Origin of the sequence: Marinobacter denitrificans, from assembly GCF_008795955.1 — a bacterium.
Lineage (GTDB): Bacteria > Pseudomonadota > Gammaproteobacteria > Pseudomonadales > Oleiphilaceae > Marinobacter > Marinobacter denitrificans.
The window spans coordinates 632,972-690,642 of record NZ_VMHN01000002.1 but is presented as its reverse complement, the minus strand read 5'-3'; the positions used below and the strand labels follow the sequence as shown (position 1 = coordinate 690,642).

At 55.4% G+C, this 57,671-nt stretch carries 48 protein-coding genes (2 of these 48 running past the window's edge); 26 read left to right on the top strand and 22 right to left on the bottom strand.

All coding sequences use genetic code 11. The features are described 5' to 3' along the window. Positions 1-2,493, bottom strand: partial view of a sensor histidine kinase gene (locus tag FO268_RS11075; protein ID WP_202336607.1) — the 5' portion only. Its footprint begins 159 nt before the window's first position; only the first 2,493 of its 2,652 coding nucleotides appear in the window; the start codon lies at positions 2,491-2,493; the stop codon falls past the left edge of the window. 268 nt (positions 2,494-2,761) lie between these two features. On the opposite strand from FO268_RS11075, the gene FO268_RS11070 reads away from it, so the two are divergent. From FO268_RS11070 to FO268_RS11035, 9 genes are all read left to right on the top strand, one after another. Next, positions 2,762-4,219 (top strand): TrkH family potassium uptake protein, encoded by a 1,458-nt coding sequence (locus FO268_RS11070; RefSeq protein ID WP_225316609.1) that lies wholly within the window; start codon positions 2,762-2,764, stop codon positions 4,217-4,219. A 121-nt stretch (positions 4,220-4,340) separates the two neighbouring features. Continuing rightward, positions 4,341-4,466, top strand: coding sequence for a hypothetical protein (locus FO268_RS23220; protein WP_263645066.1), 126 nt, complete (start codon positions 4,341-4,343; stop codon positions 4,464-4,466). A gap of 12 nt (positions 4,467-4,478) precedes the next feature. Continuing rightward, positions 4,479-5,309 (top strand): c-type cytochrome, encoded by an 831-nt coding sequence (locus FO268_RS11065; protein ID WP_150992888.1) that lies wholly within the window; start codon positions 4,479-4,481, stop codon positions 5,307-5,309. Positions 5,310-5,367: 58 nt separating this feature from the next. Then, positions 5,368-6,753: a cbb3-type cytochrome c oxidase subunit I gene (locus FO268_RS11060; protein WP_150993340.1), complete on the top strand. Its 1,386-nt coding sequence runs from the start codon at positions 5,368-5,370 to the stop codon at positions 6,751-6,753. A gap of 49 nt (positions 6,754-6,802) precedes the next feature. Continuing rightward, a complete protein-coding gene (locus FO268_RS11055) occupies positions 6,803-7,573 on the top strand; it encodes a CbbQ/NirQ/NorQ/GpvN family protein (protein WP_150993338.1) in 771 nt (256 codons plus the stop codon). Positions 7,574-7,620: 47 nt separating this feature from the next. After that, on the top strand, positions 7,621-9,672 hold the full coding sequence (locus FO268_RS11050; protein WP_150992886.1) for a nitric oxide reductase activation protein NorD: 2,052 nt from the start codon (positions 7,621-7,623) through the stop codon (positions 9,670-9,672). Positions 9,673-9,766: 94 nt separating this feature from the next. Continuing rightward, entirely contained in the window at positions 9,767-10,177 is a 411-nt protein-coding gene (locus FO268_RS11045; RefSeq protein WP_150992884.1) for an ACT domain-containing protein, read from the top strand. A gap of 436 nt (positions 10,178-10,613) precedes the next feature. After that, on the top strand, positions 10,614-11,162 hold the full coding sequence (locus tag FO268_RS11040) for a methanogen output domain 1-containing protein (RefSeq protein WP_150992882.1): 549 nt from the start codon (positions 10,614-10,616) through the stop codon (positions 11,160-11,162). Between the two features lie 55 nt (positions 11,163-11,217). Next, positions 11,218-13,287, top strand: a complete 2,070-nt coding sequence (locus FO268_RS11035; protein WP_191966945.1) for an EAL domain-containing protein — start codon at positions 11,218-11,220, stop codon at positions 13,285-13,287. Positions 13,288-13,429: 142 nt separating this feature from the next. On the opposite strand, the gene FO268_RS11030 is transcribed toward FO268_RS11035, so the two are convergent. Together FO268_RS11030 and wrbA are read right to left on the bottom strand one after the other, a co-directional pair. Continuing rightward, complete coding sequence (locus tag FO268_RS11030; RefSeq protein WP_150992878.1) at positions 13,430-14,638, bottom strand: MFS transporter; 1,209 nt, start codon at positions 14,636-14,638, stop codon at positions 13,430-13,432. Next, positions 14,635-15,273 carry an NAD(P)H:quinone oxidoreductase gene (wrbA, locus tag FO268_RS11025; RefSeq protein WP_150992876.1) on the bottom strand — a complete coding sequence of 213 codons (639 nt, stop codon included), beginning with the start codon at positions 15,271-15,273 and terminating at the stop codon, positions 14,635-14,637. The genes FO268_RS11030 and wrbA overlap by 4 nt, the downstream gene beginning before the upstream one ends. A gap of 133 nt (positions 15,274-15,406) precedes the next feature. Between wrbA and FO268_RS11020 the strand changes: the two genes are divergently transcribed. Next, positions 15,407-16,309: a LysR family transcriptional regulator gene (locus tag FO268_RS11020; protein ID WP_150992874.1), complete on the top strand. Its 903-nt coding sequence runs from the start codon at positions 15,407-15,409 to the stop codon at positions 16,307-16,309. 33 nt (positions 16,310-16,342) lie between these two features. Here the strand turns inward: FO268_RS11020 and FO268_RS11015 are convergent, their stop codons facing one another. Then, a complete protein-coding gene (locus FO268_RS11015; protein WP_150992872.1) occupies positions 16,343-16,888 on the bottom strand; it encodes a YdeI/OmpD-associated family protein in 546 nt (181 codons plus the stop codon). A gap of 87 nt (positions 16,889-16,975) precedes the next feature. Further along, positions 16,976-17,683, bottom strand: coding sequence for a glutathione S-transferase family protein (locus tag FO268_RS11010; protein ID WP_150992870.1), 708 nt, complete (start codon positions 17,681-17,683; stop codon positions 16,976-16,978). A gap of 128 nt (positions 17,684-17,811) precedes the next feature. Here FO268_RS11010 and FO268_RS11005 point away from each other — a divergent pair, with 128 nt between their 5' ends. Both FO268_RS11005 and FO268_RS11000 read left to right on the top strand, forming a co-directional pair. Beyond that, positions 17,812-18,708 carry a LysR substrate-binding domain-containing protein gene (locus tag FO268_RS11005; protein WP_150992868.1) on the top strand — a complete coding sequence of 299 codons (897 nt, stop codon included), beginning with the start codon at positions 17,812-17,814 and terminating at the stop codon, positions 18,706-18,708. Between the two features lie 215 nt (positions 18,709-18,923). Further along, complete coding sequence (locus FO268_RS11000) at positions 18,924-19,358, top strand: RidA family protein (RefSeq protein ID WP_150992866.1); 435 nt, start codon at positions 18,924-18,926, stop codon at positions 19,356-19,358. A gap of 50 nt (positions 19,359-19,408) precedes the next feature. Here the strand turns inward: FO268_RS11000 and FO268_RS10995 are convergent, their stop codons facing one another. Continuing rightward, positions 19,409-21,409, bottom strand: a complete 2,001-nt coding sequence (locus FO268_RS10995) for a hypothetical protein (RefSeq protein ID WP_150992864.1) — start codon at positions 21,407-21,409, stop codon at positions 19,409-19,411. 216 nt (positions 21,410-21,625) lie between these two features. Between FO268_RS10995 and FO268_RS10990 the strand changes: the two genes are divergently transcribed. The 3 genes from FO268_RS10990 (at position 21,626) to FO268_RS10980 (ending at position 24,698) form a co-directional block, all read left to right on the top strand. Further along, on the top strand, positions 21,626-22,933 hold the full coding sequence (locus tag FO268_RS10990; protein WP_150992862.1) for an ATP-grasp domain-containing protein: 1,308 nt from the start codon (positions 21,626-21,628) through the stop codon (positions 22,931-22,933). A gap of 196 nt (positions 22,934-23,129) precedes the next feature. Next, positions 23,130-24,416, top strand: a complete 1,287-nt coding sequence (locus FO268_RS10985) for an MFS transporter (RefSeq protein ID WP_150992860.1) — start codon at positions 23,130-23,132, stop codon at positions 24,414-24,416. Positions 24,417-24,500: 84 nt separating this feature from the next. Next, on the top strand, positions 24,501-24,698 hold the full coding sequence (locus FO268_RS10980) for a DUF1127 domain-containing protein (protein ID WP_150992858.1): 198 nt from the start codon (positions 24,501-24,503) through the stop codon (positions 24,696-24,698). Positions 24,699-24,713: 15 nt separating this feature from the next. Here the strand turns inward: FO268_RS10980 and FO268_RS10975 are convergent, their stop codons facing one another. Then, positions 24,714-24,956 carry a DUF1127 domain-containing protein gene (locus FO268_RS10975; RefSeq protein ID WP_150992856.1) on the bottom strand — a complete coding sequence of 81 codons (243 nt, stop codon included), beginning with the start codon at positions 24,954-24,956 and terminating at the stop codon, positions 24,714-24,716. A gap of 104 nt (positions 24,957-25,060) precedes the next feature. Between FO268_RS10975 and FO268_RS10970 the strand changes: the two genes are divergently transcribed. Further along, on the top strand, positions 25,061-25,945 hold the full coding sequence (locus FO268_RS10970) for a LysR family transcriptional regulator (RefSeq protein WP_150992854.1): 885 nt from the start codon (positions 25,061-25,063) through the stop codon (positions 25,943-25,945). 8 nt (positions 25,946-25,953) lie between these two features. Here FO268_RS10970 and FO268_RS10965 read toward each other — a convergent pair whose 3' ends face one another. The 5 genes from FO268_RS10965 to FO268_RS10945 all read right to left on the bottom strand — a co-directional run bounded on the left by FO268_RS10965 (position 25,954) and on the right by FO268_RS10945 (position 28,924). Then, positions 25,954-26,646, bottom strand: coding sequence for an RES family NAD+ phosphorylase (locus tag FO268_RS10965; RefSeq protein WP_150992852.1), 693 nt, complete (start codon positions 26,644-26,646; stop codon positions 25,954-25,956). Next, positions 26,643-27,044 carry an antitoxin Xre-like helix-turn-helix domain-containing protein gene (locus tag FO268_RS10960; protein WP_150992850.1) on the bottom strand — a complete coding sequence of 134 codons (402 nt, stop codon included), beginning with the start codon at positions 27,042-27,044 and terminating at the stop codon, positions 26,643-26,645. Before FO268_RS10960 ends, FO268_RS10965 begins: the two co-directional genes overlap by 4 nt. A 99-nt stretch (positions 27,045-27,143) precedes the next feature. Then, positions 27,144-27,734, bottom strand: coding sequence for an ATP-dependent zinc protease family protein (locus tag FO268_RS10955; RefSeq protein ID WP_225316659.1), 591 nt, complete (start codon positions 27,732-27,734; stop codon positions 27,144-27,146). Continuing rightward, positions 27,734-28,309 carry an acyl carrier protein phosphodiesterase gene (locus FO268_RS10950; protein ID WP_150992848.1) on the bottom strand — a complete coding sequence of 192 codons (576 nt, stop codon included), beginning with the start codon at positions 28,307-28,309 and terminating at the stop codon, positions 27,734-27,736. The genes FO268_RS10955 and FO268_RS10950 overlap by 1 nt, the downstream gene beginning before the upstream one ends. Positions 28,310-28,378: 69 nt before the next feature. Next, entirely contained in the window at positions 28,379-28,924 is a 546-nt protein-coding gene (locus FO268_RS10945) for a porin family protein (protein WP_150992846.1), read from the bottom strand. 253 nt (positions 28,925-29,177) lie between these two features. On the opposite strand from FO268_RS10945, the gene FO268_RS10940 reads away from it, so the two are divergent. Next, a complete protein-coding gene (locus FO268_RS10940) occupies positions 29,178-30,593 on the top strand; it encodes a TrkH family potassium uptake protein (protein ID WP_150992844.1) in 1,416 nt (471 codons plus the stop codon). 3 nt (positions 30,594-30,596) lie between these two features. On the opposite strand, the gene glgP (FO268_RS10935) is transcribed toward FO268_RS10940, so the two are convergent. The 6 genes from glgP (FO268_RS10935) to glgC all read right to left on the bottom strand — a co-directional run bounded on the left by glgP (FO268_RS10935) (position 30,597) and on the right by glgC (position 38,876). After that, complete coding sequence (gene glgP / locus FO268_RS10935) at positions 30,597-33,125, bottom strand: alpha-glucan family phosphorylase (protein ID WP_150992842.1); 2,529 nt, start codon at positions 33,123-33,125, stop codon at positions 30,597-30,599. Between the two features lie 30 nt (positions 33,126-33,155). After that, complete coding sequence (locus tag FO268_RS10930) at positions 33,156-33,926, bottom strand: SDR family NAD(P)-dependent oxidoreductase (protein WP_150992840.1); 771 nt, start codon at positions 33,924-33,926, stop codon at positions 33,156-33,158. Positions 33,927-33,945: 19 nt separating this feature from the next. Next, a complete protein-coding gene (locus FO268_RS10925; protein WP_150992838.1) occupies positions 33,946-34,305 on the bottom strand; it encodes a PilZ domain-containing protein in 360 nt (119 codons plus the stop codon). A gap of 107 nt (positions 34,306-34,412) precedes the next feature. Next, entirely contained in the window at positions 34,413-35,900 is a 1,488-nt protein-coding gene (gene malQ, locus FO268_RS10920) for a 4-alpha-glucanotransferase (protein WP_150992836.1), read from the bottom strand. Continuing rightward, positions 35,897-37,621: a glycoside hydrolase family 57 protein gene (locus FO268_RS10915; protein ID WP_150992834.1), complete on the bottom strand. Its 1,725-nt coding sequence runs from the start codon at positions 37,619-37,621 to the stop codon at positions 35,897-35,899. Before FO268_RS10915 ends, malQ begins: the two co-directional genes overlap by 4 nt. After that, a complete protein-coding gene (gene glgC / locus FO268_RS10910) occupies positions 37,611-38,876 on the bottom strand; it encodes a glucose-1-phosphate adenylyltransferase (protein WP_150992832.1) in 1,266 nt (421 codons plus the stop codon). The genes FO268_RS10915 and glgC overlap by 11 nt, the downstream gene beginning before the upstream one ends. Before the next feature lie 188 nt (positions 38,877-39,064). On the opposite strand from glgC, the gene glgB reads away from it, so the two are divergent. Genes glgB through glgP (FO268_RS10895) form a run of 3 tightly spaced genes read left to right on the top strand, consistent with a single transcriptional unit; the run spans position 39,065 to position 44,996 of the window. Beyond that, a complete protein-coding gene (gene glgB / locus FO268_RS10905) occupies positions 39,065-40,951 on the top strand; it encodes a 1,4-alpha-glucan branching protein GlgB (RefSeq protein WP_150992830.1) in 1,887 nt (628 codons plus the stop codon). Further along, positions 40,948-42,399, top strand: coding sequence for a glycogen synthase GlgA (gene glgA / locus FO268_RS10900; RefSeq protein ID WP_150992828.1), 1,452 nt, complete (start codon positions 40,948-40,950; stop codon positions 42,397-42,399). Before glgB ends, glgA begins: the two co-directional genes overlap by 4 nt. Before the next feature lie 44 nt (positions 42,400-42,443). Continuing rightward, a complete protein-coding gene (gene glgP, locus FO268_RS10895) occupies positions 42,444-44,996 on the top strand; it encodes an alpha-glucan family phosphorylase (RefSeq protein ID WP_191966944.1) in 2,553 nt (850 codons plus the stop codon). Between the two features lie 19 nt (positions 44,997-45,015). Here glgP (FO268_RS10895) and FO268_RS10890 read toward each other — a convergent pair whose 3' ends face one another. Together FO268_RS10890 and FO268_RS10885 are read right to left on the bottom strand one after the other, a co-directional pair. Next, positions 45,016-45,675 (bottom strand): alpha/beta hydrolase, encoded by a 660-nt coding sequence (locus FO268_RS10890; protein WP_150992824.1) that lies wholly within the window; start codon positions 45,673-45,675, stop codon positions 45,016-45,018. A gap of 15 nt (positions 45,676-45,690) precedes the next feature. Next, complete coding sequence (locus FO268_RS10885) at positions 45,691-46,896, bottom strand: 1-acyl-sn-glycerol-3-phosphate acyltransferase (RefSeq protein WP_150992822.1); 1,206 nt, start codon at positions 46,894-46,896, stop codon at positions 45,691-45,693. Positions 46,897-47,048: 152 nt separating this feature from the next. On the opposite strand from FO268_RS10885, the gene recQ reads away from it, so the two are divergent. After that, positions 47,049-48,908, top strand: a complete 1,860-nt coding sequence (recQ, locus tag FO268_RS10880) for a DNA helicase RecQ (protein ID WP_150992820.1) — start codon at positions 47,049-47,051, stop codon at positions 48,906-48,908. 9 nt (positions 48,909-48,917) lie between these two features. Here recQ and FO268_RS10875 read toward each other — a convergent pair whose 3' ends face one another. Then, the gene (locus FO268_RS10875) at positions 48,918-49,469 is read right to left on the bottom strand and encodes a PaaI family thioesterase (protein ID WP_150992818.1); all 552 of its coding nucleotides are present in this window, start codon (positions 49,467-49,469) and stop codon (positions 48,918-48,920) included. 203 nt (positions 49,470-49,672) lie between these two features. Here FO268_RS10875 and FO268_RS10870 point away from each other — a divergent pair, with 203 nt between their 5' ends. Then, a complete protein-coding gene (locus tag FO268_RS10870) occupies positions 49,673-50,632 on the top strand; it encodes a hypothetical protein (protein WP_150992816.1) in 960 nt (319 codons plus the stop codon). Here FO268_RS10870 and FO268_RS10865 read toward each other — a convergent pair. After that, positions 50,615-52,501 carry a methyl-accepting chemotaxis protein gene (locus tag FO268_RS10865; RefSeq protein WP_150992814.1) on the bottom strand — a complete coding sequence of 629 codons (1,887 nt, stop codon included), beginning with the start codon at positions 52,499-52,501 and terminating at the stop codon, positions 50,615-50,617. The genes FO268_RS10870 and FO268_RS10865 overlap by 18 nt on opposite strands. Positions 52,502-52,687: 186 nt before the next feature. Here FO268_RS10865 and FO268_RS10860 point away from each other — a divergent pair, with 186 nt between their 5' ends. From FO268_RS10860 to selD, 4 genes are all read left to right on the top strand, one after another. Then, positions 52,688-54,235 (top strand): bifunctional GNAT family N-acetyltransferase/carbon-nitrogen hydrolase family protein, encoded by a 1,548-nt coding sequence (locus FO268_RS10860; RefSeq protein WP_150992812.1) that lies wholly within the window; start codon positions 52,688-52,690, stop codon positions 54,233-54,235. Positions 54,236-54,357: 122 nt separating this feature from the next. Then, positions 54,358-54,756 (top strand): hypothetical protein, encoded by a 399-nt coding sequence (locus tag FO268_RS10855; RefSeq protein ID WP_150992810.1) that lies wholly within the window; start codon positions 54,358-54,360, stop codon positions 54,754-54,756. 48 nt (positions 54,757-54,804) lie between these two features. Further along, positions 54,805-55,545, top strand: a complete 741-nt coding sequence (locus FO268_RS10850; protein ID WP_150992808.1) for a helix-hairpin-helix domain-containing protein — start codon at positions 54,805-54,807, stop codon at positions 55,543-55,545. Continuing rightward, on the top strand, positions 55,545-57,671 hold the 5' portion of the coding sequence (selD, locus tag FO268_RS10845) for a selenide, water dikinase SelD (protein WP_150992806.1). The gene runs 150 nt beyond the window's last position; the window shows 2,127 of its 2,277 coding nt (coding positions 1-2,127); it begins with the start codon at positions 55,545-55,547; its stop codon lies beyond the right edge, outside the window. The genes FO268_RS10850 and selD overlap by 1 nt, the downstream gene beginning before the upstream one ends.

Here is a 57,671-nt window from a genome sequence, read left to right as displayed (position 1 = left end):
ACCATGAGGCCCCCGATCTCCTTCGCCACCTGTGAAAAACATATCGAACACCTCGCTGCGCTGGTCTTCCGGGATGCCCGGGCCCTCGTCCGAAATAGCAATAATAAGCTCTTTATCTTCCCGGTGAGCCTGAATGGTCAGGGTAGAGCCATCAGGTGCAAACTTGGCGGCGTTTTCCAGAACATTTACCAAGGCCTGTTCAATGAGGGCCGGGTGCACAAATAGCAGGGGTAGATCCTCTTCGACAGACCGCACCACCTGGATTTTCGACATCAGGTTTCGGGTCCGTCTGAGCGCGGAAGACAGAATATCCGTGAGCGCTATCCAGTCTCCCTCGATCTTCAGTGTGCCTTGGCCCAATTTCGTCATATCCAGCAGGTTTCGGATGTAGCGGTCCAGGCGTTCGCCTTCGCCGAGGAGTGAATCAAGAAGACTTTCCCGGTCTTCTTCGGAGAGTCTGTCAAACATCGATTTCAACGTACTGGCAGAACCGATCATGGAGGAGAGCGGTGTACGCAGATCGTGTGAAATCGAGGAGAGCAGGGCGGAGCGCAGTCGTTCAGTTTCCTCCGCCACCCGTGAGGCAGATAAATTTGCCGCCAGGTGGGTTCGGAACCACGCCAGGCCGAGTTGATGCACGTAAACGCTGATGGCGAGACCCCGGTAATACTCCGGGGTCATGTCATCCACCCGGAGACCAAGTACGCCATACACCTCGCCGCCCGCTTCAATCGGCTCGAAGCGCCACGGAAGACTATTCAGCGTGTCGGAAAAAGCACCGCTGGGTTTGCCGTTTGTGATCGCCCAGTCGATAGCGGAATGAGCCCTCTCGTTCAAGGGATTCGAAGGGCCGCTCTGGATGACAACCTCACCCGAACCATTTTCAGGAGCCTTTTGAGCAATAATCAACGGTAGCTTGAGCTGGGCATGGAGCGACTCGACTGCTTCCCTCTGGACCGAAGTGATATCCGGGGCGGAGGCGAGGCGTCGGGTAAACTGCAGGTGTGCATCGGTGAGGTCGTTTGACGCGCGCAGCATCTGGACCTGATCCCGCAATCGACCGGCGAGGTTTCCCCCTGTCACGGCGATAATCAGAAAGAACACCACGGTCAGAAGTTCGTCGGTATCCACCATGTGGAAGGTCAACCGGGGCTCCGTGAAGAAAAAGTTGTAGGTCAGAAAACTCAAAGCTGCCGTGAACAGAGCGGGCCGAATGCCGGTTCGTGCGGCAACCCATAACACGGAGGTCAGGAAAATCAGGGACAGGTTGCCCAGCGGGAGAACATTCTGGAGCCCCATTGATATTACTGTAGCGGCCCCGACGCTGCCTACGGCCCATGCATAGTCGCTCCATCGAACCGGTTCGCTGGCGGCTTCAGCAACCCGTCGGCGTTGTTTTACGGGCACCGGAATAAAGGTGACTTCAAAGGCTTGCGCTTGTGTCAGCACCATCTGGCTTGTGGATTTCCGAAAGTGCCACCAGGGCTTGTGGGAACGGCCGAGAATGAGCGTTGTAACGCTCTGCTCCCTTGCGAAGGTCAGAAGTTCTTCCGGCACGTCGTGGCCGCGAAGCGTCTTGACCTCAGCTCCCAAGCGGGTAGCCAGATCAAACACTTTCTCCAAACGTTGACGTTCACCGGTTCCTGCCCGGCCATTGTCCACAGTGACAACGGTCCAGGGAACTTTGCGTCGTTCGGCCAGCCGGCGAGCTGCTCGCACAAGAATTTCACTCTGTCCGGAACCATCCACGGCCACCAGCATTCTTGACCGAATGTGCCAGGGGCCTTCGATGCCCGGGGATTGCATGGTTTCGCGAACATCGGTATCGAGCCGCTCGGCGACGGTCTGAACCGCAAGCTCGCGCAAAGCGGATAGATTGGATTGCGAGAAATACCCGTCAATGCCCTTGCAGGCCTGCTCAGGCAAGTAAATCTTTCCCTGTTTTAGCCGTTCCTGCAATTCCGAGGGGGGGAGATCTACCAATACAACGTCGCGAGCCCGCTCGAGGATAGAGTCAGGCACAGTATCGGGTATTCGCACGCCGATGATACTGGCAACCACATCCGAAAGACTCTCCAGATGTTGGATGTTGACCGTCGTCCAGACGGTAATCCCCTGATCCAACAACTCTTCAATGTCCTGATAGCGTCGGGGGTGTCTGGCCCCGGGGATATTCCGATGAGCCAGCTCCTCCAGAAGCAGGACCTCTGGTCTTCGTTTCAAAGCTGCGTCGAGGTCGAATTCCCGGAATCGCTCACCCGCGTACTCACTCTCATATGGCGGCAGGTGCTCAAGAGCCTGGCTCGGAACCTGCGTTTCGGACAAGCCATGGGGTTCAGCAACCCCAACGACCACGTCAACGCCCTGTCGTTGCAACTCGCGGGCTGCATGAAGCATTTGATGGGTTTTCCCAACTCCAGGAGCCGCACCAAGATAGATCTTGAGGTCGCCACGGCTTTTTGATTTCTCGACGCCCTTGTAAGCTTCAGCCAACGGGAAACTCCGTTCTTGCATACGGGAGTGCGAAATTTTCTCACACACTTCTTATAGCTACGCCCACGATGCCGTAAAATTACCGTAAAAAATCGCATAGAAACGTCCTAATTTTACCCGAGATGTGATTTCCTTACGCCGTCTGAAGCAAATCTGGTCGAGAGCAGGGCTCGGTGGTGTCCGGTTTTTCTACCTATGCACAATTAACAGGAGCCGTCATAGGTTGTGTATTTGCAAAAATGATACTTGAAAAGTTCGGGCGACCTTGATGATTGCTCTGTTTAATGTCCTCCCGGTTATTCAGATACTTGGGTTCCTGCTGATTCTTCTAAGTTTTCTGATGACCTTGCCGGTGAACCTTCTGATGTTTGGAGACACACCGGACTGGCTGGCGTTCGTGAAATCCGCGAGCATCTGTTTTGGTGTTGGCCTGGTATGCTTTTTCAGCACAGGTCGCAAGCGCCATGCACTGAAACAACGGCAGATGTTTATCCTCACTGTGTCCGCGTGGGTAGTTATTCCGTTGTTCTCAAGCCTTCCATTGTTGCTGAGCGACCTCAAACTGAGTGTCACAGACGCTTTTTTCGAGAGTATTTCCGGGGTGACAACCACGGGCTCAACCGTGATGAGCGGTCTGGATAATTTGCCCGGGGATATTCTGCTTTGGCGGTCCATCATGCAGTGGATGGGCGGCATCGGCATTATCGGAATGGCAGTGGCAATCCTGCCATTTCTCAGAATCGGTGGCATGCGATTGTTCGCCACGGAGTCGTCCGAGTGGACCGAAAAAGCGGTACCGCGTACCAACCGCCTGGCCCGGGGACTGGTGTTCAGCTATCTCGCACTGACGTTAGGTTGTGTATTCACATACTGGGCTTTGGGCATGAGCCTCTTTAACGCGGTGAATCATGCGCTGACGACAGTTTCTACCGGCGGCTACTCAACGTCTGACAGTTCGATGGGGCAGTTTGATCAACTCTCCATTTTGTTTGCATCAAGTATCTTTATGATGCTGGGCGGCATCCCGTTTTTTCTATTTGTCAGACTCCTCAATGGCCAGGTTCAACCCCTTCTGAGGGACCAGCAAATTCATTTTTTCCTCAAGTTCCTGCTAGTGATCTCAAGCCTGATTGCGATCTATCGCGTATTGAATGACGGAACTTTCCCCGTGGACGCCTTTGTTCACGCCTTGTTCAACGTGACATCTGTTGTAACCACTACCGGTTTTGCCTCCCAGGACTATTCTCTTTGGGGGCCTTTCGTGGTTGTGCTGTTCTTCTTCCTGACCTTTGTGGGCGGCTGTTCTGGCTCAACCAGTGGGGGCATGAAGATCTTTCGTTTTCAACTGTCCATGCTGTTATTAAGGGAGCAAGTGCTCAGATTGCTTCATCCCAATGTGGTAGTCGCAAGACACTACAATGGACGAATCATCAGTGATGAGATTGTGGCCTCCAGTGTTGCGTTCTCGTTTATCTTTCTGGCAACTCTGGCGGTGGTGGCAGCCGTTCTGGCAGCGCTGGGTCTGGATCTGGTCACGAGTCTGACCGGGGCCGCGACCGCCTTGGCTAATGTGGGCCCCGGGCTTGGTGGTACCATTGGCCCGGCTGGCAACTTTCAGCCACTGCCGGATGCGGCCAAGTGGGTTTTAATGGCTGCTATGTTACTGGGGAGGCTGGAACTGCTAAGTGTTTTCGTAATGTTTTCGCCGCAATTTTGGCGGAGTTGAAGAAGCCCCCCGCTATGGAGAGCACCGAGCTGATTTCTTGCACTGTTGCGTTAGACTGCTACCTTGAAAGAAGCATCCGGGTTGCATTTTAGGTTGTGACCGGCCAGGGAGGTCTAATGTCATGCAACAGAGAAAGCTCTACACGCCGTTACGGATTTTCAGTTTTGTGGTTCTGGCGCTGATGGTGGCCGCGGTCGTTTACGCAGTTTCCATTTCAGTATTTTACTGGAATGGTATTGGCGTATAGGCGGGATTGACCATGACGAACCGACAGTCACGTATCTTCGCTATTGCAGCCACGGCGATTTCCGCTCTGATATTTCTGATATTGACGGTGGACAGCCACCGTCAGTTTCCGGAGCTGACCCATTCCAAAAACATCACGCCGGAAGTGACCCATGGCAAGGATGTGTGGCACAAATACAACTGCATCAATTGCCATACCCTGTTTGGCGAAGGCGCCTACTACGCCCCCGATCTGACCAAGATTACGCAACATCGGGGCGAGGCCTATCTGACGGCCTATATGAAAAACCCCTCCAATTTTTATGACGAACAGAAGCACCGTCGCCTGATGCCCACCCAGGATCTCAGTGACAAGGAAATCCACGACCTGATCCAGTTCCTCGACTGGGTTGCCAACGTGGACAATCAGGGCTGGCCGCCCCGGCCAATCCTGGTTACCGGGGGGATGACGGCCGGCAGTGCCGCTGCGGGAGAAGATCCCCCCGGCGCAAAACCGGTTGACGAGGGCGACGACCCAATAGCGAAAGGCGACCGACTGTTCCGGACGGCGTCCCCAGCGTGTAATTCCTGCCACTCCACTGCACCTGGTGCTGATATGGCCGGGCCAACCATGGCGGGGTTGGTGACCCGTGCGGAAGAGGCTCTGGCCTCCGATGAGTATCAGGGCGAGGCCACCGATATTGAGGGTTATATCCGGGAATCCATCGTCGCCCCCAGCGCCCATCTGGTTCCTGGTGCCATGTATTCAGCTGACGGAACCTCATTCATGCCGACGGGGTATGAGGACAGTCTCTCCGACGAAGAGGTTGATCAACTGGTCGCCTATCTGATGTCTATCAAATAAAACGCGCCGCAGCCTTGGCCCGCACAAGGTCGGTTCGCCAGCAACAGGGAGAATAATGATGCGATACAGGTCGCAGTCCGTTGCCTACTGGTATTTTGCAGTTGCCATGGCGCTCTTTGGTTTGCAGTTGGTATTTGGCCTGCTGTCGGCTGCCAAATACCTGGGACCGGACCCCTTGTTGTACATCCTGCCGTTTGATGTAACCAAGGTTATTCATACCAACCTGCTGATTGTCTGGGTGCTGGCCGGTTTCATGGGCGGCACCTACTGGCTGGTGCCGGATGAATCCCGCACAGAACTGCATAGCACAAAACTGGCCTACATCCAGTTGATCCTGTGGACGTTGATGGGAGTGGCCGCCATTATCGGCTATCTGTTCCGTTACGGTACCGGCAACAAGCTGCTGGAGCAGCCACTCCCCCACAAGATCGTGATTGTGATTTGTATGCTGATTTTTCTCTACAACATCGGCATGACTATCAAGAAGTCAGGACGATTTACCACCACCGAAGGCGTGCTATTACTCGGTTTGGTCAGCTCGGCGGTGCTGTTCCTTCCCGCACTGCTTCACTACGAAAACTACACTGTGTCCATCTACTATCGGTGGTGGACAATCCACCTGTGGGTTGAAGGTGTCTGGATGATGATTATGGGCTCCTTCCTTGCTTACCTTCTTATTCGCCTCTCCGGGGCCGACCGTGAGGTAATGGAGAAGTGGCTGTACGTGATAGTCGGCCTGGTTTTCATAGCGGGTATCCTCGGCACGGCCCACCACTATTACTGGGTAGGCGTTCCTCAGTACTGGCTTCCGATTGGCGGACTTTTCAGTGCTCTTGAGCCTGCGGCTCTGGTGGGCATGGCAATCTTCGCGTACAGCGCCATGCGCCGCTCAGGGCTTGCTCATCCGAATGCGCAGGCATTGCACTGGACTATTGGCAGTGCCTTGTTCGCCTTGTTTGGTGCGGGGTTACTGGGCCTGGCCCATACCTTCCCCGACATTAACAAGTGGACTCATGGTACGTTGATCACTGCCATGCATGGCCATGCTGCGTTCTACGGAGCCTATGCCATGATTATACTGGCCATGATTTCCTATGCCCTTCCCCAGATGTGCCCTGGGCGCCCGGAAAAGGGCACCACCATGGGGTACTGGGCATTCTGGATGCAGGTGGGTGGCATGTTCGGCATGACACTTTCCTTCGCCACCGCAGGTATCGGACAGGTCTATCTGGAGCGGGTAATGGGTATGGGGTACCTGGATGCGCAGCTCAAGATTCAGGTTCATTTTCTGATGCTTATCGCGACCGGCACCATATTCGCGACAGGTGTCGGGCTATATATCTTCGACTTCTTCCGTTACCGGCCGGTGCTGGATCGCGCGGATGACACTGTTCCGGTCAGCGGCGACGTAGGCAACACCGAAGCGGAACGAGGAACGGTATAACGTGTCTGTTGATGAACTGGTCAGGAGCGAGGAAGACCGCACGGGCGAGATGCCGTACTACCTCCCGTCGGGAGAGGAGGTACGTATCTTTGAGCAGTGCCATGAGGGAAAACTCGCAGTCATGCTCAAGGGGCCGACCGGTTGTGGGAAAACCCGGTTTGTGGAATACATGGCCTGGCGCCTGGGCCGGAAACTGGTCACCATTCCCTGTCACGATGATCTTACTGCCAGCGATCTTATCGGGCGTTACCTGATCCGCCATGACGGCACCGTCTGGCAGGACGGCCCGCTGACAAAGGCCGTCCGGGAAGGGGCCATCTGCTATCTGGACGAAGTGGTAGAAGCACGGCAGGACACCATCGTCGTTCTTCATGCCCTGACGGACCACCGGCGTATTCTCCCCATCGACAAGACCGGTGAGACGGTCCGCGCGGCGCCCGGGTTCCAGTTGGTGGTTTCCTATAACCCGGGCTATCAGCGAATGCTGAAGGACCTGAAACCCAGCACGCGACAGCGTTTCGTCGCGATGGACCTGGACTTTCCCCCCGCAGAGCAGGAAGCCAGGATTGTGATGCAGGAGAGTGGGGCAGATCCGGCAACCGCCCGCGCCCTGGTGAACCTGGCTCACCGAATCCGGTCACTCCGCGACCGGGGCCTGGCGGAGGTTCCCAGCACCCGCCTTCTGATCGCAACAGCGAGCCTCGTGGGCCGGGGTATTCCAGTAAAAGAAGCATGTTACGCGGGGCTTGTTTCACCATTGTCGGATGACGAATCCCTGGTTGGGGCCATGCATGATCTGGTAGATGTTACGTTCGTCTGAACCTGGCGCGCACCGTGCCAACACACCGGCGCTAGCGGGAGCCCTTCATGGCTGAAGCAGAAGAGGTCATCAGTGACGTTGCCCGCCACACCACCATTTACGCACAAAGGCTGTGGCAACGTTACCAGACATCCCCAGACGCCGTCCGCACCGTCACACTGCGGGACGTTGCAACCCGACTGGACCTGCTGATCACAGCTGTGTTTGGTACAGGTTTTCCCATGCGTGTCGCGCAGCCCCCAGCCCATACCACCATGTTGTCGATCCTGTTCAGGCATGACAGCAGGCCCAGATGCGAATACTCAGTTCCGGCCACCGATGGTGTATCTATCTGGCTACCACCTGATCTGGGCATTGCCGATACGGGTGAAGCCACAATGCTCTATCGGGCCATGGCGCTGCAGCAGGTTTATCGAGCCCGGCGGGGTGGGGCGGAGATCCACAGCAAAGATATGCTTCCGCTGCTGGCAGATGTTTATCTGCTGTTGGAAGCCTACTCCGCGGATCAGGAACTGACAGCGGCCCTGCCAGGCATGACTGGAGCGCTTGAGCAGCTGCGGGCGCGAGCCCTGACCGTGCGGCCGCCATTACACCGATTTCCGGCCTCAAGGCAGCCGCTGGAGCGGTTGTTCCGTTCCTTTCTTGAGTTGGGAGGTCAGCAACTGCATGACCAGGTACCTTTTTGCGAGTCTCCGGCCAGGTCTCTGGCCTGTGCTCGCCAGTTGATCGGTGAGCTGGGGCTGGTTCCCAAAGGTGTGGATGAGAAACGACTGGGCCCACGGCCGTTACTGAAGGATTGGTGGAGTGGCGATTTCCGGCTCCCGCCCGCAGAAGCTGTCACGGATACAGCAACTGACCCTTCAAAAGACGCTGAGGAAGGCGACGAAACGCCCAGAGCAGGGCACCTGGCCCGTCGTCCCAACGAACGCAAAGCCACAGAAGAGGAAGAGGAAAGTGATAACGACGACAGCATCTGGATGATGCAGGGAGACGAATCCCATCCCCATGCCGAGGACCCAATGGGTTTGCAGCGACCGGTAGACCGGGACGACGATATCAGTGCCGACGAATACGGCGATCTGGTCTCGGAATTATCCGAGGCACGCCTGGTGTCTACCCCGGGCCGCCCCAAGGAGGTGCTGCTATCCGATGACCCGCCGGACGCAAAACCAAAACAGGAACTGAAAGCCGCGATTGCCAATGGTGAGGGTTTCAGTTACCCGGAATGGGATTACCGCAGCCGGATCTACCGGGAACCGGGGGCCACCGTACGTATTCTTTCTAGCGGTCAGGGCTCCCAGAAGTGGGTGGATGAAACCTTGAAAGCGCATGAGTCCATGCTCAATGATATCCGGCGCCGCTTTGAAATGCTGAGCGCCCAGCGGGTGCGGCTTCGTAAGCAGCCGGATGGCGACGATATTGATCTTGATGCCTATACGGAGAGCGTTGCCGACTTCCGGGCCGGATTCCACATGGCCGAGGGGCTCTATCAGACGCGGCGGTCGGGGGACCGCAATATGGCGATCATGCTGCTGATCGATATCAGTGGTTCCACCGACAGCTGGGTGTCGGCGAACAAACGCATTATCGACGTGGAACGGGAAGCTTTGCTGTTGGTGTGCGTAGCGCTGGAAAAGCTGGGAGAGCCATACGCAGTGCAGGCATTTTCCGGCGAGGGTCCGGATGCGGTCACGGTTCGCCAGGTGAAACGTTTTAGCGAAACCTTCAATAACGATGTAGCGCTGAGGATCAGCGCGCTTGAGCCGCAGCATTACACCCGGGCGGGTGCTGCCATACGCCACGCCACCACAGATCTGATGCAGCAGGCAGCGGCGCACCGGCTATTACTGTTGCTCTCCGACGGCAAGCCCAATGACAAGGACGACTACGAAGGACGCTACGGTGTTGAGGATATGCGTCAGGCAGTAACCGAAGCCAGTCTGCAGGGCATTTATCCCTTCTGCCTGACCATAGATCGCCAGGCCGCCAACTACCTGCCCAGAATCTTTGGTGCACACCAGTATCGGTTATTGACCAGACCCGAATTGCTTGCCAATGTACTACTTGATTGGATGAAACGGTTGGTAGTGGTAGCTTGAAAAGAAAATTTCGTACAGGCTAAAGAGCGAAAAGCAAAGTTAGTTCGGGATTCCCCCATAAGGCCCATGAAACTCGGCCAGAGGACAGCCAAGTATGAAGCGATCACAATTTCTCCAGGATCTGATCAAGCAGCTCTCCCCGAAGCTTGACCCCGACTCCTATGTCTACTGCACAGTACCTCGCGCAAAGTACGGGGAGTTGGAAAAGCTCAAACCCATCGTAAGCATTGCTGAACTGGAAGGTCTTACCCTGGTTATTCCTCTGCAACAGGCCAAAGACGAGGGCCTGGACTATTACCGAGAGTTCCGCCGTATAACGCTCGAAGGGCATTCCAGCCTTGAAGCCCTAGGGCTCACATCCGTTGTAACCAGTCTGCTGGCAGAGCGTGGCATTACCACGAATGTTATTGCCGGCTTTTATCACGATCACATGTTCGTGCCCAGCGACCGGATCGATGAGGCCATGGAAGCACTGAAAGGGCTTGCCAGCCAGCCGAGCGGCTAGGGATTGTTATGAACTGGTGAGTTCTTTTTCATTCTGTTTGGCTGGCCTCTGAGTTACGCCAACCGCGAACCTGAGGGCAACAGCCAATGCGAAAAATGCCGCCAGGCCGCCAAAAAGAGTAATTACGGGCACAATGTTCATAGGTCATAACCTCCAGTCAATCTATTGTCGGCCGCACGTCCGTTCTTCAGACGTTTTATCCCAAAGGACAAGCAACTGAACTCAACATTTGGACGACAGTTAGTGTGTAAGCTCACTATTAGTTTACTAGGAAGAGGTTATCTGGGGGATATGCAGAAACCATTATTATGGACTTGCCCCGAGTTGTAGTTGCTAATTTTTAACCTGCAAAATGCAATGATTCCCCGCTAAATACGCTGTTAATGTTGTACGCTGAGAAATACCCACCGAGGTCATCAATCAAAAGGAGTTTGTTATGGCGGCGTTTGATACCGGCTCCCGACTCATTCCAATCACTGAACTGGACATACCACTGGAAAGAGACCTCTTTCTCCGTAATCTGATACGCGAACTCTCCGGCGTACTGGAAGACGTCGTGGGCCTTGAAGAGGCTGCCGGTTTTATCAGCATCGTTGGGCAGAATATGGGCAATCAGATGGACCTCGATTACAAAAGAGCCCTGGGAGTTTCCAATCTAACGCGCCCCCAAATAGCAGAAGTGCTCGTGGACCTGAAAGACCGGATCAAAGGCGACTTTTATATTATCGAACAGAGTGATGATCGTATCGTGCTTGGCAACCGGGCCTGTCCCTTTGCAGAGAAAGTTAAAGGACGCACCTCCATGTGCATGATGACAAGCAATGTGTTTGGCATCATTGCCTCCCAGAGCATGGGTTATGCCAAGGTATCCTTGGAAGAGACCATAGCCCGGGGGGATCCTGGCTGCCGAGTCGTTGTTCACCTGCAACCCACCGCCGAGTCCGAAGCTGCATCAGGACACGAATATTTCAAATCAGAATCCTGATGATGGGTAGGGAATGAATAACAAATCTTGGGAAAGCCTGGTACCAGAGGCACTTGTGCTGTTGTCCGGCCAAGGTAAGGTGGTGGATGCAAATCCTGCGGCCCGTAAACTATTCCGCGGTTTGGGCAATGGAATGGAGCTCCATGACTTGGCAATTGATCCGGCCAAGCTTGAGTCTTCGATTAGAAACTGGGCTCGGAGTGGGAATTTTATCCGTGGCCAGGTGGTCCTCAAGGGCCCGGATGGCGAGCGCTACACGACGTACGGGGCCCGACTGCCGGGCCAGCGGAGTTCAGTGGCCAAAATTATTGTACGTTGTACGGCCGAGAGGGCGGCTAACCAGCGCTTTGTCGAGATCACCCAGCAGGTATACGCTCTTAAACGGGAGGTGTCTCGCCGTCAACAGATGGAAAGCCAACTGTTTGCCGAAAAAGAATTAGCGCAGGTCACCCTGAAGTCCATCGGCGACGCGGTTATTACTACCGATACCGAAGGACGTGTCAACTACCTGAATCCGGTTGCGGAATCCCTGACTGGATGGTCAGAAACCGAAGCGCGGGGGCTTCCGCTGCTACAGGTCTTCGATATTATAAATGAGCACACTCGCTTACCAGCGGAGAACCCGGTAGCACGGGTGATAGCCAATGGCCATACGGTGGGGTTAGCAAATCATACGATTTTGCTGCACCGGGACGGCACAGAGTTTGCCATTGAAGATTCCGCCGCGCCCATACGCGACCGGGCAGGGCGGCTCATCGGGGTCGTGATGGTCTTCCACGACGTATCTCACGCTCGCCAACTGGCAGCAAAGGTTTCCCATCAGGCAAGCCATGACGGTCTCACCGGACTCCTTAACCGACAGGCGTTCGAACGACGCCTGCGTAATTTGTTAGAAGCGCGAGGGGGAACGGACGGCCCCCACAGCCTTATGTTTATGGATCTGGATCAGTTCAAGGTCGTCAACGATACCTGTGGTCACCTGGCAGGAGACGCTTTGTTACGGACACTAGGCCCCGTACTTCAAAAACATCTCAGGCATTCCGATCTGCTGGCACGCCTGGGGGGTGATGAGTTTGGAGTGTTGTTGCAAGACTGCCCCGAATCTGTTGCAAAGCGTATCGCCAAGGCACTCAAAGAAGAAGTTGAGGATCTTGGCTTCACCTGGGAAGGCAAGCCCTTTCGCGTTGGCCTGAGTATCGGGCAGGTCAATTTCAGCGATAACAGCTGGTCGCTGGCCGACCTGCTAACGGCGGCCGATAATGCCTGCTACCTGGCAAAGGAGAAAGGCCGTAATCGCATCCATCTGTACAGAAGTGACGATCAGGTACTGGCTAACAAGTTCCGGCAAACCCAATGGGTTGGGCGAATTCGCGAAGCATTTAAGGAGAACCAATTCCGTTTGCATTGCCAGTCTATCGTGCCGACGTCCCCTGGTCCCCGGGCCCGGACCGAAAAAGAAGGTGCGCATTTCGAACTGTTACTACGTCTGCTCGACACAGGTGGAAAACTGGTTCCACCCATGGCGTTCATTCCGGCCGCAGAGCGCTACAATCTGATGGTGAACATTGATCAATGGGTGTTGGGCACGGCCTTTAGCCAATTAGCCAAGGCCGGCACCGAGCGAGTTGGAACCTGTACAATTAATCTTTCAGGGGCGTCTCTGGGGGACGAAGGATTCTTGCAGTTCATCACTAACTGCTTTGAGCGCTTTGCCGTTTCTCCTGCGGTGATCTGTTTTGAGATTACCGAAACGGAAGCCATAGCCAATCTGGCCAACGCGCGCCATATCATCCAGACGCTGAGAACACTCGGGTGTCGCTTTTCTTTGGACGATTTCGGAAGTGGGATGTCCTCATTCGGTTATTTAAAGAACCTACCGGTGGACTATCTGAAAATAGACGGCGCATTTATCAAGAATCTCACCAGCGATTCAATTGACCGCGCCATGGTGGAGGCCATCAATAACATTGGCCATGTTATGGGATTGAAAACCATCGCTGAATTTGTCGAGAACAACAGTATTTTGCAGGAGCTACTTGAGATCGGGGTAGACTACGCTCAGGGTTACGGCATAGCGAAGCCTCAACCCCTGGATAGCTTCCTGGTAAACCTGGGGCAGGCCTAACGGGCGGATCACAAAAAGTATACTGTACTGCGCATAATGTATATTATGTTAAAAGGTATAAAGACGTGGGCCATGGTTATCTGTATTTGATGGACGACAACACAAAGCAGCTCGCGCTGACCCCGTGTTCCAGTACAGCTCATCAGCACATCTGAACTCCCCTTTTTGCCTGAAGCTTCCGAAAAACGTTCAGCAAGAGCGCGGCAACAGGGGCACACGCGACAACCAGTATCGACACAGCAGACCAACCGAAAGCAGCTACCAGCACTCCCGCAACGGCCGGGCCGATCAGCAAGCCGATATTGTTGCCCTGCATGGCAAAGCCTAGCGTGGTCCCTACCAACGCATTGTGTGGCGCAAAATGCGCGGCTCTCTTGAATATCACCACCGGAACAAATCCACTGGCAAACGTAAAAACCAGGCATAGTGCGTAAATCCCGGGCCCTGGTACGACTGCGCTGAACACGCCGCCGCCACAGATCAACATGGTGCCAAAGCTTCCGTAAAGTAATCGGATTGACTCCACCCCGCGTGCCAAAAGCAGCCCACAGACGATATTGCCAACGCCACTTGCCGCAACAGCAACGGCGCTTAGCATACTTGCCGCTTCATCGCTGACCCCGAGTCGTTCCGTGAGCAGCGATGGGAGGAATCCGAACACGGCGAAGAACAAGGTTGAGAATAGAGCGAATAGTGCTCCAAGAACCCAGGGCCCCGGTGCAGCGGTCGTTTGTTTGATGTCTTTGAGGATAGAGCTATGCTTGGAACTCGCGCACTGAGACGAAGGCACTACCCAGCCCAGAAGTGCCGCGTAACTGATCAGGACTGCGGCGTTTAGCAACCAGAAGCCCCGCCACGTAATCGTGTTCAACAGGGGTGCTGCCAGCAACACCAGCATCAGGCCTGTTGGCATGAAGATCGCCCACAATGCCATGGCCCGGTCACGAATTCGTTCCGGAGCCACTGCGGCAATTAGAGCTGGAGCTGCTACAACGAGACCGAGAAAGCCGAGGCCTTCAAGCACTCGCGTGGCAAGCAGGCTTGTAGCGTCGTTCGACAGCGCACCTAAAGCAGAGCCTGTTCCCATAACCAGCAAGCTAAGAATCGCCGTTCGCCGCACTCCGATACGATCAACAGTCAGGCCAATTGGCGCCCCCAGGACGGCCCCGATCACGGCGAACGCTGAAATCAACCAGGACGCCGTACCGAGACCCAGTTGCAGTTCCTGTTGCACAGCCTGCAAAGCCAGGGGTGCCTTGCCAAGCTGGCAGGCCGAAATCACACCGGCCCCGATGATGAGTGCCACCACGGGCCAGGCCATGCGATCCAGGGCTTTGGACGCAACACTCATGAGGAGGCTGCCTCTGCTCTTTGACTCCGCCCGCTGGCCAGATCGGTGGCAATTTCTGCAACGTGCCGGCCTTGAAAGCGGGCCCCGGCAAGTTCGTTGGCACTCGGTTGACGATTGCCATGTCGGTCGTCTTCGGCCAGCGTGGATGCACCATAGGGCGAGCAGCCAGTAATCTCGTCCATCCGCATCTGACCTTTGAAGGTATAAGGCAATCCAACAATCACCATACCGAGATGCATCAATACAACCTGTGTAGCGAGAATTGTCGACTCCTGCCCACCGTGCTGGCTGCCAGTTGATGTGAAAACGCTGCCGACTTTGCCTACCAGGCGATCCTCAAACCACAGCCCCCCTGCCTGGTCGAGGAAGTTCTTTATCTGGCTAGCCATATTGCCGAAGCGAGTCGGTGTACCAATGATTATTGCGTCGAAATCCGCGAGCTCTGCGACCTTGGCAATCGGCGCTTTCTGATTCAGCTTGTAATCTGAGCGACTGGCAACCTCTTCAGGCACCAGCTCCGGAACTCGCTTGATAGCGACATCGGCCCCGGTTTCTATGACTCCCTCAGCGACGGCCTCCGCCATCGCTTCGATGTGGCCGTAACTGGAATAGTAAAGAACAAGCACGTTACTCATATGTAGGTCTCCTGTGATGGATCAAAATGGAGGCATGAGGCCATGTCGGCTCGGATGCTTAAGAGAAAACTACACTCGCTAACGAACTAAAAAAATGACAAAATTTGATCAATAACTATCTATTTAATTGATCATGTTGGATGCACTGACCCTCGACCAAATGCGCGTGCTGGTTGCCGTCAACGAAGCCGGAAGCTTCAGTGGTGCCGCGGATCGCCTTGCCCGTGCCCAGTCGGCGGTCAGTTACGCAATCGGAAATCTTGAGTCTCAACTGGGAGTTACCCTCTTCGATCGCTCCGGTTACCGGCCAGTACTGACGCCCGAGGGGAAAATGCTGTTGGCAGACGCGCGCTCCATTCTTCTTAAAGTCGACACGCTGCGCGCCCGGGCGCGTGGCTTTGGTGCGGGTGTGGAGCTAGGGCTGGATGTCGCGCTTGATCCGCAGTTTCCGGTGGATCTCGCTTCGGAGGCCTTGAAGGAATTGCAGGACGCATATCCACTTGTAACGATACGAGTGTTGTCGGCGCCGTTGGGAGAGGCCATTCGGCTACTTCAAGAAAATAACTGCACACTTGCCATCAGTGGAATTGACATCCCCGATCCCCGAATAGAGCGTGAGGCTATTGGGTTCGTATCACGTGCTGCGGTGGTATCGTCGAAACATCCGTTAGCCGACCGCGTCCTAACTGGAGAAGCCATCAGTGCTGCAGAGCTGGCCGACCACGTTCAAATCGTCACTGAGGATCCATCCGCCCTCACCCGCGGACGCGAATACGATGTGCTGTCGCCCGGCACCTGGCGGGTGAGCGATAACTCCACTAAGTACTCGTTGATATGCGCGGGCATCGGCTGGGGCAATCTGCCGTTATGGTTGATTGAGCGCGATCTAATGGAAGGAAGACTGGTTCGGATACCGGCTGCTGAATTCGGCGTGGACGGTGAGACAGTTGGCAGGATGTGGCTGATGCACCGCACAGATGAACCTCTCGGCCCCGCGGCTAAAACGTTAAGAGCTACCCTCAGGAAACTCTTTTAACGTTCTCAAATCTTTTATTGCAATTTCGGGTAGCTATTCCGCTTGTGGCGCCCTGAACGCCTTACTGTAGTAGCCTGAAGGATCAAAGCAGCACACTCTCTTCTTACCAGAGCCAAGCATGTCACATGCATCGTTAATCCGTTTTGTGCGCGTTTTCGGCTGCTTGGCTGAGGTAATCCAATGAATCCAGTCAAGACGAGCAATCGGGGTCGTGGCCTCCCAGGTGGCGAGGGCCACCGGGGATGCCTGAAGGGCGTCAACCAGGTCAGGGGGGACTTCTGGTTCAGGCTCCTGTTCCGCAGCCATAATCTCAAACTGCAACTCGTCACCAAACTCTGCGCCTGAATCTTTGAGTAGCTGCTCATCTATTTTCAGCCAGTGACTTTTCTGGCCATCCGGTTCGAGCAAAGCCCTGAACCCTTGGCCGTTGATGGTTCCATCAACTGTTATTCGGCCGCGCCTGGGAAGCTTGGCACTTGCTTCTTTGGGCAGAATTGCAAAACCCCATGAGTTACCCTCGCCAGGTTCTTTTGGCCTGAGTAGTTGTGTGGTGAAACGGGACTTTGTCTCTTCTCGCATTTTTTAGTCCTTTAACGATCAAATGGAAGTTGCAGAGATATCCCCCCATAACAGCATGATACTTACGTTGCGCCTGGGCCCTCACCTTCATGCGCCTCTATTCATTAGTATCAGTACGTCACATAACGAAATTTCACCAGAAAAACCGCTCCTTGTCATTGTCGGACTACCCTCCTCTATCGATTGGGCGAACTGTACCGCAGGGTCTGCCAGAAGCTTTTTATACAGCTGTTGCACCCGTGGGTAGGCCTGGAAGTCAATCACTGGGTGATACTCTGACCAGCGAGCTATACCCGAAAAATAGGCGTCTGCCAGCGAGCGGTCTTCGCCCAACAACCATGGTTTATTACCCAGGAAACGTTCCAGGTCAGCATAAGCCTTTTCCAGGCACGCAATACCGTACTGCGTAAGAACCCGCTTTTCTTCGTTATCCAATCCATTTTCATAATCAAACCAAAGCGGGCTGAACGCGTTAAAGAATGTAGTATTGAGAAAGGCCAGTGCCTGGTTCAACCTATCGAACTGGACTGTCCCCTTTGCAAAGTTCAGTTTTTGGTCATCGCTCATTGCTCCAAGATGATTCAGAATCGCCATGCTTTCAGTGATGACGTTCCCGGTTGCCATCATCAATGCAGGCGTCTCGCACATAGGGTTGATGCGTCTGTATTCTTCACTCGTCACATCTTCCGGCATGTTTATCCGGCACAGTTGATAAGGTATTCCCAGCCACTCCAGAGCAACGATAGAGCCAAAAGAGCAGCCTGAGGGGACGCCGTAAAATAATACTGGTTTCATAAACCTTCTCCACTTGATTGGTCTTTCTCAAACCCGAATGAGTTGAGTGGAGTTAGTATGCGTCTGTGGACGATACCTGAGTAGTAGGGTAAATTTAGACGCAGCGTCTACATAGATGGACTTTGCCCATGCTCAAACTCAACAATCTCCCCTTTTTTGTGGCAGCTGTAGAACAAGGTGGGTTTGCGGCTGCAGCACGGGTGCTGGGGCTGCCCAAGTCAACCATTAGTAAACGGGTTGCAGAGCTGGAAGAAGAGCTGTCGGTGCGGCTGATTCACCGCACTTCCCGAAGTTTCAGGCTTACCGACCTTGGCCAGGAATTCTTTGACCGAGCTCGCGCGGTGTTGATCGAAGCAGAGGCGGCGGAGCAGATTGTGCGCAGTCGGCAGTCAGAGCCTAGCGGAATTGTGCGTGTAACGTCCTCAGTTCCTACGGCACAGATTTACCTTGCCCCCCTACTCCCCGACCTCGCGTTACTTTACCCGCGCTTGAATTTGCAGCTAGAGGTGAGTGATCGTTTTGTGGATGTGGTTCAAGAGGGTTTCGACATAGCGGTGCGCAGCCACTTTCAGCCTTTACCGGATTCAGACCTGGTGCAAAGAACGGTATTAACTGAACCGATGATACTGGTTGCAGCGCCGGGATACCTGCGAGACAAGCCTGCGTTACTGCAGCCGGAGGATTTGGCACACCACGACGGTTTGCTGACCGGCCCCGGCAAGAGTGTCTGGCAACTGCACAGGCAAAACGGTGGGCACTGTGAAGTTTCCCCAATTCCGCGGATGGTGGCTAATGAGTCGCAAGTGCTCATTAACGCTGCCATGGCCGGCCTGGGTGTAACATGCCTGCCAGCCGGCATGTGTCAGGATGCCCTTCTGAATAACCAACTGGTTCAAGTACTGCCAGAATGGAATGGCGGCATGGTGACTACTACGCTGTTAATGCCGCATCGTCGCGGTCAACTGCCCGGCGTTCGGGCGGCTGTGGAATTCATCATCAAATGCATGAGTGTAAAAAACCAATAATTCACCTCCCCAACTTACTTCTCGCAACTAGTGAACAACCCGCACAACCCGAAGCTGACTCGTCAAAACAGTACATCCGGCGTGGTGTATGAAAACTGAAATTTGTCAGCATGTCACAAACGCCGAGGCTCATCCGTCTACTTCAATAGAACCAACTATGGGACCAAACCATGTATTCCTACATAACCAGAGCATTTCAATTTGGAGTAGTATCTATGAGTATCATGCTGAGCAGCGCACAAGCCGGTGGGGTGAAGACCGATATCGTCAATCCGCCCGGCTTGTATAACCCTGCCCCCTACGGCTATAGCCACGCAGTTGTGGCCAGCGGAGGAAGCCGGGTTGCGTACATTGCTGGTCAGGGTGGTGAAAACGGGAACGGCGTATTGTCAGAGTCTTTCGCGGATCAGGTGGCACAGGCCTATAGCAATCTTCAAACCGTACTGAAGGAGCTGGAGGCAAAGCCGCATCAGGTCACGCGCATCAATACATATGTGGTGAATTATGACCCCTCTTTACTGGATGTCATGACCCGCCATGTAAAAGACACCTTTGGTGATGCGCTGCCGGCGCAAACGCTTGTCCCGGTCCCGCGCCTGGCACTGGATGGCATGTTGTTTGAAGTCGACGCGACGGTCGTTCTCGACTAATCGGACCAGGAGCCTGAACCCCTGGGGCAGCGCTTCAGCACTCCGGGGTCTCACTCGTAACTTGCCGCCCAACTGGCACGGCCGAGCCCAACAGCCAAGGTGACGTCCGTTTCCGGAATCAAGGATAGCTCCCCGAGTTCCCTCGTATCGTAGTGAAATACGCACAAACGGGACGCAAATTCAGCAAATGGCAGCGATGCCTCTCCATGGCGTTCACCATTATCCGCTGTGGAGCAATTGATGCCCTGGCCCCAATCCTGGCCGCTATCGTTGTTGGGGTTGAAGAAATAGATACGCATATTCCCATCACGATCCAGATTGGCGCGGATAATGGTTATGGCGTGGCGTCCAACCAGGCGCCCTCCACTGTCAGTGACTGCAATGCCGGCTGGTTGCGGATGAATAACGGGTATATTGCCGTTGTAATAAGGATGATAAGAGGCATAAAAATGGCGGATAAACCCTTCATAATCGTGAATTTTTCCGGTTTCCCGACTGATCACACTGAGAAATCCGTGCCCCACCCACCAGCCATACATTTCCGGATTGATCCAGCGATGCAGGTCGTCATCCCGAACCCCGCATAATCGCCCCATCTCCCCGTAAATGCGGTCAAGGTGAGGTGTCAGAATCAAGGAAACCGGGTCCACATCGATGGGAGGTTCTTTGGCCAGGCCGGCCTCCAGATACTGAGAGGTAATCTGTTGGCCCTCGAACCGCATGATGACGTCGTCATCACGGGCGGCCCAGGCTACGAGTTGCAATAGAAAATCGGCGTCGTTGAACGACCACATGGACAGGCCGATGACCGACTGACAAGTCGGGTTGTTGCCCTGGCCAACGCCCAACGGCTGCCCCAGTAGACTCAGTACACCGGCCAGCAAATACACCCGCGGCGGATGCGCATCACCAAATACCGCGCTCAGTCTGTCAGCCGCAGCCTGGCAAAGTTTCAGTTCAAGTTGCCGCCACAGGCCTGCCGCTACGGGTGGCGTGAAAAGGGAGCCGCGCTCGAGAAACATAGCCAGGCCATAGACCGCCTGGCAGGTTTCCGGATGAACAACCTGGTCAATCAGTTCGAGCACGATCTGACGATAGCACTGAAGAACATCATTCCCGGTGATGCTCAGGCCCAGAGCCAGTGGGATCAGGTCGTCTCGGTGCCCGCGCAGGTGCCGTAACAACAAAGGATGGTACGGAGAAACCATACCTGTCTCATGCATTGCAATGGCAAAACCCTGAGCCTCTTCGAATAACGCAGGTTCGTCCATGGTGGCGAGCCGCTCGGCATAGACAGCAAAGCCGGGATCATCGCGGCAGCCTGTCGCAGGGCCAAACAAAGCGCTGACAAGACGTGCAGCTTTGTCCATGCCAGAGGTTTCAATCTCCGGGTCAAACAGGCATTTTGCAATCTGGCTGACCATCAGCTTGATGCTTTCAGTTTGGATCGGGCGCTGAGCCAGCAGGCGGCGTACTTCATCCACCAGGCTGTCGAGGATACTCTCGTAGCCCAACCTGTTAAGCAGAAACTGGTACAGCGAATTAACGATGTGCCCCAGCCCCTGCGGTCGCTCCCTGTCGGCTTCGCTCATCTGGCCGGACAACAGGTCGAGGTTGAGGGCTGTCACCTGGGTCAGAAAGTTTCTGGCTTGTTCAGCTGAAATTCCGGGATGGCGATAGTCGCCCATGGCCACTGCAAGCAAGCGAAGCTCACTCAGGGCTTCGATGACCGTATAGGGTGGCGCTCCCTGGCGTAGTGTTCGAACGGCCAGTGCGGGTCGGAGAATAACGGGTTGGTTCCAGTCACTGTTGGCAAATACGCCTTTGGCTTCCATCGCCGGTACCCGGGCGTAAAGCGCGTCCAGTCCGTCGGTAGTTTCCATCACAATAAGCGCTGCTTCCAGTACCTCTGTATTGGGCGCCAGGGGGTTGCTCTGGTGTGTAAGCGAGAGCTGTTCCAGAGCCTCGTCAAATTTGTGAACTGAAGCGTTGGTGTCTGGAGCAGAGCCGGGAATAGCCACAACATCTTCCTTGCTTAATTTATAAGCCATTTGAAATCGTCCATTGAGCAACGATGCTCTTATGGCGTTTCGGAAGCAAACTATTCCCGGACTTTCGTTTCAATTTGTAACCGGGCCTACTATATTGGTGTTGATGATCGGGATTCACTGATCCCTTTAAGCGATGCTGCTTAAAGACTCATTTTACCCGGTGCGCTCCACTTATCGGCGCAGTTTGTCTGGGTTAACCAGCAAGGAGAACACCGAATGTCGATGACGTCAGAAAAGCAATTGCCAACAGAGGTAGCTGCCTGGCTCGACCCGGAGATGGATTCTGTCAAAGGGACAGAGACTCCGAAGGATCCGAACAAAGGTTACATCGCCCTACTCGGCTGGAGTGTCAACGCGATCAAGGCTGCCCAGAAGTTTGACCGCCGCTACATCGTGGTTGCTCCGGAATGGGCCGCGGATTTCTGTACGGCAAACAAGATACCGTTTATCCCGTGGGATTTTATCCGCCTGAACGACCGGTCCCTTGAGATTGCAGAAAAGCTGAAAGCGGAAGGTGTTGATGTCGCCATCCCGCTCTTTGAAGAAACGGTGGAGTGGTCCGGCGCGATCAACTCTGTTCTGCTTAACAACCCTCGCATGTATGGCCAGTCCATTCTGTTTCGTGACAAGGCACTGATGAAACGGCGCGCGCAGCTTGGCGGCATCCGCGTCGGTATCTTCGAGGAGGCGCACGAGAAGGAAGACATCGTGCGCTTTATGAAACGCGTCAATCAGACGCTGCTCAAGCTTGATGGCGACCCGGATGACCCGATTCACGTCAAAGCCTTCGACAAGGCCGGCTGCCTGGGCCACAGGATGATCCGCAAGATAGAAGAAATCGACACCATTCCGGCGGAGGAATATCCGTTGTTGATGGAAAGCCACCTGGACGGCTGGGAGTTTGCGGTTGAGGCCTGGATCCACGACGGCAAAATCAAGTTCCTCAATATTTCCGAGTACGTAACCTTGGGCTACTCGGTATTTGTCCCTGCAACGGCGCAACTCGAGAGCTGGCGTAACGCGATTACCAAGCAAATCGAGCTATTGATCAAAACGTTCGACATCCAGTTCGGTCTGATTCACCCCGAGTACTTTGTGACTGCAGATGGCGAAATGTACTTTGGTGAAGTCGCTTACCGTCCGCCCGGCTTCAAGGCTTTTGAGTTGATCGAGCGGGCTTATGGTTTCAATGCCTACCAGGCTTCAATGTTGGTGTTCGATCCTAAAAGCACCAAGGAAGAAGTGGATAACTTTTTCCCCCGCGAGGTGGTCGACGCGAAAGGCTATGCCGGTTGCTTTGGCGTGTATCCGCGCCGCCGAGTGGTCAGCAGGCTCGAAATGCCCAAGGAAACCATTGAGCATCCCTATTTCGAGTACCACGAACTACATGAGCCGACGGAAGAGACAGTCCCTGACCGGTCGGCTTTTGGAACTCATTGGGGCCTTGTGTTCTTCTTTGGCGACGACCCGATCAAGATGCGGGATCTGCTGAAAGCACAGGAAGACCTGGACTTCTACGTCTAGAGGCCAGCCAAAACCATAGAGTTATTGCAGCTCTTGCCTTCCATGATTCCGGTTATCCAGGACTCCGGAATCATGGAAGGTCTCATGGCCTGTCTTCGCTCATGCCCTTTTTTTCAGCCGCTCCATCCCCACAGTCCCTGCTATAGGTATCACCAGACCCAAACGCGCCTTTCCATCGGCTTGATACGGAGGATTGATGCAAAGAACCATCACCAGCCTGTCGTCACTCATCCTGAGCATTATCCTGCTCATTATGGGCAACGCCTTCCTGATGACCCTGCTCGGCCTCAGGCTCAGTATTGAAGAATTCAGCGCCAGCGTTATCGGCTGGATTCTGGCGTTCTATTCCATCGGTTTTGTCGCGGGCACCCTCTACGCCGGGCGAATTATCGAAAAAGTCGGTCATATCCGGGCGTTTGCTGTGTTTTCCGCGGTTCTCGCTGCTTCGATACTGATCTACCCCATGGCTGTCGAAGCCATTTTATGGGGCTTTTTACGGGCGCTGGGCGGTTTTGCGATGGCAGGCCTGATGATTGTCATGGAGAGCTGGTTCAGCAGTAAGGCCGATAACAGGAACCGGGCCAGCCTGTTTGCGATCTATCAGGTTATCTTCTTCCTCTCTACCGCGGGGGGGCAGGTATTGATTCGGGTGGCAGACCCGGCGGGCTTTATTCCATTCTCCCTGGCAACGATACTGGTTGTTCTGGCGTTAACTCCGCTGTCGATGACCAGCCGGGCGTCACCGGTTATTACACAAGGTGACCGGCTGTCGCTGACCAGGCTCTACCATAAGTCGCCGGTGGGCACTCTTGGCGCGCTGATCGCGGGGCTGTTGATCAGCGCTTTCTATGCCATGGGCCCAGTGTACGCTGACCGGATTGGCCTTGATCTGGGGCAGCTCTCCAACTTCATGGCGTCGGCCATTGTGGCAGCCATGCTACTGGCCTGGCCTATTGGTCGCTTATGCGATCACTTCGACCGTTACCGGGTGATGCTGGTCGCAGCTACCGTTGCCGCCCTGTGCAGTCTGGTCGCTGCCTTCATCGGCAACCTCAACATGATTGCGCTGGTCCTTTTCGTAGGGCTGTATATGGGCATCAGTGCTGCCATCTATCCCATCGCGGTTGCCATTACCAACGACCTTATGGAATCCCACCAGGTAACCGCCGCCAGTACCGCCCTGCTTCTCAGCTACGGGATAGGCAGCATCATTGGTCCACTGATCAGCGCCCTGTTCATGGACATGCTGGGGCCCCGCGGACTTTTCCTCAGCAACACGATTATATTGGGCGGGCTGATCGTATTTATTGCGTTAGCATCGAAGCGCCGCCATCCGCCGGTGGAGCAACAGGAGCAGTACTACACCACCACCCCGGAAGCAGCCCTGGGTGTCTCAGAGCTCGACCCCCGAAATGCCGGGTTTGAGGAACAAGAGAATATGGAGAATGCGGAGAATGGGGAAGAGCCCGAAAACAGGGCCTGATCTGTGCTCCCCTGATTCCAACAATCTGTATCTGTTCTGAAACGGCTGGGCAAATAGAATTTCATGATGCACCCGAGGTGAATCATGAAATTCTACACAGCCCTGATAGTCACGCTTAAAAGATATCTGGACAACCACAAAACCCGCAGTCGGCTGAAGAAGCGCCTGACAGGCATGCCGGCGAGGGAACTGGATCGATTAGCCCGGGACGTCGGGCTGTCCAGAGCCGAGCTGCTACGCGAGGCTCACAGCCCGTTCTGGAAGAAGTGTCGTTCGGCCTGAGCCTCGCCTCTGGATTCAGTCCCGCCAGAAAGGTTTGTGCGCTTCCTCTGCCAGACTGCCGGCGGGCACCCCTATGTCTTTTTCAATCAGCTGGGTGTCCATTTCATAGAGCGAGTTTCTGAGGCGGTAACGTCTGCACCACCGTTCGAAATAAACTTTCAACAGGTCATACAGACGCTTGGGCGCCCTGGGTTGTAAGCGCTGATGGTTAATGGCCTGTGAGGGGTGAAACGCCTGGTTCATAGCGGTTGGTTTCATTTTTTGTCTTCCTATAAATATGAACGATGACTACAATGAAACCATTCTCGGCCCCTTATTTATGGCCGTCCATGGACATTATATGAACCTGGTGTTCGTAAAATATGAACATAAAACTGGATAGGCTGAAGTCCTTTCTTCTGGTCGCAGAAGAGTCCAATCTGACCCGGGCGGCGGCACGCCGTCATTCCACGCCTTCAGCGGTCAGTGAGCATCTGCGCCAACTTGAGGATGAGTTCCAGGTACTTTTATTCGAACGCAGCAAGCAAGGAATGGCCCTGACCGCAGCAGGGGAACGCCTGCTCATGCCGGTTCGCCAGGTGTTCACCGCCGTAGAGGATGTCCGGAATACCGCACTTTCCCTGCGCTCATCGCCGCGGGCAACCCTCCGGCTCGGGCTGAACTCTCCCCCTGAATATCTTCGGATGGATGAGGTACTACACCTAAAGACGGCCGCCCTGCCTCACCTGACTCTTGAAATGCGAACGCGGTCGTCGACCCAGATCATTGAAGAGGTGCTCTCTGAAGAGTTGGACCTGGGCTACGTGTACGGAAAATGGAACGATCCGCGGCTCAGGATCGTGGCCCTGACACCGGTATGCGTTTCCGTGGTCGGGCCCGCCGACGCAGGTATCGACACCTTGCCTGAAGATTTTGAGGCACGCCGGCGCCTGCCATGGGTATGGCCAAATCGCGATTGCCCGTTCTTTGACTTTATGACCGACCTGCTTGGCCCACAGGCAAATCTCTCAGAAGCTGCCACAAGCTCCGATGACGAGTATTCCACGGTGGTTATGGTGAAATCCGGTATGGGGTTCGGCCTTGTTGAGCGGGAGTTTGCATTGCAGTCGCAGCAAAGGGGCGGAATTCATCTGTTTGACGAGCCGGTGTTGAGCACTGATCTCAACCTGGTGTGCGGCGTACGCAGTTATGAGCGAGCCGAACTGCGGGCAATGTTTGATCTGATTGTCAGCGAATGGCAGTCGTAGCGGGTTTTTCACGCCCGGGTGAATTTATTGATGGAGCTTATTTCCTCGCCGTTCCAGATGAACTCGAAATGAGCGCTCTGGATCACGCTGCGAACGTGCCTCGGCGTGAATAACCCCCAGCATGTTGCTCCGGGTTTCCTGACGGAATGATACTGCAACCCATCAGAACCTGCCTGATAGAGTTTACGCCCAAAAACCCTGGATGCGGCGTAACTGGCGGTGTCGTAGATGGGGTCATCAAAGGAAATGGTTGTGGCATCGTGGAGTTCGGTCTGCCCTACTCTGCATTTCAGTCCCCGGAAAACGAAACGGTCGTAGTCCAGACCGTGGACGCCCCGCCAGTACTGCGACTGGTGATAGGCAACCTCAGCAATGGCTGTATCAATGCTGTCGCCCATATACAGAACACCGTACTGGCCATCGCTGAAACGGCTCCCTTCGGGGTTAACATGAGTAAACGCGCCAGTGGCATAGGAGCACCCTGGTATTCCAAAAGGTATGTCTTCTCTCCGCACCAGGTTGAGATTGCCCAACTCCGTCTGCAACCGGGGGTTAGTCATTGCCTGGAGTTCATAAAGGGCCTCGAACTCATCCTCATCAGCAACATCATCAAAAAGGCTGGTGGGTGGAAATTTCGAGTTGATCAGGCGATACCCGGTGAGGCTGTCCAGTTTGATGACGGGCGGCAAATCCCCACTCACCACAGACCCCCGCGCAACACATCGATACGTTTGAAGGTTTCATAGAGCGCTGAGAACTGGCCGGTGCTGATCACTTCCAGCGGGCTTTTGCCATTGAAATACGGATTCTCGTTTTTCAGGCCCATAAACCCATATACGTTCTTTGGATTCTCGAAAATCGTCCGCAGGCTCCCGTGAATATTTACCAGGTAGCTCAACCGCTCGATCTGATCGTGGGTCAGGTTAGCCTGTGCCGGATTCTTGCGGTACTTGTAGTACGCCGGGCGGGAGATTTGCAGAATTTTCTGGACCTGCTCCGGTGTGCAGCCCCAGCGGTCCAGAATCGTGAACACGGTTTTGAGGCCCACACCGGAGGCTCTGCTTTTCTCAACGGGTTCGAGCTTTTGCGCGCTGCTCATGATTGATACCACCGCCTTACGTTTATCTGGCTGTTCAACATAGTATCAGGATAAACAATTTGTGATTTATTGTCTACATGGATACAGCGCGTTGCAATCTCATTCCGCGTGCTTGTTGGCTAGCTCGGCCAGACTCTTGTGCTCACATTCTTTCTGAGAAATGAAAGCGTCTGAGGAGTCAATCAGAATGTTGTCATCACTCATAAAGCGACGTCCCAGCAGCGCCGGATAGGAAAATTTGCCGCGGTCGGTGAGGGAGAACTCGGTTTTGTGCGTGGTACCAGCAATGCAGAATTCCATATTGACCACGTAACGACGCTGGGATGGGGCGCCCTTGCGTTTGATTTTAACGGTACGTTCTACCGGTAAGCTGAATTCCAGAATCACCTCTTCCAGATCGGCTCCGTCGGCATCTTCCTGATCCTGGTGATCAGCCAGCGGCAACTGGAAACTCACCCATTCTTCGTCATCTTTCTCGAACGGTTCGACATTTACAGCATGCAGGGATGAAGTCTTGGCCCCTGTATCCAGACGGGCCTTCAGGCGCAGGCCTGTTTCTTCCAGTACCACCCACTCTACAAATCCAAGTGTTTCAGGGACGCTGTTTTCGTCATTGTGCGCATTGGCCAGTAGTACGGCGGGGCTAAGGAAAAACACGGCGGCGATAGACTTCATGGATCTCGTCAGCATCATATGTCCTCTGTGGCAAAGTGTTTGAGCTCGGGGAAAAATTGGAGAAAACGGTGCTCCAACTCATCGTCGTGCTCTTTTATTTCTTCAATAATTCCGTTGAACGCATTTGTGAACCGGATACGACCAGCCACTCGATCCAGAGCATAGCCAATATTCCCGAGATCCATATATGAGCGGAACCAGTCGTTTCGGACAATCTGCCGGGTGACCCGCTGCATGGGTTCGGGCATCAGTGATGAGTTGGCATCAAGCTCCCTGTATACCTGGTCAATAAAGGTATCAGACTCCACATGGCTGAAGAGTTTCCAGTTTCTTAACAGATAGTGATCGTAGAGAATATCCAGGGCAACGCCGGCAAAACGGCGGCGTTGGGCGGAGAAAAGTCGCTTACTGGCGATAACCTCCGGGTGACGATCAGTGAAGGCATCCACCGCACGATGATGGTACAGCCCTGTCCTGACCTGCACCGGAAGTTGTTCGGGAATCACGCCACGGGCGAAATCTCCCAACAGGCTTCCAACGCGGGCCTGCGGACTGTTCGGTGCAAGAAAGAGATGGGCAAGGTGATTCAAGCTGACTCCTGATCTTCCGACGGCAAACAGGCGCCTGCCGCCAGAAAACCAGATCCGGACTCAACTGGCTCAGAAGCTGAAGGTTACACCCAGCCCAAGGCCGTCAACGGTAGCGCCGTCCTTGTCATAGTAACGCATGTATTCCAGGTTGCCAGCCAGTTCCGGGGTGAGATCGACATTGACGCCGGCACCGTATGAGAAATCACTTTCGTCTTCGTTGGTGGTACCCAGAACGGACTGTGCTTCCAGTTCAACACGGGTAAAGCCGAAAACCAGATAGGGCGTGGCCGGCGATTCGTTGGCCAGGTTAAGGGTGGCGTAGCCCCCGAAAAAATTGTCCAGCGAGTATTCAACGCCATTATTACGATCGTCATCGACGCCAAAACCAGCACGGGCTTCAAGGCCGAAGAATGGCGAGACCAGGCCTCCCACCTTGGCAGAAAGCGCACCAACATCCACTTCGTCACGGCCGTTTTCAATGTCGATAAAGCTGTAGTTCAGGCCTGCGTAAAGGCCGTCGCCACCGGATTTGTACATATCTGCATTCGCAGCCTGTGAAACTGTCAGCGCCGAAACCGAGGCAAGGCCCAACACCAGTACAATTGGTTTTCTCATGCTCAATACTCCTTTTGGTTTTACAAGCAAACCCAATAACGGACGTTGCATCACGCTGACGATAAACGCCAGCCAGCAGATCCGGATTTACCTGGAATTTACGGTGATTTAATAAACCTGTAAGGGCCTGACAGTTCGGGGGTTCTGCCTTGCGCAAGCGCTAGGCCGCCTGTATTCTGTCGCGATCTCTTTGTTCAGCCGGCTTGAGCATCTTTTGAGAAACCTGAACCCCGTCATCTTCATTATGAGCGTCATGTTTATACTTTTGAGTATATTCATGGTGTTGCCCGTGCTTCTTCTGGCAACTTCTAGTGCGCCGAATGCCATGGCATTCGTGGAGTCTGCCTCGATCTGCTTTGGCGTGGGTCTGCTGGGGCTACTGGCCACTTACCGCCAGGCAAGAGACCTGAAGCCCCGCTTCATGTTTGTGCTTACCGTCTCCAGCTGGTTCATCATCGCCCTGCTCTCTTCCCTCCCGTTCTACCTCAGCGACCTTGGCCTCACCCTTGGAGAAGCCTTTTTTGAAGGCACTTCCGGTATTACGACCACCGGGGCCACCGTGCTCACCGGCCTGGATACCATGGATCAGGACCTGTTGCTCTGGCGCTCGGTGCTGCAATGGATTGGTGGAATTGGCATTATCGGTATGTTCGTTGCGGTACTGCCCTTCCTGCGCGTGGGCGGCATGCGCCTGTTTGCCACTGAATCGTCAGAATGGACAGACAAGGCGCTGCCGCGGATGAAAACGCTCAGCCGCGGCCTGTTGCTGGTCTACGTTGCATTTTCGATTATCGCGGTGACAACTTACTGGTTCTCCGGGATGACTCTGTTCGATGCTTTCAATCACGGCCTGACGAGCATTGCCACCGGCGGGTTCTCCACGTCAGACTCGTCCATGGGCAAGTTCGATTCCAACCTGATTCTGCTGGAAGCCACGTTTTTCATGATGATCGGAAGCATGCCCTTCTTCCTGTTCGTGAGGGAACTGCACGGGCAGCACGGTGTCCTGTTCCGGGATCAACAGGTTCGCCTCTTTGTCAGCATTTTGCTGGTGATCCCCGCGTTACTGACCCTGTACCGCTGGTATGTGTCGCCGGGCGAATTCGATCTCGTCAACGGGTATGTTTCCACGCTTTTCAATGTCACTTCGGTAGTGACTACTACCGGATATGCGTCGGAAGATTATTCGGCCTGGGGGCCACTGGCATTCGTGCTGTTCTTCTTCCTGATGTTTGTTGGCGGGTGCTCCGGCTCGACTGCGGGGGGGATGAAAATTTTCCGCTTCCAGCTTTCGCTGATTGTGTTGCGGGAACAACTGATGCGTCTGTTGCACCCAAGAGCGGTATTTACCCGGAACTATAACGGCCGCGCGGTGAGTGATGAAATCATTTCCTCGATGATTGCCTATACCTTTATCTTCCTGTTGTGCCTGCTGATCATAACGATTGCATTGGCGGCGCTGCAGCTTGATTTCATAACCAGCCTCTCCGGAGCCCTGACTGTGCTCACGAATGTGGGGCCCGCCCTCGGCGGTACCATTGGCCCCGCCGGCACATTTGCGCCGCTGCCTGAAACGGCTAAATGGATTCTGTCGGTAGGTATGCTGATGGGCCGCCTGGAAATCCTCAGCGTAGTGATTGTTCTGTCACCGGCGTTCTGGCGCAGCTGATACCTATTTCAGCCACAGCACGGCTGGATTTTCCAGCGGTAGATTCAAGCGGTCATCCTTTACCCGCAAACGAGGGGTGTAGTGCCCTTCCGGCCGCGCCGGCACCGTGCACTCATACAGGTAACTGTGAGCCGAGCCGGCGAGAGGATGTTTCATCGGCATCTCAACGACGGTTCGCGGCCCCCAGTCAGAGGCCTCGGCCACCAGTTCCATGGCGATGCGCGATTCCTCAATACCATCCAGGTAGGCTTCTGCAGTGTAGGTCTGGTTGCCACCGGTTTCACTGACATTAATAGCGCTGAACCGCAGCCTTGGCCAGTGCCTGTTGATCTCCTGGTGCTCGGTAACCATGGCCGCCAGGGTTGCGGGGTTTCGTTGTTTTCCTTGTTTGACCATCGGCAAATAAAACCCCTCAACATACTCGCGAACCATCCGGTTGGCGGAATAGACAGCCGTTAACTGGTCCATGCTGGCGCGTATCCGTTGCAGCCAGTCTCGCGGAATTCCTTGCTCGTCGACATTGTAGAACGCGGGAATGACGTCGCGTTCCAGCAAGTCATAGAGTTCACGTGCATCTGAAAGGTCGTGATCGTTCGAGTTGCAGAGTTCTTCGAACGTCGCACCAGGACGAATGGCCCAGCCAACATCCTGGTTCCACGCCTCGGCCCACCAGCCGTCATACTGGGAAAGATTCAGGCCGCCGTTGACCAGCACTTTCATACCGCTGGTACCACAGGCTTCCCACGGATGCTGGGGGCAGTTCAGCCATACGTCCACACCCTGGATCAACTGGCTTGCAACACCAAGATCATAGTCTTCAATAAATACCACCTTCCCCTCCACATCCGGGCGTCGGGAAAACGTCTTCCATTGACGGATCATGTCCTTACCGGGCCGGTCATAGGGGTGGGCTTTGCCGGCCAGAACAATCTGCACTGGCGTGTCCCGGCTGCCCAGCAATCTCAGCAGTCGTTGCTGCTCTTTCAGTAACAGACCCGGCCGCTTGTATTCGGTAAATCGTCTGGCGAAGCCCAGGGTAAGGGTTTCGTTGTCCAGTAGCATTCCGCAGGCGGAGGCGTGGTTGTTGCCGGGGTTTTGCTCGCAATGCTGGCCGACCAGGCGACGTCGCAAGTAGCGGATCAGCCGTGTTCGCTGCAATCGGCGCATTTCCCAGAGCTCTTCGTCCGACACGTCGTTCATTGGACATGCCATCCGTAAGGGGCGGCGCCACCGGTCCGCGCCGCACGCTCGTGTCCACACGGCATCGGCTTCCGGGGAATCCCAGCTTGGAGTGTGAACTCCATTGGTGACGAATTCCGCAGGAATGTCTTCGGTCGGCCAGCGTGGGAAAAGCGGTTGAAAAATGGTTTGCGAGACTTTCTGATGAATGCGGCTGACGCCGTTGATCCGGCCGCTCATATTCAACGCCAGATAAGCCATGTTCAGATTCTGGCCATCCTTCTCTGCTGGGGCTACCGCGTGCTCACTACCCAGCCCTATCAGTTCTTCTACGGTAAGGTCCCTGGTTTCGAGCCAGGGGCTCAAATAGAGACGAAGGAGAGACCCGGAAAAGTGGTCAAAGCCGGAAGCAACCGAGGTGTGCGTGGTTAACAGGTTGGTCGCCCTGGTCGCCATCCGGGCGGTCTGGAAGTCAGTCTTCTGGTGTTCCTGCCAGCTGAATGCTCGCTCAATAAGGGCCAGAGCACAGTGGCCCTCGTTGAGATGACAAAGCGTCGGCTGAATGTCCAGTTGCCTTAGCAATCGCCAGCCGCCAATCCCAAGCACCATTTCCTGTTGCAGGCGCTTTTCAGGATCACCGGTGTATAGCTCACTGGTTATGCCCCGGTCTCCGGGTTCGTTGCGCGGGTCGTTGCTGTCCAGCAGTAACAATCGACAACGCCCCACCTGAGCTTGCCAGGCTCTCAATAGAACGGGGCGGCCCGGGAACGGAACAACTACCCTCACCCACTGGCCATCATCGTCCCTGAGGGGAGAAACGGGAAGCATGGTGGGGTCATTGTAGGGATAGAACTCCAGCTGTTCGCCCTCGGTACTGATGGCCTGCCGGAAATACCCCTGTTGATAAAGCAAACCGACTGCCGTTACCGGTACGCCGAGATCACTGGCCGCTTTGAGATAATCACCCGCGAGGACGCCAAGGCCGCCGCTATACAGTGGAAGGGACTCGCAAAGACCGTACTCCATACAGAAATAGGCAATGCCTTCGCCCAGGTCACCCGGGCAATCGTCGGAATACCACGTACTGGCATTGACGAACTCGTGGTAGGCGGAAACCTGCTCTGCGTAGCGTTTCTGGAAATCCCGGTCACTGGCCAGTTCCTGCAGCCTGTCATCCGAAACGCTGTTCAGTACCAGCCACGCATTCCGCGTGGTTTCCCAGGTTTCTTCGTCGAGCGTGCGCCACAGTTCGTCACTGCCATGGTGCCATGTCCACCGGAGATCCAGAGCAAGCGTAAACAACTCACTCACGGATTCCGGCATAAACCGCGGCGTATAGGCTGCCAGGGGCACAGTCAGAGTCCGGTCAGGTCTGCGATGACATTAACGCGCGGTGTAACCGCCATCAATGACAAGCTCGCTGCCGGTCACAAACTTGGACTCGTCCGAGGCCAGGTAGACCACCCCCCAGGCAATATCATCGGGTTCTCCCATATGACCGACAGGATGCAGCGCGTCCGTGGCTTTTCTCGCTTCCTCGGGGTCAAGCCCTGTGGTTTTCAGGTGCGCTTCAACCAGTGGTGTCCAGATAAATCCGGGATGAATGGAGTTGGAGCGAATGTTTTCCGTGGCGTACAACAGAGCATCGGTTTTGGACATCAGCCGCACAGCGCCCTTGGAGGCGTGGTACGGAGGAATGTCCGGTGCGCTGATGAGCCCATAGATGGATGACAGGTTGATAATGCTACCGACACCGGCCTTTCTCATATGGGGAATGGCGTGTTTGATGCAGAAAAAAACGCCTTTGACGTTCACATTCTGTACAACATCCCACTCTTCCTCAGTGAGTTCGTGAGTGGGTTTATTGGGGCCAGCGATTCCCGCGTTGTTGACCATCACGGTGAGGCTGCCGAAAGCCTCGGCAACCTCGTCCAGAACCTGTTTGACCTCCGCTTCCTTGCTGACGTCGCAATGCCAGTAGCCTGCTTTGAACCCGCGATCCGTCAGTTGTTCGGCCAGGGCCTTGCCATCCTGATCATTGCAATCGAGAATAGCGATGGCCGCGCCTTCTTCTGCCATCCGGGTTGCAGCTGCTGCTCCGATGCCGACCGAGCCGCCGGTTATAACGGCAACCTTACCTTTTAATCTATCCATGGAAGTCTTCCCTGAAGTGTCAGTAGGCTTGCCGGCGAACAGGAAAATAGTTCATCGGCCTATGGTGTTTTGTCAGCCATTGAATGAGTGAGGAGATGGTAAAACTATCGTTATCGACCCCCTCGAAATCGACTCCCAAACCATTGGCAGACTTGCGAACAACATGGGCGGTGAGCCGGCGAAACTGCTTTTCCTGCTTGTGAGGAAAGCGAAATTCAAGTTCCAGGGTCTGGTTGAGCTGGACGTCTGTGTAGTCTGTGGCAATAAATAGGCCCCGCTTTGATGCATCCCGGATCTGGCCGGTTGCCACGGGCATTCCACGTTTATAAACCAGCAGGCCAAGCTTACCCTGTATGCGTTTGCTGAGTCTGTGTTCCATGTTCCCCCCCTATGACTCACAAAGAACGCCAATTGTTTAAACTACCTGTTATTTATAGCGGAGTATTGCTTACACCTTTTTGATGTTGATCAATAATCGAACAGCCATCACGGTAGACGTCCATGACGCTTTACTGTTTCAGCAATCCTGTTTGACAGATCGTTCCTGCAAAGATTCCAGTCCAGTTGCCATACCCAGTTGTTCACCACGGTTCCGGGGGTGTTGAATCTGGCCTCTGTGCCGAGCCCCATAAAGTCCTGCAGCGGCACAATAGCCAGGGAGCACACCGACCGGAAGGCGGCATCGATGATTGGCCAGGGCATGCCGTCTCCTGTGGCACCCAGGTAATCGTTAACGTAGCGCCTGGTAGGCTCATCCAGGCTCTGGTACCAGCCAAGCGTGGTGTCATTGTCGTGGGTCCCTGTGTACACAAGATCCCGGGGATTGTGGTTATGCAACAGATGGGGGTTGTTGGGGCTTCCATCAAACCCGAACTGCATTACCGTCATACCGGGCAGCCGGAACCGTTTTCGCAACACTTCCACATCGTCGCTGATGACCCCAAGGTTCTCGGCAACCAGCGGTAAATCGGGAAACCGCGTAAAACAGGCTTCGAGAAAGTGGTCCCCCGGGCCGGCAACCCAACCACCGAATCGTGGTTCCGGTGTCTTTGCCGGGATTTCCCAGTAGGCCTGGAGGCCACGGAAGTGATCAATACGAATCAGGTCGAACAGGTGGCGCTGGCTTTCGAGCCTCTCCAACCACCACTGGTAGCCATCCCGGGCCATAGCCTGCCAGTCGTAAAGCGGGTTCCCCCAATGCTGGCCTTCCGGCGAAAAATAATCCGGCGGAACTCCGGCAATCACCGTTGGCTCGCCCCGTTCATCAAGCTTGAACAGGTGCCGGTTGGCCCAGACATCGGCACTGTCGTGGGCCACGAAAATGGGTATGTCGCCAAACAGCAAGGTGCCCTTCCCCCTCGCATAGTCCCGCAGAGCCTGCCACTGGTGATAGAACAGGAACTGCTCGAAACCGATCCTGTCCAGGCGGGGCTGGTGCTGCTCAATGAAGCTTCGCAAGGCTGTGGCATCGCGGTCTCGAAGGGGTGGCGGCCAATGAAGCCAGCCTGGTGACACCTGGACTTCGCGAATACCACAGAACAGACAGAATTCATCCAGCCAGTAACCGTTGATGTCACGAAAGTGTTGGTAACCGGCAAGATCCAGCCCGCTTAGCCCTTTACCTTCATTGCGGAAGAAGCGCCGGGCGGCCAGGGTCAGCAACTGATGGCGCGTATCGGCATCCGGTTGTGTCAGCTCCACCTCTGCAAGCAGCCCATCCTCAACAAGTTCTGACAGGTCAATCAGGTGTGGGTTGCCAGCGTGGGCGCTGAGGGACTGGTACGGCGAGAGGTCCGGATGTGTTGGCCCGATAGGGAGCGTCTGCCACACACTCAGCCCGCTGTCGGCAAGAAAATCGACGAAGGTACGTGCACTCGCTCCCAGAACACCCCAGGGTCCGGGTATGCATGTCGGATGCAGCAAGACTCCAGCGCGGCGCATACTGAACAGATCGCTGGCGCTGCTCGAAGTCATACTGCGGTATCCGCTTCATGCCCGGGCCGCATGGCGCCACCCCTGGCTGGCTCACCACTGCCCTGACTTAGCTGCTGGAACACAGACGGCGGTGCCGGATAACCGATCATTTCATAAAGATTCACCAGATGCCTGCGATACAGGTGCTCGAAATCGCTGACAATCTGGGCCGGATTGTAATCCCCGAACCACCAGAACCAGTCGGAGCCCTCACAGATGGCCAGTTGCTTTCTTGCGGATTCTTTCTGCTCCGCATTAAGGCTACCGTTGTCCATTGCCCGGTCGTAGTGGATTTTCGCTTCACACAGCAGGTCCCAGGCACGGTTTTTATCCGGGTCGCCAATCCATGTGGAAAAGGTGCCGTAAATCCAGCTTCCGGCGACCAGGTGGGGTAAAGGGATCGGGTCGGTGACCGGGTGTGCGACGAGATCGCTGTAGGTCGTTAGCTTCAGGGTTGGGTGTTTCGCGAGTACCCGGTAAAGTTCGTTTAGAAAGTGATACCCATTCTCAGGGTAGTATTCCCAGGCGTTCTCGCCATCCATAATGATGGAAATTACCTGGCAAGGCCCGTGTTTGGCATGCTTCGCGATGTTCTCCATATGGTGAACCAGATCGCCAACTGCATCTTCGGCATGCCAGTCTGCATAGGTGAAACCAATAAGATCAGACAGGCCGTCGTCCCGAAAGAAGACGTTAATGGCAGCATCACCAAAGGTGAACGGCTGATGAATGCCGTAATCCGGCAGGTCCGGGTTCTCTTCCCGCGCCCGGTGCAGGCTGTTGTGAATGACCGAATCTCCGCTGGCGGTCCACTGGAAACCTTCGCTATCCAGCAATGCCAGTGTGGCCTGGCTCAGTCCTCCTTCAGAAGCCCAGCAACCGGAAGGCCCGACGCCAAAGAAACGCTGGAAAACGGCTTTCGCCTGTTGCAGTTGCCAGCCCGCTCGGTCGCTTCCGCCAGGATAGTTGCTGTGCACGGGCAAGGTAATGTCCGGCATCGCTTCCCGGGCAGATTCCAGCTCCAGCAGCAACGGCAGCATGGCGTGTGTATAAGGGCTTACAGAGAGCTCTACCTGGCCCTTTCCGGCCAGATGCCGGTATCTTGGCCCGATACCGGACAACACCTCGTAAATTACATCCAGCAGGGCTCGGCGATCATCCATCGTGAACTGGTGGCCTTTCTCCTGAAGGCTCTGAATACAGAGGTTTTCACGGCGAATGGTTTCACCCATCCAGCCAAGGTGATACCAGACCAGCAGATCTGAGAGGAACCGGCTGGATATGTACCTCTGCAATTCCGGCTTTTTCCGATAGATATCAGCCAGTTCGGCAAGTCTTTTAAAGGCCGGATAGCGGCCGATGATTCGGTCCGAGTTGGCGCGGAGGCATTTTTCCACCAGGCCCAGGAAGGCCGGCGTGCCGGGTGCTGGCAGTTGATCCGTCACCAGGGCAGCCAGCAGTGGGTCACCGATCTCCCCGGCGCCATGGCGCCATCGTTCAATCTGGACCAGATAGATTTCGATCTGCTCCAGCAGAACCGGCGCAAAATTGACCACGGCCCTTGCCTCGGGCTCCTGTTCCAGGTGCGCTGCCATATCGCTGTAGTCCTTGATGGTGTGGAGGTACACCCAGGGAAACAGGAATTGTCCGTTGCGCAGATCTTGATAGGACGGCTGGTGCATGTGCCAGCAAAGCACGACGGGGGTTTTGTCAGAGGCCATGGGGATAATCCTGGCCGAGCATCTCGGGCGTGATCAGCACAATACCTTTTGGGGAAACATGAAACCGCTTTCGGTCTTCCGCCTCATCAAAGCCGATGCGCGAACCCTCCGGAATACGGCAACCGCGATCAATCAGGGCATTGCGTATGTAGCAGTGGCGGCCAATATCTACGTCCGGATAGATGACCGAATCTGATATATTGCTGTAAGAGTGAACTCTAACCTGTGAAAATAAAAGGGAATGTTTAACCACTGCACCTGAGACAATACAGCCGCCCGCAATCATGGAATCCACCGCCATCCCCCGACGGTTCTCGTCGTCAAATATAAACTTGGCCGGAGGCAACTGTTCCTGGTAGGTCCATATCGGCCAGTGAGAGTCGTAGAGATTCAGTTCAGGGCTGATACCTATCAGCTCCAAATTGGCTTGCCAGAGGGCATCGATGGTGCCGACGTCCCGCCAGTAAGCAGGCTTTTTCTGGACCGGATCCTGGAACGGAAAAGCCACTACCCGCAGGCGTTTGATGACGGAAGGGATGATATCCTTGCCGAAATCATGGGAGGTGCCCCCTTCCATCTGGTGATCACGCATCAGCTCATCGAACAGCACCTGGGTGCTGAACACATAGATTCCCATGGAAGCCAGCGCTTTATCGGGATGGCCGGGCATTGGCCTGGGTTGATCCGGTTTTTCAACAAACTCGGTAATCCTGAATTCCTCGTCCACCGACATCACGCCGAAAGCCGTGGCCTCTTCGAGCGGGACCTCAATGCAGCCAACGGTGATATCCGCGTCATTCTCGACATGAGCCGCCAACATGGTGCCATAGTCCATCTTGTAGATGTGGTCACCAGCGAGAATCAGAACATACTCCGGCATATGACTACGGATGATGTCGAGGTTCTGGAGGACTGCATCTGCAGTGCCCTCGTACCAGGAGGTTTCGATGCGCTGCTGGGCTGGTAACAGCTCGACAAATTCGTCCAGCTCACCCCGAAGAAATCCCCAGCCTCGCTGTATGTGCCGGATCAGGGAGTGGGATTTGTACTGGGTGATCACCCCTACCTGACCGATACCCGAATTGATGCAGTTGGAGAGTGGAAAATCAATGATCCGGAACTTGCCGCCAAAGGGCACCGCTGGTTTGGCGCGCCATTTGGTGAGGTCGTGAAGTCGGGAGCCTCGCCCTCCTGCAAGTACCAGTGCTAATGTCTGACGAGTAAGACGACTGACGAAACGCTTGGCGGTGTGCATAGCTGCTTCCCTGAAGAAACTCAGTCCCTGTGGGCGGTTGCTTAACCGAGGGTTTGCCACGTTTTTGACGCTTGTAACTATATTAGAACACTATCACGGAATTATGACGTAAACTTGTTCTGGGTCATTTTTCAAACAGGCCCGGTAACGTCCAATGAAAGCCAACCTGGTCAGGGAAAGCAAGGTCTATGGACAGCCCAACGCTCAGCGAATTCGACCTCCATCTTTTTTCCGAAGGGCGGCATTGGCACATCTATAACGTTCTGGGCGCTCATGTATGCAGAACCCGGAATACCGAAGGTGTCCGCTTTGCCGTTTGGGCGCCCCACGCCCGATCGGTGAGCGTGGTCGGCGATTTCAATCATTGGGATTCAGAAGCCCACCCGATGAGCCTGCACGACAGCACGGGCGTCTGGTCCTGTTTTATCCCGGGCATCGGTACTGGAACGCTCTACAAGTTCTCGATCACCACCGAGACAGGCAACCAGGTTTTGAAAACCGACCCCTACGGACAGGCTTTCGAAATGAGGCCTGCTACTGCAGCTGTAGTAACCGAACGCGGCCATTTTTCCTGGAGCGATGGTGACTGGCTTACCAGGCGTAGCCAATGGAACTGGCAGGATTCCCCCCTCTCAATATACGAGGTTCACGTTGCGTCCTGGCGTCATCACGGCTCCGGCCGATGGCTGACTTATCGTGAGCTTGCCGACCAGCTGATTCCCTATGTGCTGGAACTGGGCTTCACCCATATCGAATTGCTGCCGGTTACTGAACATCCGCTGGATGAATCCTGGGGCTACCAGACCACAGGCTACTACGCGCCCACGAGTCGCTTCGGCACACCGGATGACATGCGCTATCTGGTTGACCAGTGTCACCGGAACAACATTGGCGTGATTCTGGACTGGGTTCCCGGCCACTTCCCCACCGATGAACACGCCCTCGCCATGTTTGATGGCAGCGCATTGTACGAACATGAAGACCCACGCCAGGGCCGCCACCAGGACTGGGGCACGCTGATCTACAACTACGGGCGCCACGAGGTCCGGAACTTTCTGATCGGCAGCGCTCTGTTCTGGCTCGACGCTTTCCACATAGACGGCTTGCGAGTGGATGCCGTGGCTTCCATGCTTTATCTCAACTATTCCCGCAAGGAAGGTGAATGGTTGCCCAATGTTCATGGAGGTCATGAGAATCTTGAAGCCATCGATTTTCTGAGAGAGCTGAACCGCGCCTGCCAGAGCCGGTTTCCGGGCGCCCTGGTATGCGCCGAAGAGTCCACCTCCTGGCCGCGGGTTACCCGTCCAGCGGAGATTGGGGGCCTTGGTTTTAATCTGAAATGGAACATGGGCTGGATGCACGACACTCTGGATTACCTTCAACAGGACCCCGTGTACCGCCAGTATCATCATGACAAGCTGACCTTTGGCCTGCTTTACGCCTTCACAGAAAACTTCCTGCTCCCTCTGTCACACGATGAGGTTGTGCATGGCAAGGGCAGCCTGATCAATAAAATGACCGGGGACGAGTGGCAGCAGCGCGCCTCTTTACGCGTGCTGTTTACCTATATGTACGGATACCCCGGGGCCAAGCTGGTGTTCATGGGCGGTGAATTTGGCCAACGCAGGGAATGGAGCGAAGCCAGGGAGCTTGACTGGTCGTTACTGGCCTACCCGGAGCATCAGGGCATCAAGCGTCTGGTGCAGGACCTGAATAGCCTATACCGGCAGGAGGTATCATTACACGGTGCCAGCTTCCGGCCTGAGGGATTTGAATGGATTGACTGCCATGACTCACCCCAGTCTGTGGTCAGCTTTCTGCGCACGGCACAAGGCGAAACGTCGGTAATGGTCGTCAATTTCACGCCGATGCCACGGCACCATTACCGGATCGGGCTGCCTCAGGGGGGCACCTGGCGGGAGATTTTCAATTCAGATTCCGAGTATTACGGGGGTAGCAACCTGGGCAACCCCTACCCGATGCCGGCCGACGAAAAGCCCTGGATGAACCGGAACTGGTCGCTGGAACTCACCCTGCCACCGCTGGGGGCGATTATTCTGAGGCCAGCGTTATGATTCGTGTTCTGTTTGCCACCAGTGAAGTCTACCCACTGGTGAAAACCGGCGGTCTCGCGGATGTGTCTGCCAGCCTGCCAGAGGCTCTGTGCAGGCTGGACTATGATGTCCATATTCTCCTGCCTGGCTATCCTGCGGCGGTCAAGGCTGCGAGAGAGGCAGGTTCCCGCAGGAAAACCCGCTTCCGGATAGGACAATATGAGGTCAGCCTGTGGCAGACCCGGCTTCCGGGAACGGCGGTCACGCTCTGGCTGGTAGACTGCCCGCCCCTGTTCGAGCGCCCCGGCAATCCCTATCAGAATGATAAGGGCCAGGACTGGTGGGATAACGCCCATCGGTTTGAGCTGTTCGGCAGAGTCGGTGCCATGATGGCTGTAGGCGAAGCCGGGCTGAACTGGCGCCCGGATCTGGTGCACTGCAACGACTGGCAGACCGGGCTCCTCCCGGTCTTTCTCGAGCACTACCCCCATCGGCCTGGCACGGTCTTCACCATTCACAACCTTGCTTACCAGGGCCTTTTCTCCCATGAAACCTTTCGGGCCCTGGGGTTGCCGGATTCACTCTGGCGGTTGGAGCAGTTGGAGTTTTACGGCCAGTTGTCTTTTATTAAAGGCGGACTTGTTTTCAGTGATCGCATTACCACTGTCAGCCCCGAATATGCGAGAGAAATTCAGACACCGGAATTTGGTCATGGTCTTGATGGCGTCCTCCGGCACCGGGCAAACCGTTTGACTGGCATTCTCAATGGGATTGATGCCCGTGTCTGGAACCCGGAGCAAGACCCTGAGCTGGCTTTCCACTACGGCCGCGATCACCTTAAAAACAAAACCCAGTGTCAGGCTCAGTTGCAGCAGGAACTCGGCCTCGAGGTCAACGGTGGTCCGCTGCTGGGATTTATCGGCCGCCTGGTGGAACAGAAGGGGGTGGATTGGCTGATAGCCGTGATGCCCGGGTTACTGGATCGCGGTTGCCAGTTTGTACTGCTCGGTTCTGGTGAGGCGCGGTATGAAGAGCCACTGAAAAAGCTGGCGCGGCAATGGCCCGGCCGGATGTCCCTGACACTGGGTTACGATGAGGGGCTGTCCCATCGTATCACTGCCGGATGCGATATTTTCCTGATGCCTTCGCGGTTCGAGCCTTGCGGGTTGAACCAGATGTACAGCCTCCGCTATGGCACCATTCCGGTTGTACACGCGGTTGGTGGGCTGTCCGATACCGTGAACGACCCTGATGAGGCCGGCATTGGGAAGGCTAACGGTTTCCGGTTTATCAGGGGGGATGAGCAGACACTGCTGGCAACGATAGATCGGGCACTGGCGTATTTCCGGGTTCGGAAATCGTGGCGCCGGCTTCAGGAAAACGGCATGGCAGAGGACTATTCGTGGAAGCAACGGGCTCGAAGTTACGGCAACCTCTATCAGAGCATTCTCAAAGAGCGTGACATCTAACGGCTGGACCAGTGCGAGCATGCGCCCGCCAGGAGGCAATCAATATGCATAAAGCAACGGAATTCCGACTTGAGGCCCATCCACTGATTCCGGAGGCCCTTGAGCGTCTTGAGGAGCTTGCAAACGATCTTTTCTACAGCTGGGACCACGGGGTTCGGAGTCTCTTCGCCCGCATCGACCTGCGGCTATGGCAAAAGGTTGAACATAACCCGAAGCTTTTTCTCAGGCGCGTTGCCCAGGACAGGCTTGATGAAGCGGCAGAGGAGCGGGCTTTTCTGGCCGAATACCGACGGGTGTTGAGCACCTACGATGCCTATCTGGAAGCGGGGCCAGGGCCGGAAGTAACTGAAAAGCTGGACCCGGAAACCGCCCTGGTGGCCTATTTCTGTGCCGAGTTCGGCTTTCACGAAAGTTTTCCCATCTATTCCGGCGGCCTTGGCATTCTGGCAGGGGATCATTGTAAGGCCGCAAGTGACCTGGCCCTGCCCTTCGTAGCCATCGGATTGCTGTATCAGCAGGGTTACTTCATTCAGAGCATCGACGCACAAGGGCAGCAAATCGCGCGATATCGCTCCCATTCAAGTGACGAGCTCCCTATCACGCCCGTGGAGAAAGACGGTGAAGTGCTGAAGGTGTCTGTGCCCTTCCCCGACCGGGATGTTGTCGCCCGGGTATGGGAGGCCCGTGTGGGCCATATCCGTTTGTACCTGCTTGACAGTAATACTGAGGAAAACAGCCCTGAAGACCGGGAATTGACGCTGCAGTTGTATGGCGGAGACGAGTCCACACGCATAAGCCAGGAAATGCTCCTCGGCATTGGAGGAACCCGGGTGCTGGAAGCTTTGAGGCTCTACCCGACAGCCTGGCACATCAACGAAGGCCATGCCGCATTCCAGATTATAGAACGTTGCCGGCAGGCCATGGCCGCGGGTTTGAGCTTCGAAGCCGCCCTTGAGGCGGTTGCCGGTGCAACCCTGTTTACAACCCACACACCGGTGGCGGCTGGCCACGATATCTTTTCCAGGGGCCTGGTCCAGGAAGCCCTGGGGCGCTATCTGGAGGAATCGGGCCTGGATTTCGAGAAAGTGTTCGCACTGGGTTCCAAAGACAATGGCGACACCTTCAACATGACAAGCCTTGGCCTGCGTGGTTCCCGCTTCCACAACGGCGTCAGCAGGATTCACGGAGGTGTGGCCTCTCGCATGGAGGGGGATATCTGGCCCCAGGTGCCGGCGGACGAGAATCCTCTTGGTTACATCACCAACGGGGTCCATGTGCCTACCTTTCTGGCGCCGGAATGGTCGAGCCTGTTTGATATCCAGGCCCCTACCTGGAAGAGCGAGCTCAGAAACCCGGTTTTCTGGGAGTTCATTGACCAGATTCCCGACTATCATTACTGGAGCGTTCACAAAGCACTCAAACAGCAGATGGGCGAATACGTCGTTCGCCAACTCAAACGCCAGCACAAGCGAAACGGTACCGGGCATTCCGTGACGGAGCGCATGACCCGCGAACTGATCTCCACGGACAAGGATACTCTGGTGATTGGTTTCGCACGGCGGTTCGCCACCTACAAGCGCGCTACCCTGATCTTTTCCGACCTTGACCGGCTGGAACAGATCATCACCAATGCGGATCGACCTGTGGTGCTGGTTTTCGCCGGCAAGGCACACCCGCAGGACAAACCTGGCCAGCAGCTGATCAAAGTCATCCATGAACTTTCCATGCATCCTTCTCTGATGGGGCATCTCATACTTCTGGAGGATTACGACCAGGCCATGGCCCGGCGGCTGCTCAGCGGCGTGGATGTCTGGCTGAACACGCCGGAGTACCCCAAAGAAGCCAGTGGTACTTCCGGAGAAAAAGCCGCCCTGAATGGCGCCCTGAACCTTAGCGTGCTCGATGGCTGGTGGGGTGAGGGTTACAATGGCAGGAATGGCTGGGCCATACCGCCCAGGGATACCGAGATGGATGCCGAATTCCGTAATCAGGAAGAGGCCCGCGACCTCCTGGATCTGCTGGAGTTCGAAGTGGTTCCGCTTTACTACGAGCGCGCCTCCCAGGGCTACTCCAAAGGCTGGGTAAAACGCTCCAAGGCGTCCATGAAAACGATTACGCCGCAGTTCAACAGCCAGCGCATGGTGATGGATTACGTTACCAATTACTACCAGACTGCCTCCAGCCAGGGCGCCCGGTTAACGGCGGATGGCGGCGAGATGGCCACCGCGCTTGCCGACTGGAAAGCGAGGATCAGGGAAGCCTGGCCGGGGGTAGAAATAAACGTTGTGGGGTGTGTGGGTAGCCGCTGTCCTCACGACGGTGCGGTGGAGCTGCGAGTGGAGGCATTGCTCAACGGCCTGAGTGCTGACGACGTACGCGTAGAGTGTCTGGTAAGCCCGGAATGTACAGGAACCCACAAGAACCCCGGCCCTCCGAGTTTCTTTCTTGAGAAGGAAAGCGAGGCCGACGGCAAAACCGTGTTTTCCACGCAGGTTCAGCCGTCATACCCCGGGCTTCAGACCCTCAGGCTCAGAATGTACCCTTACCATGATGCACTGACGCATCCCCTGGAGATGGGCGCCATGCTCTGGGTCTGAGTCCGGCCATAGCAAGGCTTTACAGAATGTGCTTGCGGATGAAGCTGCCGATGTCCTGTACTTCTTCGAGGCACACGCTGTGTTCCATAGGGAAAGTCTGGTACGAGGGCTCGAAGCCCAGTTCTTTCAGCTTCTCCACACTCAGTCGACCGAGAGATTCCGGCACCATCGGATCGTGGGTACCGTGGTAGATACGGATGGGGATACCGCGGTTGGCGTCGGATACCTCAACGGTTTTTGCCGTAGCAAAGTAGGTAGACAGCGCCAGGATACCACCCAGACGTTTGGGATAGCTCAGCCCAAGTTCGTAAGCAACGGCGCCACCCTGTGAGAATCCCGCTATCACAATGTTCTCGCTTTTTACGCCGCGTTCGATTTCGCGGTCCACCAGCCTGGCGACGGCATCGGCTGAAGCCACCAGCTGGTCGGTATCCACTACCCGGTCAATGTCCATTGCCTTGATGTCGTACCAGGCCGGCATGATCATGCCGCCATTAATGGTCACCGGCATGTTGGGCGCATGGGGAAAGATGAAACGCACCGCCGCATCTTCAGGCAGCCCCAGTTCTGGCACTACCGGCTCGAAATCGTGGCCACTGGCACCGAGGCCATGAAGCCAGATAACCGCTGCGGTCGGATTTGCTCTGGTTTCCAGTTCAATATATTCGAGTTCTTGCACAAAGTACCTCGGGTATCAGGAATGTTCTGTGGGTGAATGCGGTTTGCCATTGTGGGCCTCAAGCGCGGTCACCACAGGATTGGCGTACATATCCAGCAGGTAGGGTCGAATCGCCGGGTCACACGCATCCAGTCTTCGTTCCATTTCCGCTTCGGCCGCCTCGATCTCTGCCGCGGACCAGGCCTCTGCTGTAACCACTGCGTCGCTTACCGTGTCCCGCGTGGCATGGGAATCCGGGTGAATACCCCTTTGCTGATAAGCCACCAGGTTCGATGTGTGCAAGTGGTAGTTGGCGTGCATCTCGCGATCTATTCGAGCTGCAAGATCTTTCGGGTTATCTTCCGCATCGGCAATCGGCACCCCGAAATGCACGTGTACGTGGCCCTTGAAGCCGGTCAGACCTCTCATGATCTGCTCGGTATCCTCCCCCTCCTTCTTGATATATTCACCGGTGCGCGCACGGGTTTCCAGCTCACGGGCCTTGTCCACGTCACACGGGTCGTACTCATAGGCAATGGAAACGGGAACAATATGCAGCCGGTTCATGGCCTCCCCGAACGCCAGCCCACTCTTTTTCCTGCTCATGTAGAACATCTTGATAATTGCAGGGTCCGTAAAATCCAGACCGTCCTTGGCGCGGCCTTCCCGTTGTGCAATCCAGATGCTTTCGTTGTTATCAATGCTGTGATTAATAAATGAGGAAAGCATGATGTAGGCGTCCCGCATTTCCCGCGGGCTGGTCATGTTTCGGCGTACGACAAAGCTTTTATTGAGCCTCATCATTTCCGCGAAAACACGGTTAGCCAACAGGTTATCGCCTATGGCGATACGGGTGGTCTTGAAACCGTTGGCGAATAACAGGTAATTCACCACCATCGGGTCGAATACGATGTCCCGGTGGTTGGATATAAACAGATGAGCGCTGTGTTTGTTGAGATTCTCCAGTCCGCTATGGGTAACACGGGTCGTTGTGTGGTCCACCAGTTCCCCGACATACCCGGACAACCGGGCCTGGAGGTCGTCAATGCGGGTAATTCCGGCAAAGTGACTGATGAGCCAGCGCTTCACCCAAACCCTGAGCATGCCAGGTGCCCACTTCGACAGCGTCGGCGACTTGAAGCGGCCAATCATATCCAGAAATTCCGGGTCCCGGACCAGATTGTGGATGGCTGTTCCGGTTTCCTCGTCCGAATACGGACGGATGGCGTCAAATTCCTGCATGGAAGTCCTGTTTGTTGAGTGCAGAAAAAAGCCGCATTGTAGCCGTTTAAAGGTTTGTTTGTCTTCGCCGATTCCGTGACGTGATTCTGGTATCATTGCACGCCAGCCAGAACATCAGGTTTTTACAGTTCACCAATACCACCGGCCAAGTCATGGATTTTGCACAGCTAAGCACAGAGCGCCCCAGTGTTTCGGACCAGGACCCGGAAGAAGTCCTGCATCGCATATTCGGATACGAGACCTTCAGGCCTCTACAGGGGGACATTATCCGTGAGGTGGTCAATGGCGGCGATGCCCTGGTATTGATGCCCACCGGCGGCGGTAAGTCACTTTGTTACCAGGTGCCGGCTCTGGTGCGAACGGGAACGGCCATCGTGATTTCCCCTCTCATCGCCCTGATGCAGGATCAGGTGGCTGCCCTCAAAGAGCTGGGGGTCCGGGCGGCATTCCTGAACTCTACCATGGACTTCGAGCAGGCCAGGGACACCGAGAACGCTCTGATGACCGGAGAACTCGACCTGCTGTACTGCGCACCGGAAAGGCTGATCCAGCCCCGCACACTAGACTTGCTGCACCACGCGTCGATTTCCCTGTTTGCCATCGACGAGGCTCACTGTGTATCGCAGTGGGGACACGATTTCCGCTCTGACTATCTTGAACTGAGCCGGCTTGCGCACGAATTTCCCGGCATACCCCGTATTGCACTGACGGCCACCGCCGATGAGCGCACCCGCAAGGAAATCGCCGAACGACTGTCGCTGACTGAAGCCCGTCACTTTATCAGTGGGTTTGATCGCCCGAACATTCAGTATCGTATTGCCCCAAAAACTAACGCTAACAAGCAATTACTGGATTTTATTAAAGCAGAACATGACGGCGATTGTGGCATCGTTTACTGCCTGTCCCGGAACAAGGTAGACGCCACGGCGAAGATGCTCAGTGACAAAGGCTATACGGCTCTGCCCTACCACGCCGGCCTCAACTCCGGAGACCGGGCCCGACACCAGGAACGCTTTCTGCGCGAAGACGGGGTTATCATCGTGGCCACCATTGCCTTCGGTATGGGAATCGACAAACCAGACGTGCGATTTGTTGCCCATCTGGACCTTCCGAAAAGCCTGGAGGCTTACTATCAGGAAACCGGTCGCGCAGGCCGGGACGGCAAGCCGTCAACCGCCTGGATGGTCTACGGTCTGCAGGATGTGATCAAGCTGCGCCAAATGCTTGAGGGGTCGATGGGCAACGACCATTTCAAGCGCGTCGAACGCCAGAAGCTGGATGCCATGCTGGGGCTGTGCGAAGTGACCAGTTGCCGCCGCCAGGTACTTTTGCGGTATTTTGGCGATACCCTTGAGCAACCCTGCGGCAACTGTGATACCTGCCTCAACCCGCCGGAAACATGGGATGGCAAGCTTGCTGTCCAGAAAGCCCTGTCCTGCGTTTTCCGGACCGGTCAGCGGTTTGGCGTTACCTATCTGATAGACGTTCTGCGAGGCTCTGAGAACGAACGCATTCTCCAGTTCGGGCACCAGGCTGTGTCCACCTACGGCATCGGCACCGAATTGTCGGCCAATGACTGGAAGTCCGTGTTCCGGCAATTGGTGGCCAACGGCTACCTGAGGGCAGATCCGGAAGGCTACGGGGCGCTCCAGCTCACGGAGGAATGCCGGCCGTTGCTCAAGGGCGAAGTGCCTATTCAATTGCGCAAGGACCCGGTCATCAAGTCACCCGGAGGGCGCAGTTCCTCCGGCACTTCGGGGCGTCGCAAGATTGCCGATCAGATTACCGACAAGGCAGGATGGGAAGCATTGCGGGCCTGTCGCAAGGCGCTGGCAGAAGAAAAAGGCGTACCGCCCTATGTGATATTCCACGATGCCACTCTGTTCGAGATTCTGGAAAAACGCCCGAACAGCCTGGCGGAAATGGCCGAGATCAACGGCGTGGGTGCGGCAAAGCTGGAGAAATACGGAGAAACTTTCCTGGCCGCCCTGAGGGAGCTGGACGGCCTTTGATTCACTGCCTTACGGTGTCTTGAACCCTTTCTTGCGAACCCGGTACTGGGCAATAGACGTGGCTACGTGATTGCCGTCCTGGTCATACAGAGTGCCTTCCAGGGCAAACGCTGCCCGGCCGGTCTGGTCTGCTTCCGCCTTGATGGCTTTAACGGTCGCTTTATCCAGCGAAAATTCCACAAACACATCCGAATTGGCTGGCTGCAGGAATTGCAGGGTCATCTCTTTCAGAATCGGAGTATAAGCCGGGCCCAGGTCAAACAGGGTAAGCACACCACCGGGAATTTCAGCCACGAGGAAATACGCGCCCGCATAAAGGCTGCCAAAGTGATTCTTGTTACCCTTGAGGCGAATCTTCGCTTTCACGAAACCCGGTCTTACCTCTTCCACGCTGAAACCGTTTCGCGGTGCAAACGGAATTGACAACCCGATAATCCGGTTAACAGCTGCATAACCACTGGTCTTTCTCAGCCAGGCCAGTGGCCGGGTGATTCTCGCTTCGGGATCTGAGGAAGACACCCATTGCCCGGTTGCACCAATCAGGTTATCGATTAACGTCATGACTTTGCTCTCCTGAACGCATTATTTCCGGCAGGCCGGACTGACAGGCGTAGATATTTACAGGGCCGCCGGAACCATCGCAACTTTTTTTCTCGATTTCAGTTACCAATTCCTGTTGTGCCCGCAAAATTCACCTAAACTGCTCTGATGTCGCCGATTACGGCGGCCGGGAGAGAGTACGTGGATGCAGGAGATAGAGCTCCATGAAATCGGAGTGTAGGGGCTGGATGCTGGTGTGCCTGATAGTACTGTGCTCGGGCGCTGGTGCCGTATTGTCTTCAGAACGCCTTGCCGCCGGCCCGTCAAACGTCTCCCCTGAGAATGAGTACCGCCTGTGGTACCGGAACTACGACAGCCCGCCGATTCGCGCCCTGGTCGCACTTGCGTTCCAGAAAACCCCTGAATACGGCTCTTTTAACATTACCCGCAGCCCCGAAATGCCACAGGGGCGGGTTGTCCGTGAGCTGGAGCAGCAGGGGTCCACACTCGTTGATATTGCCAATGTGGCAACGTCGAATGACCGGGAGGACAACCTTCGCGCCATCCCCCTGCCGATTGATGGAGGGTTACTGGGGTTCAGGGTCTGTGTGGTAATGCAGGAATCGCTGCCGATGTTCGAAGGCATCAACAGTATTTCGGACTTGCAAGCCACCGGGATACGCATTGGCCAGGGTGCCCACTGGCCGGACACCGCCATTCTCGAGGCCAATGGGGTAACGGTGGTTACCCATTCGCGCTACGAAATTCTTTTCCGGATGCTGGAAAACCACCGCTTCGAGTGTTTCGCCCGGGGCGTCAGCGAAGTTCTTTTTGACCTGGAGCTGCAGAACAACATCGACCTTGTCATTGAGCCTGATCTCCTGATTGCATACCCCATGCCCTCCTACTTTTTTGTCAGCCGGCGTGACCATGAGACCGCCCAACGTTTGCAACTGGGTATGGAACGGGCAATCCATGACGGCAGTTTTGGCAGGTACCTGAATCATTTTTACGGCAGAGCGATGAAAGAACTGGCCCTGGAAAAACGAAAGGTCCTAGTCCTCAACAACCCCTACCTGACCGAGGAGTCCTGGGCCATCGGCCGCCACACGCTCAGCGATCTGCGGCGGCGGATCAATATCCTGTCGCCTTCGGACGAGACCGGATCAGACTTTGAACCTTGAAACGTTCTGACGCAGCGTTGTTCCGATCGACTCGATCTGCCCGCTGTACACGTCGTTCTCACTGGCTGCCTTCGCAGCCTCCTGGCCCTCATCCGCAATGCGGGTGATGGAGGAGTTCAGCTCTTCGGTGACCGAGGTCTGTTCCTCAGAGGCCGTAGCAATCTGCGAGGTCATCTGACTGATTGATGTGATCGCCTCTGCAATCCGGTTGAGTGCCTCCATGGCGTCCTGGGCTTTTTCCATGCTGACGTTGGAAACAGCAGTGGATGCTTTCATCACGTCAACCGCGTTGCTGGCACCACTCTGCAGGCGTTCAATCATGTTGTTGATTTCTTCGGTGCTGTCCTGGGTGCGGCGCGCCAGGTTGCGTACCTCGTCTGCTACTACGGCAAATCCACGGCCTGCATCCCCTGCCCTTGCTGCCTCGATTGCGGCATTCAGAGCCAGAAGATTCGTTTGTTCGGCAATCCCCTGAATCACCTCGAGTACCGAGGTAATGTCGGTGACGTCTTTGCCAAGTTTATCGATCACTTCAGCGGCCGCATTAATCTCCTTGGACAATTTCTGCACAGCATCCCTGGACGCGGCGACGGTTTCCAGCGAATTGCGGCTGTCTGAGTCGGCAGTATTGGCAGCATCCGCAGTCTGCTGGGCGCTTTGGGCAATCTCGCCGGCCGCCGCAGACATTTCGTTGATCGCAGTGGCCACCATATCAACTTCTGCCTGCTGCTTTTCAACACTGTTACGGCTGGTGCTGGCGGTCTCCCGCAGCGACGCTACGTTATCCCCCAGCTCTGCTGCGCCCTGCTGAACATCCCTGACAACATTCTGGATATTGCCGACAAAACTGTTGAATTCCCGTGCCAGTGTTCCGAATTCATCGTTGGCACTGTCATCCAGGCGCTTGGTCAGATCGGCTTCGCCACTGGCGATCGATGACATGGCACGATTCAGATTCCTGACCGGGGTCATCAGTACACGTATACCGAAGTGCAGCACAACCAGCGACACCAGCAAGCCGATAACGGCAATGACCAGCCCTGTCACCCGTGCCGCCTGTACCGGGGCATTGATCTTGTCGTCGTTGATAAAGGTGCCGAGATACCAGTCAACACCACGGGCACCAGAAATAGGGTGGAAACTGGCCGTCCAGCTGAGGTCATCTGACTCGTAGCGGTGGGTCTCGCCGCCAAGCTGCGGAGCTTCACCAAGCAGCTTGCTGATTTTCTTCCCTACCAGCGCCTGGTCCGGGTGGAAAAGCACGGTGCCGTCATCACTTATCAGTGCGGCATACCCGGTATCAGCAAGTGTAATGGCGGAAAGTGCCTGCTCTATGGTTTTAAGGGCAATGTCGCCGCCGATGACGCCCTCAAAGTCTCCGCGCTTTACCGGGGCCAAGGTGGAAATAATGATGCCACCGGTACTGACATCCGGGTAGGGTTCGGTAAACGAAGCGGTCCCGGTCTGTTTTGCCTGCTTGAACCAGGGACGGGTGCGCGGATCAAAATCAGCCGGAAGGTCGGCTTCCGAGGCGGCATCTTTCATCAGCATGTAGCCATCGTCACGCCCGACATACACATCAATAAAACCGCCTCCGGTTGTGGCTGCTGCCAGAATCACCCGGGCCTCTTCATCAGTCGTGACGGACTCAAGGGCTTTCGCGGTCGCCTCTGTCATCGTCAGCCGTGTATTGAGCCAATCCGCGATGCTGGACGTACTTTGTGCTACTGCGTCGTCAATCAGCGCATCCACATAGGTATCTGTGGTGCTCTGCAGCCTCAGGTTGCCGCTTATGGTAAATGCCCCCATAACCAGCACAAGCAGAATACCAAAGGCGATGAGCAACTTCTGGCCGAAACTCAGATTCATTTTCCGGATCCTTTCTGATTCATTTAACACACGGGGCGCAAGTCTGGCACGTCTGCGATCTGTGTTCTGTATAGGTTTGTTTTCGGCTTATGCGGCGAAGTCTTTAGCGTGATCTGATAAAATAGGGACTTTATGTAACGCATTCAGTCTGCGTCTTTTTTCTTCATCCAACCGGAGCCGCCGTCTATGGCCCACGAAGAACTGCATCTCAACCTTCGTAACCTCACTATTGATGACTACCCCCAGCTCCAGCAGCTGATGGACAGGGTTTACGACGATATCGGCGGTGCCTGGCCGGAAGAAACCATCAAGGCACTGGTTGAGCAGTTTCCGGATGGTCAGATATGCATCGAAGAATCCGGTGATCTGATCGCCATAGCCCTGACGGTCTGCGTCAAGTATGAGCGCTTCAGCAATCCCCACACCTACGATGATCTCATCCTGCGCAACGAGAAAATCTGGCATAACGCCAAGGGGGACTCGCTGTACGGGCTGGATGTGTTTATTCACCCTGATTATCGCGGTTACCGCCTCGGGCGCCGGCTTTATGAAGCCCGCAAGGAGCTGTGCCGCTCGATGAACCTGCGGGCTATTCTGGCGGGTGGCCGAATTCCGGGATACCACAAGTATTCCGACCAGTATTCCCCCGAAGAATACATTCAGCGGGTGGATCGCAAGGACATTTACGATCCGATCCTCAGTTTCCAGTTGTCCAACGACTTCCAGGTTACCCGCCTGATGCACAAATACCTGCCGGAAGACGAGAAGTCTCTCGGCTATGCCACCTTGCTGGAGTGGCGGAACATCCTTTACACCCCACCCTCGCCGGTGCTGAGTGTGAAGAAGACCCAGGTGCGCCTGGGTGCCGTGCAATGGCAAATGCGTGAATTCACGTCCGTGGACGAAGTGCTGGAGCAAGTCGAATATTTCGTGGATGCGCTGTCAGACTACAAAAGCGATTTTGCACTGTTTCCGGAGTTCTTCAACGCGCCGCTGATGGGACTGACCGACCAGATGGACCAGACTCGCGCCATCCGCTTCCTGGCCGGTTTTACCGAACAATTCCGCAATCAGATGTCGGAAATGGCCGTTAGCTACAACATCAACATCATTACCGGCTCCATGCCGCTGCTGGAAAACGACCGGGTTTACAATGTCTCCTACCTCTGCCACCGGGACGGGCGCGTGGATGAGCAACGCAAAATCCACATCACGCCCCATGAACGGCGAGACTGGGTAATCGAGGGCGGTGAAAAATTCCAGGTGTTCGAGACCGACGCCGGCCGGGTTGCCATCATGATCTGCTACGACATTGAGTTTCCGGAACTCGGGCGCCTGGCAGCCAGTGACGAAGTGGACATAATTATGGTGCCTTTCTGGACCGACACCAAAAACGGCTATCTGCGGGTTCGCCATTGCGCCCAGGCCCGCGCTATCGAAAACGAGTGTTACGTGGTGATAACTGGTAGCGTTGGTAACCTCCCAAAGGTGGAGAACCTGGACGTTCAGTATGCCCAGTCCTCGGTGTTCTCGCCGTCAGACTTTGCCTTCCCCCATGACGCTGTCATGGCGGAAACCACTCCGAACACGGAGATGATCATGTTCTCGGACATGGATCTTGAAAAACTCAAGCTGGTGCGTAACGAAGGGTCTGTTACCAACCTTAAGGACCGGCGCACGGATATCTATGCGCTCAATACGATACAAAAGGGCCAAAATAATACAGACAGTTGAAGAACTGTCTGAGAGCCCTATCGTATGACACTGAGTACGTTGCCAAACAGTCCGGTAGTGGCTATTGTTTAACCAAGCACCGTCAAACCGCTTTACCGGACCAAACCAGAGATCATTTGTAAATGAACGAAGCACTACCGGATCTTGTTGCACAGTTTCACGTCAAGCGTGGCCTGTTCCGCCGTGAACGGGTGGAGGCAGCCCTGTTTGAGCTGGACAACTATGGCTGTGTGATGAAAACCGACAAAGTGTTTAACCCGGGTGATACGGTTGTTCTGGACCTGATCATGGAAATGCCGTTTGATAACATCCGCGCCGATGGCATCTCCGGGCTCGTTACCGAACGTAGAAAGCACTGCAGCAACTTCTTCTACTCTATTGATTTCGTGGAAATTAATGACAATACATCCCCTGCCCTGGCAGACAAGCTCAAGCGCATACGGGATGTGGTAAGGAAGAAGCAGTTGCTGAAGTCCAGGCGTTCATCCGGGCCTTCCTCCGGCCTCCGGCAAATGGCCTGAAATCACACGCTCTTACCTAACAAACCGCACTGTAAGGAGACAATCCTCATGGCCAAGAAAGCCAAGAAGCAGAATGTTGATAAAGTTGTCAAAAAAGTGAACAAGGAATTTGAAAAGACGTCGGCGCAGATCGAAAAGTTGATCAACGACGCTCTCAAACAGTTTGACGGCCTCCAGAACCAGATTCAGGAGCCAGTACGCAAGCTGCTGAAAGAGCTGGATGAGCTTCGTGACCGGGAAATGAAGCGCTTCAGCGACGAGTACGAGCGCCGTCTGGGAGAGTTCCACGAACTTCAGAACAACATTCTGGACCGCCTTGGCATCGCCAGCAAGGAAGCCAAAGGGGAAGCGAAGAAAGCTGCAGATAAAGCCGCACAGAAAGCGCCCTCTTCGAAAGCAAAAGCTGCCCCGAAAAAAACCGCGTCCACCAAGACGACCACCAAAAAGTCCACTGCCAAGAAGCCGGCGACAGCGAAAAAGGCAGCCAAGCCTACGGCAGCTACAACTGCCAAAAGCCCGGCCTCTGCCACAAAACCTGCACCTAAAAAGGCGGCAGCCACGGCAAAGAAACCAGCTGCGCCAAAACGCACTCCAAAGCCGAAAGATAAGAGCGATCTGACACAGGTTAAAGGCATCGGCCCGGCAACTGCCCGCAAAATGAAGGAAGCAGGCATCACCTCGGTTGACCAGATTGCCAACCCCTCTGCAGAGGACCAGCAGAAACTGCAGGCGTTTTCAAATGTGAAGGGCTTCAGCACCTTCAGTGACGAGGCCAAGAAAGTCATTTGATGCAACAATCCGAACAGCCTGTATTACGGGACATCGTCCTGGTTGGCGGTGGGCACAGCCACGTCGGGGTTCTTAAGCGTTTTGCAATGAACCCCGTTCCCGGTGTCCGCCTTACCCTCATCTGCAGAGACACCCACACGCCCTACTCCGGTATGTTGCCTGGCTACGTGGCCGGGCATTATGCCTATGATGATGTCCATATCGACCTGAGCAAACTGGCGGAATTCGCTGGTGCCCGCTTCTACAGGGACGAAGCCATCGGCATTGACCGAAACCGCAAACGGGTCCATTGCCGGGCTCGGCCGGATGTACCTTACGACATTCTTTCGGTAAATATTGGCTCCTCGCCCCGCGTTCTCGACGTGGATGGCGCGCATGAGCATGCTGTACCGGTCAAACCTATTAATGGTTTCAACAGTCGCTGGCTGTCGTTGCTCTCGCGACTGGAAAACCATGAAGGGCCGATGTCGGTAGCCGTTGTTGGCGCCGGCGCGGGCGGTGTGGAACTGACCCTTGCGATGCAGTTCCGGCTCCGCAATGAACTCAAAATACGTGGCCATGACCCGGACCAGTTGCACTTCCACCTGTTTGATGCGGAAAGCCAGATACTGCCTACCCATAACGAAAAGGTGCGCGCGGTATTTGCCGACAAACTGGCAAGCCGCGGGGTGAAAGTTCACCTGGGGGCAGCGGTCTCGAAGGTCGAGGCAGGCCATCTGACCACTGAATCCGGTCAAACACACACCGTGGATGAGGTGCTGTGGGTAACCCGGGCCGGCGGCCCACAATGGCTGGATGAGACCGGGCTGGCTCTGGATGACGGCGGCTTTATCCGGGTAAAGGATACCCTGCAGACGGAAACCGACGACGACATTTTCGCCGTTGGCGATATCGCCAATGTAGTTAACCACCCCCGCGAGAAAGCCGGGGTGTTCGCCGTGCGGCAGGGCCGCCCTCTTGCAGATAACCTCAGGCGACACGCACTGGGTAAGACTGTCAAACCCTTCAGCCCCCAGAAAAAATGGCTGGCGCTGATCAGCACCGGCGACAAATTTGCCGTGGCGTCTCGCGGGGGCATGTCTTTTGCCGGCAAATGGGTGTGGCAGTGGAAAAACCACATTGATAAACGCTTCATGGCCAGGTTCAACGACCTGCCGGCCATGGAAGAGAGCGCTGCCCTGCCCGACACCGGTGCAGCGCAGAACGCAGAGGAAGCATCCCAGGCCATATCTGCCGTTGCCATGCGGTGTGGCGGATGCGGTGCCAAAGTGGGTAGCACGGTATTATCACGGGCCCTTGGCGAACTGCGCCCCATCGAGCGGGATGATATTCTGATCGGTCTGCATGCGCCGGATGACGCGGCAGTGCTTACGGTGCCCCCCGGCAAGGCGGTAGTTCATACTGTCGACTTCTTCCGCGCCTTTATTGATGACCCTTACGTGTTTGGCAAGGTTGCTGCCAACCATGCACTGGGTGATGTGTTTGCCATGGGGGCTGAAGCCCAGAGTGCTACGGCTGTGGCGACCGTACCCTATGGCATTGAGTCCAAGGTGGAAGACGTGGTTTACCAGATGATGTCCGGCGCCGTGGAAGTACTTAACGAAGCCGGCTGTGCTCTGGTCGGGGGCCACACCGGTGAAGGCCGCGAACTGGCGCTGGGCTTTGCTGTTAACGGCCTGATTAACCCTGATGAGGTTATGAGCAAGGGCGGCCTGCGGGCGGGAGATGTTCTGCTGCTGACCAAACCGATCGGCACCGGTACCCTGTTTGCCGCCCATGCCAGGCTGGAAGCGAAGGGCCGCTGGATTGATGCCGCGTTGGCCTCGATGGTGCAGTCCAATAAGGCGGCCGCTGAATGCCTACGCCGTTTTGGCTCCAGGGCCTGCACTGACGTCACCGGTTTTGGCCTGCTGGGACACCTGGTGGAAATGACCCGGCCATCGGGTGTGGATGCGGAGCTGGATCTGGGCTCGATTCCGATCCTGCCCGGCGCCGAGGAAACCGCAGCGGCCGGCATTCTCAGTTCGCTGCAGCCCGCGAATATTCGGCTGCGGCGGGGTATCCGCGATCAGGAGAAATGGGTGAAGCACCCTCGTTATCCGTTGATCTTCGATCCTCAGACTGCG

Bases quoted from the DNA above. Each gene is read 5' to 3' on its own strand.
- FO268_RS11070 (WP_225316609.1), top strand. From the start codon at position 2,762: ATGATTGCTCTGTTTAATGTCCTCCCGGTTATTCAGATACTTGGGTTC.
- FO268_RS23220 (WP_263645066.1), top strand. From the start codon at position 4,341: ATGCAACAGAGAAAGCTCTACACGCCGTTACGGATTTTCAGTTTTGTG.
- FO268_RS11065 (WP_150992888.1), top strand. From the start codon at position 4,479: ATGACGAACCGACAGTCACGTATCTTCGCTATTGCAGCCACGGCGATT.
- FO268_RS11060 (WP_150993340.1), top strand. From the start codon at position 5,368: ATGCGATACAGGTCGCAGTCCGTTGCCTACTGGTATTTTGCAGTTGCC.
- FO268_RS11055 (WP_150993338.1), top strand. From the start codon at position 6,803: ATGCCGTACTACCTCCCGTCGGGAGAGGAGGTACGTATCTTTGAGCAG.
- FO268_RS11050 (WP_150992886.1), top strand. From the start codon at position 7,621: ATGGCTGAAGCAGAAGAGGTCATCAGTGACGTTGCCCGCCACACCACC.
- FO268_RS11045 (WP_150992884.1), top strand. From the start codon at position 9,767: ATGAAGCGATCACAATTTCTCCAGGATCTGATCAAGCAGCTCTCCCCG.
- FO268_RS11040 (WP_150992882.1), top strand. From the start codon at position 10,614: ATGGCGGCGTTTGATACCGGCTCCCGACTCATTCCAATCACTGAACTG.
- FO268_RS11030 (WP_150992878.1), bottom strand. From the start codon at position 14,638: ATGAGTGTTGCGTCCAAAGCCCTGGATCGCATGGCCTGGCCCGTGGTG.
- wrbA (WP_150992876.1), bottom strand. From the start codon at position 15,273: ATGAGTAACGTGCTTGTTCTTTACTATTCCAGTTACGGCCACATCGAA.
- FO268_RS11020 (WP_150992874.1), top strand. From the start codon at position 15,407: ATGTTGGATGCACTGACCCTCGACCAAATGCGCGTGCTGGTTGCCGTC.
- FO268_RS11015 (WP_150992872.1), bottom strand. From the start codon at position 16,888: ATGCGAGAAGAGACAAAGTCCCGTTTCACCACACAACTACTCAGGCCA.
- FO268_RS11010 (WP_150992870.1), bottom strand. From the start codon at position 17,683: ATGAAACCAGTATTATTTTACGGCGTCCCCTCAGGCTGCTCTTTTGGC.
- FO268_RS11005 (WP_150992868.1), top strand. From the start codon at position 17,812: ATGCTCAAACTCAACAATCTCCCCTTTTTTGTGGCAGCTGTAGAACAA.
- FO268_RS11000 (WP_150992866.1), top strand. From the start codon at position 18,924: ATGAGTATCATGCTGAGCAGCGCACAAGCCGGTGGGGTGAAGACCGAT.
- FO268_RS10995 (WP_150992864.1), bottom strand. From the start codon at position 21,409: ATGGCTTATAAATTAAGCAAGGAAGATGTTGTGGCTATTCCCGGCTCT.
- FO268_RS10990 (WP_150992862.1), top strand. From the start codon at position 21,626: ATGTCGATGACGTCAGAAAAGCAATTGCCAACAGAGGTAGCTGCCTGG.
- FO268_RS10985 (WP_150992860.1), top strand. From the start codon at position 23,130: ATGCAAAGAACCATCACCAGCCTGTCGTCACTCATCCTGAGCATTATC.
- FO268_RS10980 (WP_150992858.1), top strand. From the start codon at position 24,501: ATGAAATTCTACACAGCCCTGATAGTCACGCTTAAAAGATATCTGGAC.
- FO268_RS10975 (WP_150992856.1), bottom strand. From the start codon at position 24,956: ATGAAACCAACCGCTATGAACCAGGCGTTTCACCCCTCACAGGCCATT.
- FO268_RS10970 (WP_150992854.1), top strand. From the start codon at position 25,061: ATGAACATAAAACTGGATAGGCTGAAGTCCTTTCTTCTGGTCGCAGAA.
- FO268_RS10960 (WP_150992850.1), bottom strand. From the start codon at position 27,044: ATGAGCAGCGCGCAAAAGCTCGAACCCGTTGAGAAAAGCAGAGCCTCC.
- FO268_RS10955 (WP_225316659.1), bottom strand. From the start codon at position 27,734: ATGCTGACGAGATCCATGAAGTCTATCGCCGCCGTGTTTTTCCTTAGC.
- FO268_RS10945 (WP_150992846.1), bottom strand. From the start codon at position 28,924: ATGAGAAAACCAATTGTACTGGTGTTGGGCCTTGCCTCGGTTTCGGCG.
- FO268_RS10940 (WP_150992844.1), top strand. From the start codon at position 29,178: ATGTTTATACTTTTGAGTATATTCATGGTGTTGCCCGTGCTTCTTCTG.
- FO268_RS10930 (WP_150992840.1), bottom strand. From the start codon at position 33,926: ATGGATAGATTAAAAGGTAAGGTTGCCGTTATAACCGGCGGCTCGGTC.
- FO268_RS10925 (WP_150992838.1), bottom strand. From the start codon at position 34,305: ATGGAACACAGACTCAGCAAACGCATACAGGGTAAGCTTGGCCTGCTG.
- malQ (WP_150992836.1), bottom strand. From the start codon at position 35,900: ATGACTTCGAGCAGCGCCAGCGATCTGTTCAGTATGCGCCGCGCTGGA.
- FO268_RS10915 (WP_150992834.1), bottom strand. From the start codon at position 37,621: ATGGCCTCTGACAAAACCCCCGTCGTGCTTTGCTGGCACATGCACCAG.
- glgC (WP_150992832.1), bottom strand. From the start codon at position 38,876: ATGCACACCGCCAAGCGTTTCGTCAGTCGTCTTACTCGTCAGACATTA.
- glgB (WP_150992830.1), top strand. From the start codon at position 39,065: ATGGACAGCCCAACGCTCAGCGAATTCGACCTCCATCTTTTTTCCGAA.
- glgA (WP_150992828.1), top strand. From the start codon at position 40,948: ATGATTCGTGTTCTGTTTGCCACCAGTGAAGTCTACCCACTGGTGAAA.
- glgP (WP_191966944.1), top strand. From the start codon at position 42,444: ATGCATAAAGCAACGGAATTCCGACTTGAGGCCCATCCACTGATTCCG.
- FO268_RS10885 (WP_150992822.1), bottom strand. From the start codon at position 46,896: ATGCAGGAATTTGACGCCATCCGTCCGTATTCGGACGAGGAAACCGGA.
- recQ (WP_150992820.1), top strand. From the start codon at position 47,049: ATGGATTTTGCACAGCTAAGCACAGAGCGCCCCAGTGTTTCGGACCAG.
- FO268_RS10875 (WP_150992818.1), bottom strand. From the start codon at position 49,469: ATGACGTTAATCGATAACCTGATTGGTGCAACCGGGCAATGGGTGTCT.
- FO268_RS10870 (WP_150992816.1), top strand. From the start codon at position 49,673: ATGAAATCGGAGTGTAGGGGCTGGATGCTGGTGTGCCTGATAGTACTG.
- FO268_RS10865 (WP_150992814.1), bottom strand. From the start codon at position 52,501: ATGAATCTGAGTTTCGGCCAGAAGTTGCTCATCGCCTTTGGTATTCTG.
- FO268_RS10860 (WP_150992812.1), top strand. From the start codon at position 52,688: ATGGCCCACGAAGAACTGCATCTCAACCTTCGTAACCTCACTATTGAT.
- FO268_RS10855 (WP_150992810.1), top strand. From the start codon at position 54,358: ATGAACGAAGCACTACCGGATCTTGTTGCACAGTTTCACGTCAAGCGT.
- FO268_RS10850 (WP_150992808.1), top strand. From the start codon at position 54,805: ATGGCCAAGAAAGCCAAGAAGCAGAATGTTGATAAAGTTGTCAAAAAA.